52 protein-coding genes and 3 pseudogenes (2 of these 55 running past the window's edge) are annotated in these 57,671 nt (G+C 63.9%); 27 read left to right on the top strand and 28 right to left on the bottom strand.

What is annotated here, in order from left to right; genetic code table 11:
• Positions 1-983: the 5' portion of a S9 family peptidase gene (locus tag BN1959_RS13045; RefSeq protein WP_053949062.1), read on the bottom strand. It extends 838 nt beyond the left edge of the window; the window shows 983 of its 1,821 coding nt (coding positions 1-983); its start codon is at positions 981-983; its stop codon lies beyond the left edge, outside the window.
• 50 nt (positions 984-1,033) lie between these two features.
• A complete protein-coding gene (locus BN1959_RS13040) occupies positions 1,034-1,426 on the bottom strand; it encodes a hypothetical protein (protein WP_053949061.1) in 393 nt (130 codons plus the stop codon).
• Between the two features lie 86 nt (positions 1,427-1,512).
• Between BN1959_RS13040 and BN1959_RS13035 the strand changes: the two genes are divergently transcribed.
• Together BN1959_RS13035 and BN1959_RS13030 are read left to right on the top strand one after the other, a co-directional pair.
• A complete protein-coding gene (locus tag BN1959_RS13035) occupies positions 1,513-1,878 on the top strand; it encodes a VanZ family protein (protein ID WP_053949060.1) in 366 nt (121 codons plus the stop codon).
• Positions 1,879-1,927: 49 nt separating this feature from the next.
• The gene (locus tag BN1959_RS13030; protein WP_053949059.1) at positions 1,928-3,007 is read left to right on the top strand and encodes an archaeosine biosynthesis radical SAM protein RaSEA; all 1,080 of its coding nucleotides are present in this window, start codon (positions 1,928-1,930) and stop codon (positions 3,005-3,007) included.
• A gap of 438 nt (positions 3,008-3,445) precedes the next feature.
• Here BN1959_RS13030 and purQ read toward each other — a convergent pair whose 3' ends face one another.
• Entirely contained in the window at positions 3,446-4,123 is a 678-nt protein-coding gene (gene purQ, locus BN1959_RS13025; RefSeq protein WP_053949058.1) for a phosphoribosylformylglycinamidine synthase I, read from the bottom strand.
• A 55-nt stretch (positions 4,124-4,178) separates the two neighbouring features.
• Complete coding sequence (gene purS / locus BN1959_RS13020; protein WP_053949057.1) at positions 4,179-4,436, bottom strand: phosphoribosylformylglycinamidine synthase subunit PurS; 258 nt, start codon at positions 4,434-4,436, stop codon at positions 4,179-4,181.
• Positions 4,437-4,592: 156 nt separating this feature from the next.
• Here purS and BN1959_RS14870 point away from each other — a divergent pair, with 156 nt between their 5' ends.
• Both BN1959_RS14870 and BN1959_RS13010 read left to right on the top strand, forming a co-directional pair.
• Entirely contained in the window at positions 4,593-4,754 is a 162-nt protein-coding gene (locus BN1959_RS14870; RefSeq protein WP_154018290.1) for a hypothetical protein, read from the top strand.
• A gap of 68 nt (positions 4,755-4,822) precedes the next feature.
• On the top strand, positions 4,823-5,086 hold the full coding sequence (locus tag BN1959_RS13010; protein WP_053949055.1) for a hypothetical protein: 264 nt from the start codon (positions 4,823-4,825) through the stop codon (positions 5,084-5,086).
• Between the two features lie 135 nt (positions 5,087-5,221).
• On the opposite strand, the gene BN1959_RS13005 is transcribed toward BN1959_RS13010, so the two are convergent.
• Genes BN1959_RS13005 through BN1959_RS12995 form a run of 3 tightly spaced genes read right to left on the bottom strand, consistent with a single transcriptional unit; the run spans position 5,222 to position 9,179 of the window.
• The gene (locus tag BN1959_RS13005) at positions 5,222-6,799 is read right to left on the bottom strand and encodes a hypothetical protein (protein ID WP_053949054.1); all 1,578 of its coding nucleotides are present in this window, start codon (positions 6,797-6,799) and stop codon (positions 5,222-5,224) included.
• A gap of 54 nt (positions 6,800-6,853) precedes the next feature.
• On the bottom strand, positions 6,854-8,098 hold the full coding sequence (locus BN1959_RS13000; protein WP_053949053.1) for a PQQ-binding-like beta-propeller repeat protein: 1,245 nt from the start codon (positions 8,096-8,098) through the stop codon (positions 6,854-6,856).
• Between the two features lie 40 nt (positions 8,099-8,138).
• Complete coding sequence (locus tag BN1959_RS12995) at positions 8,139-9,179, bottom strand: phosphoribosylaminoimidazolesuccinocarboxamide synthase (protein ID WP_053949052.1); 1,041 nt, start codon at positions 9,177-9,179, stop codon at positions 8,139-8,141.
• A gap of 158 nt (positions 9,180-9,337) precedes the next feature.
• Here BN1959_RS12995 and cofH point away from each other — a divergent pair, with 158 nt between their 5' ends.
• Positions 9,338-10,687: a 7,8-didemethyl-8-hydroxy-5-deazariboflavin synthase subunit CofH gene (cofH, locus tag BN1959_RS12990; protein ID WP_053949051.1), complete on the top strand. Its 1,350-nt coding sequence runs from the start codon at positions 9,338-9,340 to the stop codon at positions 10,685-10,687.
• Position 10,688: 1 nt separating this feature from the next.
• Here cofH and BN1959_RS12985 read toward each other — a convergent pair whose 3' ends face one another.
• A complete protein-coding gene (locus tag BN1959_RS12985) occupies positions 10,689-11,558 on the bottom strand; it encodes a mechanosensitive ion channel family protein (protein ID WP_053949050.1) in 870 nt (289 codons plus the stop codon).
• Between the two features lie 98 nt (positions 11,559-11,656).
• On the opposite strand from BN1959_RS12985, the gene BN1959_RS12980 reads away from it, so the two are divergent.
• Entirely contained in the window at positions 11,657-11,914 is a 258-nt protein-coding gene (locus tag BN1959_RS12980) for a DUF5789 family protein (protein WP_053949049.1), read from the top strand.
• Between the two features lie 162 nt (positions 11,915-12,076).
• Positions 12,077-13,825 carry a pentapeptide repeat-containing protein gene (locus BN1959_RS12975; protein ID WP_053949048.1) on the top strand — a complete coding sequence of 583 codons (1,749 nt, stop codon included), beginning with the start codon at positions 12,077-12,079 and terminating at the stop codon, positions 13,823-13,825.
• A gap of 202 nt (positions 13,826-14,027) precedes the next feature.
• Here the strand turns inward: BN1959_RS12975 and cofG are convergent, their stop codons facing one another.
• The 4 genes from cofG to BN1959_RS12955 all read right to left on the bottom strand — a co-directional run bounded on the left by cofG (position 14,028) and on the right by BN1959_RS12955 (position 19,963).
• Entirely contained in the window at positions 14,028-15,194 is a 1,167-nt protein-coding gene (cofG, locus tag BN1959_RS12970; RefSeq protein ID WP_053949047.1) for a 7,8-didemethyl-8-hydroxy-5-deazariboflavin synthase subunit CofG, read from the bottom strand.
• 52 nt (positions 15,195-15,246) lie between these two features.
• A complete protein-coding gene (gene cofC / locus BN1959_RS12965; RefSeq protein ID WP_053949046.1) occupies positions 15,247-15,861 on the bottom strand; it encodes a 2-phospho-L-lactate guanylyltransferase in 615 nt (204 codons plus the stop codon).
• Between the two features lie 13 nt (positions 15,862-15,874).
• Positions 15,875-17,059 (bottom strand): tubulin/FtsZ family protein, encoded by a 1,185-nt coding sequence (locus tag BN1959_RS12960; RefSeq protein WP_202594689.1) that lies wholly within the window; start codon positions 17,057-17,059, stop codon positions 15,875-15,877.
• A 138-nt stretch (positions 17,060-17,197) separates the two neighbouring features.
• Positions 17,198-19,963, bottom strand: a complete 2,766-nt coding sequence (locus BN1959_RS12955) for an AAA domain-containing protein (protein WP_053949044.1) — start codon at positions 19,961-19,963, stop codon at positions 17,198-17,200.
• A 98-nt stretch (positions 19,964-20,061) separates the two neighbouring features.
• Here BN1959_RS12955 and BN1959_RS12950 point away from each other — a divergent pair, with 98 nt between their 5' ends.
• Positions 20,062-20,361 carry a type II toxin-antitoxin system HicB family antitoxin gene (locus tag BN1959_RS12950; RefSeq protein ID WP_053949043.1) on the top strand — a complete coding sequence of 100 codons (300 nt, stop codon included), beginning with the start codon at positions 20,062-20,064 and terminating at the stop codon, positions 20,359-20,361.
• Between the two features lie 17 nt (positions 20,362-20,378).
• On the opposite strand, the gene BN1959_RS12945 is transcribed toward BN1959_RS12950, so the two are convergent.
• A complete protein-coding gene (locus tag BN1959_RS12945; protein WP_053949042.1) occupies positions 20,379-21,191 on the bottom strand; it encodes an aminoglycoside N(3)-acetyltransferase in 813 nt (270 codons plus the stop codon).
• Positions 21,192-21,306: 115 nt separating this feature from the next.
• On the opposite strand from BN1959_RS12945, the gene BN1959_RS12940 reads away from it, so the two are divergent.
• Positions 21,307-21,534 (top strand): hypothetical protein, encoded by a 228-nt coding sequence (locus BN1959_RS12940; RefSeq protein ID WP_053949041.1) that lies wholly within the window; start codon positions 21,307-21,309, stop codon positions 21,532-21,534.
• Here the strand turns inward: BN1959_RS12940 and BN1959_RS12935 are convergent, their stop codons facing one another.
• Entirely contained in the window at positions 21,535-22,533 is a 999-nt protein-coding gene (locus BN1959_RS12935; RefSeq protein ID WP_053949040.1) for a zinc-dependent metalloprotease, read from the bottom strand.
• A 390-nt stretch (positions 22,534-22,923) separates the two neighbouring features.
• Between BN1959_RS12935 and BN1959_RS14865 the strand changes: the two genes are divergently transcribed.
• The 6 genes from BN1959_RS14865 to BN1959_RS12910 all read left to right on the top strand — a co-directional run bounded on the left by BN1959_RS14865 (position 22,924) and on the right by BN1959_RS12910 (position 31,040).
• Entirely contained in the window at positions 22,924-23,085 is a 162-nt protein-coding gene (locus tag BN1959_RS14865) for a hypothetical protein (protein ID WP_154018289.1), read from the top strand.
• Between the two features lie 165 nt (positions 23,086-23,250).
• Complete coding sequence (locus tag BN1959_RS12930) at positions 23,251-23,661, top strand: hypothetical protein (RefSeq protein ID WP_053949039.1); 411 nt, start codon at positions 23,251-23,253, stop codon at positions 23,659-23,661.
• 828 nt (positions 23,662-24,489) lie between these two features.
• A complete protein-coding gene (locus BN1959_RS12925) occupies positions 24,490-27,309 on the top strand; it encodes a transglutaminase TgpA family protein (protein WP_053949038.1) in 2,820 nt (939 codons plus the stop codon).
• Complete coding sequence (locus BN1959_RS14915; protein ID WP_053949037.1) at positions 27,306-27,971, top strand: DUF7269 family protein; 666 nt, start codon at positions 27,306-27,308, stop codon at positions 27,969-27,971. Before BN1959_RS12925 ends, BN1959_RS14915 begins: the two co-directional genes overlap by 4 nt.
• The gene (locus BN1959_RS12915; protein ID WP_161803754.1) at positions 27,964-29,445 is read left to right on the top strand and encodes a DUF58 domain-containing protein; all 1,482 of its coding nucleotides are present in this window, start codon (positions 27,964-27,966) and stop codon (positions 29,443-29,445) included. The genes BN1959_RS14915 and BN1959_RS12915 overlap by 8 nt, the downstream gene beginning before the upstream one ends.
• Positions 29,445-31,040: a DUF7519 family protein gene (locus BN1959_RS12910; protein ID WP_053949035.1), complete on the top strand. Its 1,596-nt coding sequence runs from the start codon at positions 29,445-29,447 to the stop codon at positions 31,038-31,040. Before BN1959_RS12915 ends, BN1959_RS12910 begins: the two co-directional genes overlap by 1 nt.
• On the opposite strand, the gene BN1959_RS12905 is transcribed toward BN1959_RS12910, so the two are convergent.
• Positions 31,037-31,990: an AAA family ATPase gene (locus tag BN1959_RS12905; RefSeq protein WP_053949034.1), complete on the bottom strand. Its 954-nt coding sequence runs from the start codon at positions 31,988-31,990 to the stop codon at positions 31,037-31,039. The genes BN1959_RS12910 and BN1959_RS12905 overlap by 4 nt on opposite strands.
• Positions 31,991-32,320: 330 nt before the next feature.
• On the opposite strand from BN1959_RS12905, the gene BN1959_RS12900 reads away from it, so the two are divergent.
• Positions 32,321-34,939: a carboxypeptidase regulatory-like domain-containing protein gene (locus BN1959_RS12900; RefSeq protein ID WP_079978699.1), complete on the top strand. Its 2,619-nt coding sequence runs from the start codon at positions 32,321-32,323 to the stop codon at positions 34,937-34,939.
• Positions 34,940-34,966: 27 nt separating this feature from the next.
• On the top strand, positions 34,967-37,525 hold the full coding sequence (locus BN1959_RS12895) for a BGTF surface domain-containing protein (protein WP_079978698.1): 2,559 nt from the start codon (positions 34,967-34,969) through the stop codon (positions 37,523-37,525).
• Between the two features lie 233 nt (positions 37,526-37,758).
• Here BN1959_RS12895 and BN1959_RS12890 read toward each other — a convergent pair whose 3' ends face one another.
• Complete coding sequence (locus BN1959_RS12890; protein WP_053949031.1) at positions 37,759-38,181, bottom strand: hypothetical protein; 423 nt, start codon at positions 38,179-38,181, stop codon at positions 37,759-37,761.
• 65 nt (positions 38,182-38,246) lie between these two features.
• On the opposite strand from BN1959_RS12890, the gene BN1959_RS14860 reads away from it, so the two are divergent.
• Positions 38,247-38,615 (top strand): hypothetical protein, encoded by a 369-nt coding sequence (locus BN1959_RS14860; protein ID WP_161803753.1) that lies wholly within the window; start codon positions 38,247-38,249, stop codon positions 38,613-38,615.
• A 78-nt stretch (positions 38,616-38,693) separates the two neighbouring features.
• Here the strand turns inward: BN1959_RS14860 and BN1959_RS15545 are convergent, their stop codons facing one another.
• Positions 38,694-38,930 carry a DUF7123 family protein gene (locus tag BN1959_RS15545; protein WP_449271596.1) on the bottom strand — a complete coding sequence of 79 codons (237 nt, stop codon included), beginning with the start codon at positions 38,928-38,930 and terminating at the stop codon, positions 38,694-38,696.
• A gap of 277 nt (positions 38,931-39,207) precedes the next feature.
• On the opposite strand from BN1959_RS15545, the gene BN1959_RS14555 reads away from it, so the two are divergent.
• A complete protein-coding gene (locus BN1959_RS14555; protein WP_079978697.1) occupies positions 39,208-39,444 on the top strand; it encodes a helix-turn-helix transcriptional regulator in 237 nt (78 codons plus the stop codon).
• Between the two features lie 202 nt (positions 39,445-39,646).
• Here BN1959_RS14555 and BN1959_RS15125 read toward each other — a convergent pair whose 3' ends face one another.
• The 6 genes and pseudogenes from BN1959_RS15125 to BN1959_RS12865 form a co-directional block, all read right to left on the bottom strand.
• Positions 39,647-39,928 carry a hypothetical protein gene (locus BN1959_RS15125; RefSeq protein WP_202594688.1) on the bottom strand — a complete coding sequence of 94 codons (282 nt, stop codon included), beginning with the start codon at positions 39,926-39,928 and terminating at the stop codon, positions 39,647-39,649.
• A gap of 615 nt (positions 39,929-40,543) precedes the next feature.
• On the bottom strand, positions 40,544-41,305 hold the full coding sequence (locus BN1959_RS12880) for a hypothetical protein (RefSeq protein ID WP_154018287.1): 762 nt from the start codon (positions 41,303-41,305) through the stop codon (positions 40,544-40,546).
• Positions 41,306-41,421: 116 nt separating this feature from the next.
• On the bottom strand, positions 41,422-41,667 hold the full coding sequence (locus BN1959_RS14855) for a hypothetical protein (protein WP_154018286.1): 246 nt from the start codon (positions 41,665-41,667) through the stop codon (positions 41,422-41,424).
• Between the two features lie 346 nt (positions 41,668-42,013).
• The gene (locus BN1959_RS12875; RefSeq protein ID WP_053949028.1) at positions 42,014-42,322 is read right to left on the bottom strand and encodes a hypothetical protein; all 309 of its coding nucleotides are present in this window, start codon (positions 42,320-42,322) and stop codon (positions 42,014-42,016) included.
• Between the two features lie 172 nt (positions 42,323-42,494).
• Complete coding sequence (locus BN1959_RS12870; RefSeq protein WP_053949027.1) at positions 42,495-42,845, bottom strand: hypothetical protein; 351 nt, start codon at positions 42,843-42,845, stop codon at positions 42,495-42,497.
• Positions 42,838-43,670 (bottom strand): annotated as a pseudogene (locus tag BN1959_RS12865) (ParA family protein). Before BN1959_RS12865 ends, BN1959_RS12870 begins: the two are co-directional and overlap by 8 nt.
• A 334-nt stretch (positions 43,671-44,004) precedes the next feature.
• On the opposite strand from BN1959_RS12865, the gene BN1959_RS12860 reads away from it, so the two are divergent.
• From BN1959_RS12860 to BN1959_RS12840, 6 genes and pseudogenes are all read left to right on the top strand, one after another.
• Positions 44,005-47,016 (top strand): outer membrane protein assembly factor BamB family protein, encoded by a 3,012-nt coding sequence (locus BN1959_RS12860; RefSeq protein ID WP_079978695.1) that lies wholly within the window; start codon positions 44,005-44,007, stop codon positions 47,014-47,016.
• The gene (locus tag BN1959_RS12855) at positions 47,016-48,002 is read left to right on the top strand and encodes a CARDB domain-containing protein (protein ID WP_053949025.1); all 987 of its coding nucleotides are present in this window, start codon (positions 47,016-47,018) and stop codon (positions 48,000-48,002) included. The genes BN1959_RS12860 and BN1959_RS12855 overlap by 1 nt, the downstream gene beginning before the upstream one ends.
• Positions 48,003-48,127: 125 nt before the next feature.
• Positions 48,128-49,807, top strand: a complete 1,680-nt coding sequence (locus tag BN1959_RS14545; RefSeq protein WP_161803752.1) for a histidine kinase N-terminal 7TM domain-containing protein — start codon at positions 48,128-48,130, stop codon at positions 49,805-49,807.
• Positions 49,808-49,924: 117 nt separating this feature from the next.
• Positions 49,925-50,122: an IS200/IS605 family transposase gene (tnpA, locus tag BN1959_RS14540; protein ID WP_272913573.1), complete on the top strand. Its 198-nt coding sequence runs from the start codon at positions 49,925-49,927 to the stop codon at positions 50,120-50,122.
• 1 nt (position 50,123) lies between these two features.
• A pseudogene (locus BN1959_RS15445) lies at positions 50,124-51,264 on the top strand (RNA-guided endonuclease TnpB family protein).
• Positions 51,265-51,374: 110 nt separating this feature from the next.
• Positions 51,375-52,823 carry a right-handed parallel beta-helix repeat-containing protein gene (locus BN1959_RS12840; protein WP_079978693.1) on the top strand — a complete coding sequence of 483 codons (1,449 nt, stop codon included), beginning with the start codon at positions 51,375-51,377 and terminating at the stop codon, positions 52,821-52,823.
• 47 nt (positions 52,824-52,870) lie between these two features.
• On the opposite strand, the pseudogene BN1959_RS14535 reads toward BN1959_RS12840, so the two are convergent.
• Together BN1959_RS14535 and BN1959_RS12830 are read right to left on the bottom strand one after the other, a co-directional pair.
• A pseudogene (locus BN1959_RS14535) lies at positions 52,871-53,553 on the bottom strand (transposase); the annotation flags it as partial.
• 242 nt (positions 53,554-53,795) lie between these two features.
• Positions 53,796-54,263, bottom strand: coding sequence for a hypothetical protein (locus tag BN1959_RS12830; RefSeq protein WP_053949021.1), 468 nt, complete (start codon positions 54,261-54,263; stop codon positions 53,796-53,798).
• Positions 54,264-54,371: 108 nt separating this feature from the next.
• Between BN1959_RS12830 and BN1959_RS12825 the strand changes: the two genes are divergently transcribed.
• Positions 54,372-55,436: a M42 family peptidase gene (locus tag BN1959_RS12825; RefSeq protein WP_053949020.1), complete on the top strand. Its 1,065-nt coding sequence runs from the start codon at positions 54,372-54,374 to the stop codon at positions 55,434-55,436.
• Positions 55,437-55,648: 212 nt separating this feature from the next.
• Here the strand turns inward: BN1959_RS12825 and crcB are convergent, their stop codons facing one another.
• On the bottom strand, positions 55,649-56,005 hold the full coding sequence (crcB, locus tag BN1959_RS12820; RefSeq protein WP_053949019.1) for a fluoride efflux transporter CrcB: 357 nt from the start codon (positions 56,003-56,005) through the stop codon (positions 55,649-55,651).
• The gene (locus BN1959_RS12815) at positions 56,002-56,400 is read right to left on the bottom strand and encodes a fluoride efflux transporter FluC (protein WP_053949018.1); all 399 of its coding nucleotides are present in this window, start codon (positions 56,398-56,400) and stop codon (positions 56,002-56,004) included. Before BN1959_RS12815 ends, crcB begins: the two co-directional genes overlap by 4 nt.
• A gap of 95 nt (positions 56,401-56,495) precedes the next feature.
• Between BN1959_RS12815 and BN1959_RS12810 the strand changes: the two genes are divergently transcribed.
• On the top strand, positions 56,496-56,975 hold the full coding sequence (locus BN1959_RS12810; RefSeq protein WP_053949017.1) for a 50S ribosomal protein L11: 480 nt from the start codon (positions 56,496-56,498) through the stop codon (positions 56,973-56,975).
• Positions 56,976-57,024: 49 nt separating this feature from the next.
• Here BN1959_RS12810 and BN1959_RS12805 read toward each other — a convergent pair whose 3' ends face one another.
• A protein-coding gene (locus tag BN1959_RS12805) for a DUF2238 domain-containing protein (protein ID WP_053949016.1) crosses the window boundary here: on the bottom strand, positions 57,025-57,671 show its 3' portion. Its footprint extends 19 nt past the window's final position; 647 of the gene's 666 nt are visible here — the last part of the coding sequence; the start codon falls outside the window, past its right edge; its stop codon occupies positions 57,025-57,027.

Below are 57,671 nucleotides of genomic sequence, written 5' to 3'. Positions count from 1 at the left end.
AGCGTCTCGGTCGCGCCGTCGTCGTACGCCAGCAGCGACGAGCGCGTGTCGGGCGTCGTCTGGGTGAACACGGGCCGGCCGTCGGTGAGGAAGTGCTCGCCGCCGGCCAGCGAGGCGACACCCTCGGCGAGGTCGAGCGGCTCGGACTCGCCGCCGTCGAGGTCGTAGACGATCGGTGCCCGGCCGGCGTTCTCGCTGCGCAGGGCGTACGCCCGGTCGCCGTCGGGCCCGAACGCCTCCGGCGACTCCTCGGCGTCGCCGGCGCTGAGCCACCGCACCTCGTCACTCCCCAGATCGTACACGCCGGCGTTGGTGAAGTCCTCCGTGTCGTCGCGGACGAGCAGGCGCTCGCCGTCGGGGTGCCAGTCGACCGCGGCGGTCTGGGAGCCCGTCTCGCCGATGTCGAGCCGGCGCGACTCGCGGCGCTCCAGATCCATCACGTACGCGTCGCGGTTCTCCATCGCCTCCGTCTCGTTGGTCATGTAGGCGATCCGGTCGTCGGCGGGCGCGAAGCTCCCGCCCCGGACCGGCTCGTCGTTCTCGGTCAGCTGCTCGGACTCGCCGGCCGCGGGGTCGAACAGGTAGAGGTTCATCTGCTCGCCCTCGTCGCTGGCGTAGAGCAGCCGGCCGTCGTCGGCCACGTCCTGCAGCGACGCCTGTCCGGGTGTCTCGATCACCGGCTCGGCGTCGCCGTCGAGGTCGATCGCCCAGATGTCGTTCTGTTCGTCGCCGTCGTCGTCGAGGTGGAAGAACACCCGTTCGCCGTCGGCACCCCACGCGATCGGCCAGCGCGCGGCGCGGGGGACCTCCCCGTCGCTGATCTGCCGGCGCTCGCCGCGCTCGACTTCCTGCACGTACAGTTCGTTGCGGCCGCTACCGTCGTAGTAGAACGCGATGCGTTCGCCGTCCGGCCCCACGCGGGGGTGGTGGAACTCGGGGAGGCGGGCCAACTCTTCGGGGGTGAACCGTTTCTTGCCGCTCATCGTCTACGAGTGCGGTGGACGTGTGAAAGTTCCTGTGAAGGCGGTGAAAGCTACGCAGCGTCGTTCCCGTCGGCGTCGGATTCGTCGACTGCGTCTCCGTCGGCGTCCGTTCCGTCGATGTCGGTTTCGCCGGTATCGTCGCCGTCGGTCCCGTTCTCTGCGGTGACCTGCGAGCCGCTCGGGGGGTTCTTCGCGGCGGCGATCCGCTGCTGTGCGTGGGCGATCCGCTCGACGGCGACGACGAGGCGGTAGAACAGCCACAGCACGAACGCGGCGAGCGCCAGCCAGACGGCGGTGTAGACGACGAACCCGAAGATCCCGACGACGCCGCCGAAGCCGAACACGCCGAGTAGGAGCACCAACGCCAGCACGCTGACGCCGGCGGTGATCAACAGCTCACGGTTCCCCGAGAGGAGGCCGGTGGAGGAGTCGGCTCCGGACATTGTCGGGCGTTCCGCCTCGCCCCGCATAAACCCACCCGACGACCACGGCACACAATGGCTTTGGACCCACCGATCCACTCACGGCTATGGATCGTCGTTGGCTCCCGATCGCAGTCGCGGTTGTCGTCCTCGCCGCTTCGCTCGTGCCGGGCGGCGGTGGCGGCGGCACGATCGGCCCCGTCGGCGTCGACAAGCTCCTCCACGTCGTCGGCTACGCGGTGCTCGCGGCGGCGAGCCTGTTCGCGCTGCGTTCGCGAACGGGCCGGGCGATGCTCGCCGTCGGGGTCGTCGTGACCGCGTTCGGCGGCGGCGTCGAACTCCTGCAGGGGTTCGTCCCGGGACGGGGGGTGTCCGGGCTCGATCTGGTCGCCGACGCCGTCGGCGCAGTGGCGGGCGTCGCCGCGTGGCGGGTGTTCGGGCCGTCGTCGCCCCCCGAGGACGCGGGCTCGTAGCGTCCCGGCCTGTCGAAGCCGTTTTCCCCGTGCCCGGCGGAGTTCAGCCATGAGCAGCGAGCCGACGCCCGAAGTGTACGAACGCGGGCGGGGGATGGACGCGCACAACCAGGTGATGCGCGACATCCGCGCGGAGAACGACCAGAGCTACGACCCCCGCGAGCCCACGCGAGTCTGGATCGACGAGGACAACACCCCCGACGGGGTGTACCAGAGCCTGACGATCATCCTCAACACCGGCGGCTGTCGCTGGGCCCGCGCCGGCGGCTGTACGATGTGTGGCTACGTCGCTGAGTCGGTCGAGGGTGGCAGCGTGAGCCACGACGCGCTGATGGACCAGATCCAGCACTGTCTCGATCACGAGGCCGAGGAGGCCGACGAGGAGTCTGGCCTGATCAAGATCTACACCTCCGGCTCGTTCCTCGACGAGCGCGAGGTGTCCGCCGAGACTCGGCAGGCGATCGCCGAGACGTTCGCGGATCGGGATCGCATCGTCGTCGAGTCCCTCCCCGACTTCGTCGACCGCGAGAAGGTCCGGGAGTTCACCGAGCAGGGGCTCGAAACCGACGTGGCGGTGGGGCTGGAGACAGCCACGGACCGCGTGCGCCACGACTGCGTGAACAAGTACTTCGACTTCGCGGACTTCGAGGACGCCTGCGCGGAGGCGCGGGCGGGCGACGCCGGCGTGAAGGCGTACCTGCTGATGAAGCCGCCGTTCCTCTCGGAGCAGGAGGCGCTCGAGGACATGAAGTCGAGCGTGCGACGCTGTGGTGCCGTCGAGGGCTGTCACACCGTCTCGATGAACCCCTGTAACGTCCAGCGCTACACGATGGTGGACGAGCTGTTCTACGAGGGCGGCTACCGCCCGCCGTGGCTCTGGTCAGTCGCGGAGGTGCTCCGGACGACGACGGACGTCGACGCGATCGTGGTGTCCGATCCGGTGGGCCACGGGTCGGATCGTGGCTCGCACAACTGCGGCGAGTGCGACGACCGTGTGCAGCGCGCGATCAAGGACTTCGACCTGCGGCAGGATCCATCGGTGTTCGAGCAGGTGGAGTGCGAGTGTGAGTTCACGTGGGAGCTAGTGCTTGAGGAGGAGCAGTCGTTCAACATGCCGCTGGCTCGGTAGTTTTCGGTTTCGGGTTTGGTGGGGTTTGGATAGCTTTTTGCGTGTTTTCGTCCTTCGAGGCCGCGAACAGCGACAGCGTCTCGATGCTTGACCACTTGTGACCGCACCGCCCCGCACAGCCCACAGACCTCCCCAACCGACTCCCTCCTTCGCTTCGCTCAGTCGGTCATCCCTCGCGCTTCGCGCCGACAGCGACCGCGGTGCGGTGGCGGTGGACGCCTCGCGAGCGCCAGCGGTCGGCGTCACCAGAACGCTTCGCGTTCTGGTTGGCAGCCGAGAATCGAAGATTCTCGTCGACGCTCGCGGGGGGAGGGGTGGGGATTCCGTGCTGCGCCGGGCTTCATGCCCGCCGCACGGCGGTCACAAGTGGTCTAGCGTCGGGATGCTGTTGCTGTCGGCTCCGTGAACCTCGCGTCGACGGAAGCTAAAACCAGAAATTCACGCGAACCCTTCCAGCACGCCCTGCCCGTCCGTACTCCCGCCTAACTCGGCCAACGACGCCCGCTCCGGATGCGGCATCAACACGGCCACCGTCTCCCGTTCACCCAACACACCCGCCACGTTCCCCGTCGAGCCGTTGGGATTCGCGGCGTCGGTCACGTTCCCGTCGGCGTCGCAGTAGCGGAACAGCACGCGATCGTCGTCGACCAGTTCGTCGTACCGCTCGGCCTCGATCTCGAATCGGCCCTCGCCGTGGGCGATCGGGAGCGAGAGCACCTCGCCCTCGTCGTACGCCGCCGTCCACGGCGTGTCGGCGTTCTCCACGCGCAGGAACACGTCCTCACACTGGAACCGCGCGCTGGCGTTGGTGGTGAACGCACCCGGGGTGAGCCGGCTCTCGCTGCCGATCTGGGCGCCGTTGCAGACGCCGAGCACGGGCGTCCCGTCCTCGGCGGCCGCCCGTACTTCGTCCATGATCGGCGAGTGGGCGGCCATCGCGCCCGCCCGGAGGTAGTCGCCGTAGGAGAAACCACCGGGCAGGACGACACCCTCGGTGTCGGCGGGCAGGCCGTCCTCGTGCCAGACGCGCTCGGCGTCGATGCCGATACGGTCGAGCGCACGCACGGCGTCGCGGTCGCAGTTCGACCCGCCGAACTGGACGACTGCGACCGTCACGAAAGCCACCTCCGGGTGGCGGAACCCTGTCCGTCGCCGTCGGAGAGAGAAACGGTCATTCTGCCTGTTCCTCCACCACCACGTCGTAGTCGTGGAGCGTGGGGTTCGCGAGCAGCCGCCGGGCCATCTCGTCGGCGCGCTCGGCGGCGCTATCGGCGTCGTCGGCGTCCAGATCCACCTCGAACTGGTCGGCCGAGCGCAGGTCCGCGAGCTCGAACCCCAGCCGTTCGAGGGTCTTCTGGGTCGTCTCGGCCTCCGGGTCGAGCACGCCGCGCTTCAGCCGCACCGTCACCGTCGCGGTGTAGGCGGTCATCGACTTGGTATGTTCGTCCGTGCGTAAAAGGGGTTGTGGTCGCCGCCGTATATACACGCTCGTGGGTACCCCGCCGCCCGGAGCCTCGCCGGGCCGGCGCGGGACGGCCTGACAGATGCGCTCTCGGCCGACGACACCGTCGGGACGAACTTCGCGGTGGTCAGCGTCGGCGTGATGCTCGGCAGCGCGATCCCCCTGCCGGCGTTCGGCTACGCCGTCGACGCGAGCGGCCCGAGCGCGGCGTTTGGCGCGATCAGTCTCGTCGCTCTCACGGGCACGCTCGTGACGGTGTGGCCGGCGGCGGCCGTCGCGGAGTGACCGCGGTCGCATCCACCGCGGCGGGAACCGGTGGTACGCTTTTCGGGCGCGAGCGCCTACTGCCAACCATGGGGGTAGATCACTCGCTCGGCTACTACGACAAGATCCTGATCGCCATCGCGGCCAGCCTCGCCGGCGGGTCGCTGGTGGGCGCAGCTACCTCCGTGGCGTTCCGGCTCGGCCTGCTCGCCGGCGCGCTTCTCGCGACGGTGTTCGTCTACGACGCCGTGTTCCGGCACCCGCCCCAGCCCGAGACAAACTCGAAGGCCCGTTACGCGGCGATTGTCTGGCACCTCTTTCTCGCCCTGCTGCTCCTGCCCTCGCTGCGCTGAGACCGCGCTCACTCGAGTCGGTCGATCCCGTACTCGGCGTCGACGGGCGACGAGCCCCCTTCGCTCGACTCGTCGCCCCGGACGGGGTCGTTGTCCTCCACGCGTACGCCCGTCGGTCGAGATACCGATCACGAGCTAGGTCTCCCACGGGCTGTCGCCGCCGAGGTGGCCGAGGCCATCGCCGCCCGGCACCGCGTCACCACAGTCCGACTCGGGGGCGAAGTCGGTCTCGCCCTTGATCTCGTTGCCGCAGATGTAGCCCTGTTCGAACGGTTCGCCGTCGACCCACTCGGTGATCGTCACCGCCTCGCCGTCGAACCCAGTGATCTGGTTGCCGTAGATGTCGTTACCCGTCCCCGCGCGCTCGACGGCGTGGCGGGGCTCGGCCTCGATCCGGGGGCCGTTGTAGCCGCGGCGGTCGCGGATTTCGATCCCGTGGCCGGCGCCGTCGGCGAGCCGATTCCAGCGCACGGTCGCGTCGTGGCCTCGAAGCGCGACCGTCGACACCGTGTACGTCTCGTTGTTCTGGGAGCCGCCGGCGTCCGTGCAGTACTCCACCGTCACGTCGTGGGTACCGAGTTTGGCGTCGACCAGTTCGGAGTGTGGGTGGCCCGCGGCGTTGTCGATGTGGTGGACGTGGACGTCGTTGGTCTCGTCGTACCGCCCCCACGGGTACCAGTCGAAGTCCTGAATCACGTTCGCCGGTGCCTGTCCGAGGTAGACGATCTCGCCGATGTGCTCCTCCTTGTCGTTGAAAACCCAGCCGGCGCCCGCGGGACCGATCACCTCGAACTCGCCGATCTCGACCCCCTCGGTCCGCCAGACGATGACCATGTTCCGCTGGGTGTTGCCGAGGCGGTCGGGCGTGACGACGATGTCTGTCAGGTACTCGTCGCTGACCGGCGAGGGGTCGCTCCGAGATGGCGGCGAGACGGTAATCAACGCCTTGTCCACGTACGACGACGCGGTCTCCGGCGCGTCGGGGTCGAGCAGGCCGTCGATCGTCAGCCCCTCTAAATGGACGTGGCTGTGGTGAACCTCGAACATGCCGCGCCAGTCCTCGGGGTTCGGCTTCAGCACTGCGTCGGCGGGTCCGGTGATCGTGATGGGGGCGTCCGGCTCGCCGCTCCGACGGGTCAGCACGGGCCCTCGGTACTCTCCGGTGTGGACACGAACGGTCTCGCCCGGTTGCGCGCGCTCGACCCCCGCCTGGATCGTCGCCACCGGTGCCGTTGCCGTCCCGGCGTCGTCGTCGTTCCCGTCCGGATCGACGTGGATCTCCGGCGGATGCGTCACCTCGACTGTCCCGATCGAGACGCCGTTGACCGTGAGTTCGATCGTACCGTAGCGATCGACCGGCGACGTTTCGAACTCGACGGTCGTCGACTCGTCCGTCCCGAGCGTCACCGTCTGCTGGCCCACGGCGTCGTCGCCGAGGCGGAGCGTCAGCGTCACCTCGCCCTCGTCGCCCTCGTTGGTCACGGTCACGTCTGCGACGACGCGTTCGCCGGCCCTGATCGACGACGCGGCGACCGTCCCTTCGATATCCACGGTCGGTCCTCGGTCGGTGGCCGTCGTTTCGGGCGTCGCTGTCGCGGTGGCCGTCTCGCCGTTCTCGGTGGCGTCTTCGGGCGACTCGCCGGCACACCCCGACAGCGAGGTGACGCCCGCAGCCACGGCCAGAACTGAGCGGCGTCGCAGGCCGTCGAACATGACGTTCGACTCTCACGCGGCGGGGAAAACGTTTCCTCCGCCTGTCTGCAGCGCTCAGCCGAGCCGATAGATCCCGTACTCCCCGTCGACGCCCGCCGGGAACAGTACGCCGTCGTCGGCGAGCGCGACGCCCGTTCCTTCGGTCGCCAGCGGTTCGTCGGCGGCGGTTCGGAGCGACACGGTGCGGCGAACCGTCCCGCTCGTCGTGTCGATACAGAACAGCGAGTCCTCCTCGACCGACTCGTCGTACCCCATCACGAACGCCGTCTCGCCGCCGACGGCGACCCGAGTGTCGACCGTCGGGCCGAGATCCGTCGTCCAGTCCGTCTCGCCGGTGCGGGCGTCGAACGCGAGGAGGCTGTCGTTCGTGTCACTGACCGCGAGCACGCGGCCGTCGGCGATCGACGGCGCGACCTGCCCGCCGGGGACCTGTCGTTGCCAGCGTTCGGCCTCGTCGGTCCGCGGGATCGCCTGTAGGAGCCCCTCCGAACCCATCATCGCGACGACCGCGTCGCCGACGACCGGCGCGTCGTAGCTCGGTTCGGGAACGCTCTCCTCCCAGCGGACGCTCCCGTCCGCGGCGTCGACCGCGGAGAGCGTCCCGTCGCTCTCCGCGAACACGGTCGAGTCGGTCGCCGCGACCGGGCCGGGCGGGTTCGGTAGGTCGTCGGCCGCCCAGCGGCGCTCGCCGGTGACGCCGTCGAGTGCGAGCAGCCGCCGGCCGGGGAGGAACACCGTCTCCCCGACCGCTGTCGGGGCGCCGTCGGCGTTACCGGCGGCGTACTCCCAGCGGACCTCCCCGGTCCGGCGGTCGACGGCGACGGTCCTGCCGGCACGGGAGAGCAGCGCGGTCTCTCCTTGGATCGTCGGCGGCGCGGGGGGGTCGTCGTTTGCCCACTGTCGGTCCCACCATGGCTCGCCGTCACGGCCGGTCGCAGCGAACCCTCTGGTTCGGTCGTTCTCCCCGTACGATACCGTGGTCGCGTACACTGCCTCTGTGGTTACTGCCGGGGCGTTGTCCCGGAACTCGCCGCCGCCGGCGCCGACGCGTTCGACGGTCGGCTCGTCGCCAATCGCCGGCGCCGTCTCCCGAGCCCCGGTCCGGCGGCTGTCGTGGCCCAGCGTCGGCCACGGCTCGGGTGGGTCGCCGAGGGCAGCGTCGCTGTGGTGGGTGTGCGGGTCGTCGTACAGCCGTCGGAGTTCGCGAACGGACGTACAGCCGGCGAGCGACGACGCGGCGGCGACGCCCGTCGCGAGCGCGGCGCGTCGGTCGATTGGGCTGTCGGTGGAGGGCAGCACACCCCGAAACCCCCGGCGCGACCGGGAAAAGTGTTGACCGTTACAGCTCCTGAACCGCATCGACCGCCTCGTCGATCCCGGGCGCCTCGAACCACTCCCAGCCCGTGTAGGCGTTCGTCCCCGCGGCGTACATCTCGCCGGCGACCTCGCGCACGTCGGCCGGCAGTTCGTCGGGCGCCTCCTCGCAGAACGACTTCCAGTCGGCGACGCCCTCCTCGGCCGCGACGGCTTTGGCATCTTTCACCGCAGCGACCCAGTCGGGGTCGTAGGCCTTGTAGAACTGCCGGAGCACCTCCTTCGACAGCTCCTGTCCGCCGTAGGCGAAGCGGTTCTCGTCGAACGTGCCCGCCACGTCGGCGACGCGGATCTCGCCGTTGACCCAGAGACACTCGATCTTCCCGTCCTCGTGGACGAACCCGGTCTCCGCGGCGCGCTCTGTGATGGCGTCGTTCACCGCCAGCGCGGTCTCCCGCAGGTCGTCGAGGTCGGCGTGGCCGGCGATCGCCTCGGCCTCGCGCTCGTCGAGGTAGCGGTCCTGCTCCTCGAACTTCGTGGAGAACTCGACGATCGGCTCGGGCAGTGAGACGGCCTCGTCGGGCCAGCGGTGGCGGTTGAGCCCCACGTCCTCGGGCTCCTTCCGCGTCCGGAGGCTGGAGCCGACGGGCACCTCGTTCCGGAAGACGATTTCGAGGGGGACGAGGTAGTGGCTCCCGGCGCTCGCGTGGAAGGCGTCGTACTCGTACCCGTCCGTGCCGTGGGGGAGCTCCGGGACGACCGTGAGGTCGATCGCCATCTGCCGGGGTGGGCCGGAGACGGCGTCGAGGCCGGCCGTCGGCGGCGCGTCGACGCCGGCGTCCGCGGGGTCGACCACGCCGCGGTAGTGAGTCGGTACGCCGGCGTCGGCGAGGCGTTCGAAGTTGTCCGCGCCCATCGTACAGAGGCTCCGGCCCTTCTCGGGGATCGTGTCGGGCATCGGCCCCCAGTCGAACACGGAGTAGTCGTCGGTGAACACGAACCGCCCCCGACCCAGTTCGTCGTCGGTCGGCTCCCGGTCGACGCGGAACTCCTTGACGCTGGTCACACGCGGAGCAGGGGCGGGAGCGACCTTGAATCTTCACATCGGTGGGCAGGACCCCTTCGCTTCGGGTGGAGGTATGCACGGTCGTGATTCGATGGGCGCGGTCCCGCCGGGGTTGCCCGCACCGCGCGGTTTTTCACGCTCGGCCGTTCCCTCCCTGTATGACCACGGCGGCGGATCTCGACGAGGGGGCGCTGGAGTTCGAGCACCTCCCCGAGAGCGACCAGTCGTTCGAGAACGCGCTCGCCAAGGCCGCCGACGGGGAGCGACTGACCGTCGACGACGCCGTCGAACTGCTGACGACCGGCACCGAGTCGCCGGGGGTCGACCCCGCACGGAAGGAGCGCGTGCTCGAACTCGCGGACCGCCGGCGCGCCGAGGCGGTCGGCGACACGGTGACGTTCGTCGCGAACCTCAACAACAACGTCACGACCGCCTGCAACACGGGCTGTCTGTTCTGTAACTTCAAGAACCCCGACAGCGCGTTCGAGAAGGGATCCGACGTCGAGCACTCGGGGTTCACCAAGACGCCCGCCGAGAGTCGCGAGGCGGTGCGTGACGGCCTCGAACGCGGCATCTACGAGGTCACGTCCGTCTCGGGCCTCCACCCCGCGTTCGCGCTGGACGCGGAACACCGGGAGATCCTCGAAGGCTACGACGACCCGGCCCGGGCGGTGAACTACAAACCCCCCGAGCGCTACGAGACCGACCCCGGGACGTACGTCGAGCAGCTGGAGGCGATGTCAGTCGGCGGCGTCCACCTCCACTCGATGACGCCGGAGGAGGCGTACCACGCCCGCCGGGGGACCGACCGCTCCTACGAGTCGATCTACGGCCGGCTCCGCCAGGCGGGACTCGATTCGGCGCCCGGTACCGCGGCGGAGATCCTCGTCGACGAGGTGCGGGACGTGATCTGCCCGGGGAAGATGGACACCGGCGAGTGGGTCGACGCGATGGAGGGCGCCGCCGCCGCGGGGCTGCCCGTCACCTCGACGATGATGTACGGCCACGTCGAGAACGAGATGCACCGTGCGAAACACCTCCAGGTGATCCGGGACCTGCAGGACCGCACGGGCGCGATCACGGAGTTCGTTCCGCTCTCCTTCATCCACCAGAACACGCCGCTGTACGAGGCGGGCGTCGTCGACGGCGGCGCCACCCGGGACGAGGACGAACTGCTCGTCGCCGTCGCGCGCCTCTTCTTGGACAACGTCGAGCACATCCAGTCCTCCTGGGTGAAGTCAGGCGACGAGCACGGCCTCAAACTGCTCAACTGCGGTGCCGACGACTTCATGGGGACGATCCTCTCCGAGGAGATCACCAAGCGCGCCGGCGGCGAGTACGGCGAGTTCCGCAGCGTCGCCGACTACGCGGAGATGGTGAGCGCGATCGGCCGCCCGCTCGCCGAACGCTCGACGGACTACGAGCAGACCCGCCGTGTCGAGATCGACGGCGGGCCGTACGGGCCGAAGCTGGGGCCGCAGGCCGACGGGACGCCGCTGCTGGACTGAGCTAGGACTCGGTGTGCTCGTTTACGTCCACTTCGCCCACCAGCTGGCGGTGGACGTACGGCATGTCGATCCCCTCGTCGTCGAAGCGCTCCTTTACCGCTTTGACCGCCTCGCTGCGGACCGCGACGTAGTCGCCGCGGTCGGGGTCGTCGATCCAGAACCGCGCCTGGATGCCGACCGCGGAGTCGCCGAGTTCGGTGACGCGGGTGGTCACCTCCGGATCGGTCAGCACGCCGTCGACGGCGGTGATCTCCTCGACGATCGCCTCGCGGGCGAGCTCGATGTCGTCGTCGTAGCCGATCCCGAACACGAACTTCTGTCGGAGCGTCTCGTAGGCTACGGGGTTGGTGATCGCGTTGTTCGCGAGCTCGCTGTTCGGAACCGTGATGCGCTCGTTGTCGAACGTCCGGACCGTCGACACCCGGAGGTCGATCTGCTCGACCCGGCCGGAGTTGTCGTTCCACTCGATCCAGTCGCCCACCTCGAACGGCTTGTCCTTGATGATGAACACGCCGGCGACGAAGTTACCGACGAGGTCCTGCGCGGCGAAGCCGAGCGCGAGCGCGAGCGCGCCCGACAGCGTCGCCGCCGCGGTGAGGAAGCTGGGGAAGCCGGCGGCCATGAACGCGACGGCGACGGCCGCGAACAGCACCAGCGCGTTGGCGGCGCTTTTCGTTAGCCCGCGCAGCGCCTCGGTGAAACCCCGAGCCCGCAAGACACGGAGCAGCAGCGGTATCAGGACGACGCGGCCGATCAGCATCGTGACGAGGAAGCCGGCGACGAACGCCAGCACCCGGCCGGCCAGCGCCGACAGCGAGACGCCGAACAGCTCGCCGCTCAGCCCGAACTGCAGTGCGGTGAGTGTCTGCATACGCGACGGCAAGACCGCCCGTCGCAAAGAGCTACTGGCCTCGGATCGCCCCCGAGTACGCAGTGTACAACTATGCGTGTGGCGCCCCACGGACCGGTGTGGACCGAGAGATCAAACTCAACGAACTCGACGCGGCGCTGGCCGACCTCGACTACCCGGTCGATCGCGCGGCGGCCGTCGACGCCTGCGGGGACGTCACGCTGCTACTGGCTGACGGCACCGAGCAGTTGGCGGACGTGGTCGGCGACTCGGGCGCCGAGCGGTTCGACTCCGCCGAGGATCTCGCGAGCGAGGTGATGAGCACCCTCCCCCAGCACGCGGTTGGCGAGCCCTACCAGTCCGAGGGAGACGGATAACCGATTTCGACAGACGAGGCGAAGGACCTGTTCCTCAAGGCACGAAAGCGAGAAGTATCGCAGAGTACGCTCGACCGCTGAGCGGTCGTTGGTATCCACGAGGCCGGTGCGTAATGACCGCCGACCCGTAGTTTAAAGGGATGTGCGGGGGCCGAGTGTGTTGTGATTGACACGGATGGCGGCTGTGCGTACGTCCTGGATCCCGAGACGTGGGATGGGGACGGCGCGGAGACGTGCTACGTCTCCGATGAAGTGCTGAACGACGACGGTGTCTGGATGTGCCCCCACGATACGAGCGAGGAGGAGAAGTTCTGTGTCTTCCACCGCCCGCTTGACGCGAAGGCCGAAGGGGAGGCACTCGACGCCCTGCTCGACGTGATGGACGCCGAGTACGGGAGCGAAACGGAACGGAACCGGGCCCAGCAGTTCGTTAACGCGACGTTCTGGTCTCTCGCCCCTGGGGACCGGCGCACCGAGCGGGTTATCGGGGACTTGGACCTGTCCCACGCCGAGGTCTCGGGGGATGTCGACTGGGGCGATACGGTGTTCGAGGGCGACGTTCGATTCGCCGGCACCGTAATCGGGGACGACGCGTCCTTTCACGAGACAGTTTTCGAGAGCGCAACCACGTTCCGGGGAGCATCCTTCGCCGGGGATGCCGTATTCTCCAAGACTCGTTTCGGGGGGCACGCCCTCTTCACCGGAGCCGAGTTCGGGGAAAGGGCACTGTTCGCCATGGCCGCCTTTCCGGAGGGCGCCAGTTTCTACAAAACCGTCTTCGGCGGGGTCGCCAAGTTCGAAAGTGCAGAGTTCGACGGGTACGGAAACTTTCGCGACGCGATGTTCGAGTCGACGGCCCGGTTTCGCCGCGCCACATTCGCGGACGACGCCCGGTTCCGCGGTGTCACATTCGCGGGAAAAAGCGATTTCACGCGAACCACCTTCGAGCGGGATACGACGTTCACTCGCATCGAGTTCGGGGCCCTCAGGTTCGACGGGGCGACCTTCGTGGGCGGTGTCCAGTTCGGATGGGACGCGCCCGGCGACGCGAAGTTCCGCGACGCGGTTTTCGACGGCGACGCTGACTTCGAGGATGTGTCGCTCCCCGGTGCGAACTTCGCCGGAGCCGATCTGACTGACGCGTCCTTCGTCGACGCCACCCTCCACGACGCGACCTTCGAGCGGGCGCTCCTGAGTCGGGCGACCCTCTTCGGTGCGGACTTGCGGGGGGCCAAACTCGCCGGTGCGGTCCTCGGAGACGTGCGGGTTGACGAGGACACCGCGTTCCTCGGCCAGCCGGCGACGGGGCGATCCGAGTACACTCTCACGGCCGTCCGCTCGCGCCCGCTTTGTGTTTACGACCCTGACTACGGGGACGGGGAAGGAGACATCGACAAGGCCAAGAGCTACTACCGGGCACTGGAGGAACTCGGCCGGAGACACGCGCTTCCCCGCCTACAGAGCCGGTGTTTCGTCCGCCGGCAGGACCTCCAGCGGCGGGGCTACTGGGAGAGGGCGACGAGCGAAGGTGAGAGCGCAGAGGAAACTCTCGTCGCTGGTGCCCGCTGGTGTCGGGCGTCGGTGGCGCGCGCCACGCTGCTCTACGGCGAGAGCCCGTGGCGCGCCGTCGGATACAGCGCCATCACGATTTTCGGCTTCGCGTTAATCTACCCCCTCGGCGGGTGGGTTCAGCCAGTCGGCGGGGATCCGATAACGTACGCGAGCCTCGCGGCGGATCCCTCCTTGCTGGCGGGACTAATCTACTACTCGACGCTCGTGTTCACGGCCTTCGGCTTCGGCGGCTTCGAACCGGTCGGCGTTGGACGGGTGCTGACTACCGTCGAGACGGTCAGCGGCGCGTTGCTGCTCGCGTTGCTTGTTTTCATTCTCGGCCGACGGGCGGCCCGCTGAATGTCCCCCGTGGGACTCCTTCGCTCGCTCCCTGGCAAAAGCTCGACCAAAAGCCGTCGTCGGCCCCTTCGGGGCCTCCTCGGCCCGCTCGCTCACTTCGTTCGCTCGCGGAGAGTAGCTCACCTGCACTTAGCGAATGATCCTCACTTCGGTAGTAACTCAGCGCAGCAAGCTCCGGGAACAGATATCGCCGACAGTCGGCTTACTCTGGGACCGACAAGGGTCCCGCCCGCCGCGCGACCGCCCGGAACCGCCGGCCGTGGGCGTCGTCCTCGGCGACGCGCTCGCGGACCGGTTGGGGCAGCCACTCGCCGCCGTTCGCGGGCGGGTCGGCGACGCGGCCGTCGAACCCCTCCCGGCGCAGATCCGCCGGGAGGTAACGGTCGTACGTCGGGAGTCGTTCGTACAGCGGGACGCCCGCGCTATCGGCGATCTCGCCCAGTTCCCGCAGTGCGGGCCACTCGTAGTCGGGGTTGATGTAGTCGTCCGTGATCGGCGAGACGCCGCCGAGGTCGTCGACGCCGCAGTCGAGCAGGTCGCGGGCTGGCGAGAGGTTCGGCGGCACCTGCACCGAGACCTCTTCGGGCAGCGCGGCGCGGGCCATCGCGACCGTCCGGCGCATCGTCTCGAGACTGGGTTTCTCGAAGTCCGAGCGCTCGTTCGGGACGACGTTCTGGACGATCACCTCCTGCACGTGATCGTAGCGCTCGTGGAGCTCCCTGATCGCGAGCAGGCTCTCGGCACGGTCGCGCCACCCCTCGCCGATGCCGACGAGGATCCCCGTGGTGAACGGGACGCCGAGCTCGCCGGCGTTCTTGATGGTGTTGAGCCGCTGGCCGGGCGTCTTGCGCCGGCCGCCCGAGTGGGCCTGTACGTCCGCGGTCGTCTCCAGCATCACGCCCATCGAGGCGTTCACGTCGGCGACTTCCGCCATCTGCTCGGGGGTCTGGTCGCCGGGGTTGGCGTGGGGGAGCAGCCCCTCCTCCAGCGCGATCTCGCAGGCTTCGCGCAGGTACTCGTGGATCGAGCCGTGGCCCCACTCGGCCAGCTGGTCGTGGATCGCGGTGTAGCGGTCGTCGGGGTCGTCGCCGAACGTGAACAGCGCCTCCGTACAGCCCGCGTCGGCGCCGATGCGGCACTCCTCGCGGATCTCTGCGGGCGACATGAGGTCGGCCTCGCCCGGCACGTCGTAGTAGGTGCAGTAGGTGCAGGTGTAGCGGCAGGCGGTGGTGAGCGGGATGAACACGTTCCGGGAGAACGTCAGCGCGTCGGCCGCCGAGACGTCGTCGGGCGTCACGTCGAGCAGGCGGTCGACCTCGGCGTCGCTGACCGAGAGGTCGATACCGTACTCGTCGGCGCCCGGGATCACGCTCGGAGGTGGCGGGGGGACGAGTAAGAAGCTTTCACCCCGGCGGCCCGGCTCACTCCCGGACCACCTCGACCCGCCCGCCGCCGACCGAGAGCTCGAACCCGGCATCTTCCAGCCAGTCCCGCGCCGCGCCGTCGCCGTGGAGCAACAGCTCCGGCAGGTCTGCAGGCTCGTCGATGTCGACCGCGAGCAGCCGCGAGTCCACCTCGCGGATCGAGAGCCCTGCCTCGCGGGCGATCGCGAGGTGATCGCAGTAGGAGGTGCCGTGGTAGTCGACGTGAAACGCCGGATCACGAGCGAGCAGGGCGTTCGTGCCGCCGCCGAGCCCGGCGGCGATCGCGAGGTCGGCCTCGGCGCCGAGCAGGTCCGCGAGCGCGTCGGAGGTCGCGAGCGCGAGGTCGGCCATCACGACCGCCGTCGGCGCCGTATCGAGGCGGTCGTTCACGGCGGGTGTGAGCGCGCGCTCGTCGATCTCGACCGCGGCATCCACGGCGTCGACGGGACCCGTCGAGAGCACCGTCACGTCGAGGGGCCGCGGGACCGCGTCGAGCGCCGCGAGCACGTCCCGAAGCATCGCGTCGGCGAACTCGCGTCGCTCGTCGGTGTCGAGCGTGTCGGCGAGACGGGTCTTCGGACGGTCGGCAGCGAAGGGAACGACGACGTGCACGAGGGAAGCGTGCTCAGAACAGCGACTCGAGTTCGTCGTCGTCGTCGTTGACGAGCTCGTCGAGGTTCTCCTCGCTCTCCTCCTGGATGTCCTCGATGTTCTCCTGGGCCTCGATCGCGACCTGCTGGAGCTCCTTGATCCGCGGGACGTTGTTCACGCCCGACAGCAGGATCACGCTGGCGACGAAGTTCGCCCCCCGAACGGGGTAGTCGCCACCGCGGACCTCCATCGAGCCGGTCTGCTCCTCGAGCCACTTCCGCCCGCGCTCGATGCCTTTGCGGTTGAGGTACTTCGGCGGGCCGGCCATCACCAGCAGCGCGCGCTCGGCACCCTCGATCTCGCAGGGCAGCGTGAGCCGTCCGAGCGCCGCCTTCCGGACGAGGCTGGTGATCCGGTTGGTCGTGTGGGCGGTGTCGAGCTCGTCTTCCTCCTCGCCGCCGGTGAGCCGGGAGAGCAGGCCGCCGTTGCCGCCGCCGGCGTTCTCGACCTCCTCGCTGGCGTAGCCGACGGTGGAGACGCCGCCGCCGGAGAGCGTGTTGATGATCTCCGAAGAGTCGACGACGCTTTCGGCGACTTCCCCGCCCTGCTCGACCTCACCCGCGCCGAACAGCAGCCCGAAGCGCTGGACGATCTCCTCGTTGATCTGGTCGTAGCCGCCCTGGACGGACTCCCCGGTCTTCCGCCACGCGTCGTTGTCGAACACCATGAGGTTGTCCACCTCACGAACGAACGTCTGGAACGATCGCGCGGCGTTGAGGGTGTAGATACCCCCCTCGTCCGAGCCCGGCAGGATCCCCAGCCCGTAGACGGGCTCGGTGTAGATTCGCTTGAGGTGTTTGGAGATCACGGGCGCGCCGCCGCTGCCCGTCCCGCCGCCGAGGCCGGCGACCACGAGGAACGCGTCGACCTCGTGAACCGGGATGGAGTCGATGGCCCCCTGCACCTCGTCCATGTCCTCCTCGGCGATCTCGGCGCCGAGTTCGTTGTCGGCGCCGACGCCGTGGCCCTTCACCCGGGACTGCCCGATGAGCACCCGTTGGCTCTCCGGGATGTTGTCGAGCCCCATCAGGTCGGCCTTGGCCGTGTTGACCGCGACGGCGGCCCGAACGATGTTCGAGCCGTTCTCGGCGTCGTAGCCGACGAACTTGTCGACGATCTTCCCGCCGGCCTGACCGAACCCGATCATTGCCAGCTTCATGCGTGCGCTCCCCTCATCGTTAATCGGGAGTGACGGGGAACCCGAACAAAAGGCTTGTGGGCCAGCCCCACGCTGACCGGCGAAATCTCCCGTCAACTGACCTAAACTTGAAGGTTCACATTCGACTATTGACGCTTCTTACCGACGTGCCCACTCCAACATGCGCTGGTAGAACGGCTCGGAGCCGAGCGCGCCGGCGTCGCCGACGAGCACGAGCGACTTCTTCGCCCGCGTGAGCGCGACGTTCATCCGCCGCGGATCGTCGTAGATCGGCCCCGAGAGCTCGCCCGTCGCGACGAAGGAGACGATTATCACCTCCTCGCTCGACCCCTGGAAGCGGTCGACCGTGTCGACCGTGGCGTCGACCCGGCGAGAGATCTCCGCGACCTGTGCCCGGAACGGGGCGATCACGCCGATGTCGTCCTCGTCGACGCCCGCGGCGACGAACTGCTCGACGATCTCGGCGACGCGGTCGGCCTCCGCGGGGTTGGTGTTCCCCTCGCGCGCCCCGTCTGGATCGACGAACGCGACGGGGTCGCGCAGACTCGGGGGCAGCGCGTCCGCGTCGACATCGGAGAGGTCCGAGATCTGCTGTGCGGCCACGTCGCCGTTCGCGGGTCGGAGCGCGCCGTCGTAGAACTCCCGGGAGGGGAACGCCTGGATGCGCTGGGCCATCCGGTACTGCCGGTCCAGCAGCACCGACGCCTCGGGCGCGAGTTCGTGGAGGCGCTCGAACAGCGAGGTCGAAAGGTCGAGCCGGGGCGCCCGGTCGTCGCCGCCGATCGATCCACGTCCTTCGGTCGCCGTCCCACCATCCGCGGCCGTGGGACCGCCGAACCCCTCGGTCCACGTCTCGCCGCCCTCGGCCTGCACCACCGGGGGAAGCTGCTCGTGGTCGCCGACGAGGACGAACCGCTCGGCGAGGTTGATCGCCGCGAGCGTCGCCGGCTCGGTGAGCTGGGACGCCTCGTCGACCAGTGCCACGTCGAACGCCTCCTCGCGCATCACCCGCGAGCCACAGGAGGCGGTCGTCGCGGCCACCAGCGACGCCTCCTTCAGCTCCGCGATGCGCTCGCCCGGGTCGCCGGCCTCCTCGAGGTGGAGGTCCGTCATGTCCTCGCGGATGCCGGAATCGGTGCCGACGCGGACGATTTCCTCGTCGTCGACGCCAGCCTCACGGACCGCTTCGAGCGCGTTGTCGACCGCGCGGTTGGTGAACGCAGAGAGCAGCACGCGTTCGCCCTGCTCGATCATCGCTTTCACCGTCTGCGCGATGGTGTACGTCTTCCCCGTCCCGGGCGGACCGTGGACCAGCGCGAAGTCCTCGGCGCGGGTCGCGAGGTTGACGGCGTCGTTCTGGGCCTCGTTGTTGTCGATGTACTCGCGTTCGGGCCCCGAGAACTCCGGTTCCCTTCGGCCGAACAGCACGTCCTTCCGGTCGGGATCGCCCTTCAGCACGCCGTCGTGGAGCGCGGTGAGCATCCGATCCACCGAGAGTTCGGAGGGGTAGACGTCGAGCCGGCACACGGCGACGGGCTCGTCGGCCTCGACGACGATCTCGGCGCCGGCTTTCCCCGTTCCGAGCGACTGAATCCGGCAGAGTTCGGCGTGACCCGAGACGGGGTCGCCGTCGCTGGCCAGCGCCACGTCGCCCTCCCGGAGCTTCGAGACGGCGTCGTCGGGCTTGCGGGCTCGCAGGCGCCAGCGCCCGCCCGGGAGCTCCTCCCGCCCCAGCGGTTCGAGGTCGAGCAGCGCGCGGTCGTCGGCGGCGCGCTCCTCGGCGTTCTGCTCCCAGAGCTTGCGGTACTCGGCGTGGACCTCGCGGCGCTCGGCCTCGATTCCTCGGTAGAACCCCTCGACGTACGCGCGCTCCTCGGGCGGGAGCGGCTGACCGATCTGCCCGGCTTTGGACTCCTGATCGAGCCGGCCGGAGACGACCATGCAGGTGTCCTGCTCGAAGCAGTACTGACAGTTGGCGTCGGCCTCGAACCCCGTCGGCACCGAGGCGTCGAACTCCATCGCCGCCAGCTCGTTTCTGGTGCGGACGACGAACTTCAGCAGCCCCGGGCCGACGGAGAACTCCTTCGCCGGCGCGAGGTCGCCCGTCTCCTCGCTGCGTTCGAGCACGGTGTTCTTCGTGTACAGCAGCGTGCCAGTGTCCGCTTCGACGCCCTGCTCTTCGAGCATCAGCGCGTAGCAGGCCGCCTGCATCTTGTCCTGGAACCGCGGCTCGCGTTTGGTGTTCTTCCCGGTCTTGAGTTCCACGGGCATCCCACGGCGCAGCGCGTCGGCGCGCCCCTTCAGCCCGAACGTCGGCGAGATCAGCGTGTACTCCGAGCGCCACGTGTCCTCTTCGGTGAGGGTGCCCTGTTCGAGCCATCCCTCCACAGCGGCGGCGTTCCTGCGAACCTCGTTCTCGACCTCCTCGCGGTCGTAGCCCAGTGCGCCGAGTTCGAGGCCCGCCTCCGCAACGCGGTGGTCGATGGCGTCGTCGAGGTCGCGCCCGCGGAGCAGGTCGCCGAACACCTCGTGGACGACGGTCCCCTTCACGACGGGGTACTTGAGCGGGACGCCGGAGAGCTTGTTCAGGTAGTACATCCGCGGGCACTGCACCCACGAGCGTACGGCGGTCACGTCGACGAGGAACTCCGGTTCGAGGACGACCCACGAGTCGGGCGTCGTCTCGTAGGTGGTCTCGCCGCGGAACGCCGACTCCTCGGCGTCGGTGACGAGCAGCTCCATCCCTTCCTCGGCGTAGTCGGCGGTCTCGGCCCACTTGTTCCACAGCGTCACCGTCGTCGGGTCGGCGGCGCCGCGCTCGGGCCGGATCGTGAGCTCGACGAGGTCGGACCCGCCCGCGGTCCGTGGCTCGCCAACGTCGACGATCGGTCCCCGGATTCGCATTGTGGGGTGGAGTGGGTCCCGGAGGTAAACGGTGTCGGTCAGCGGAGTCGGCGAGGAGTCGACCGAACGATTTTGCCGCGATGGCGCCACGTACGCGTATGGGCACTGACACACCGAAACACGGTTCGACCGCTGCCCACCCAGCGTCTCGCAACATCTCGTTGTCGTGGAACGAGGACGCCGGGAACTGGTCGGCTGTCGACGAAGATCTGGGCGTTGCTTCGGTCGGCGAAACCCGTGAAGGGGCGCTGGCGATGCTCGACGAAGCGGTGGCCCTCCACACTGGTGAGGCGGGCGAGTCCATCGACTCCCGGGAAGTGGAAAAGGACGTGCTGGAAGGTCTAGGAATCGACCTGGATGAGGTAGGAAGGCCGGAAGAGTGCCACCGAACCCCCTGAGCTCCCACAGTGGCGACTTAGCGATGCTCGCTCAGCCACTCGGCGGCGAAGTCGACCAGCGCCGGCTGGTCGACGAGCGTCGCCGCCCCCGCCCCGACTTCCCCCGTCTCGACCGACTCGGGATGCTCGCCCTCGAACGTCGACCCGGCCACGAGGAAGTCGCCGCTCTCGTGGTCGATGTCGGTCCACTCGACCATCGTTCGCTCGCCGTCCTGTAGGACCGGCGCGGTCTCGGTCACTCGCTCGGCGTCGATGTCGGCGCGGTACTCCGCGAGGTGCAGCGACGTGTTCGACGCGTGGTCGGTCCCGAGCAGCAGCACCGAGCCGTCGCGGTCGTACACCCGCGCGAGCGGGGACTCCTCGCCCATCGCGTTCTCGAAGCTGTGGTCCGCGACGATCGCTTCGGCGTCGGCGCCCCACGCCGCGAAGGAGTACAGCGGGTGGCTGCTCCGCACCGTCTCCGGGTAGTCACGGAAACACTCCGCGACCGCGCCCATCCCGCGGCTCGGCGTCACCGCGGGCCGAAACGCCGGCATCGACTCGCGGATCTGCGGGATCCAGTCGTCCGGGACCGGGGGGTTCGTCCAGACCGACGGGTCGCTGTACTGCGTCGAGTGGGTCGGCATCACGACGGTTCCGTCCGCGGTCACGATGCGCTGGAGCGCGTCGACGACGGCCTGTGGCCCGCCGGCGACCCAGCCGAGTTCGGAGAGCGAGGTGTGGACGAGGAGGGTGTCACCCGCATCGACGCCCAGATCGCGGAGATCGGCGGCGATTCGCTCGACTGTGACGGGATCGTCGATGGCCGCGACGGCTGCGTGTTCGCCCATACGTTCGGGGGCGAGTGCGGGGTATAGGTGTCTTGTGGGCTGGCACAGGGCGGCGCAACCGCCGCGTTCAAGCCGTCGAACGCCCTCTCTGGAGCCATGAACGGGAGGCTGTGCGATGGGCGGTGACGGGAACAACGGCTCGCTGGTGCTGCAGGCCGGCTTCGTGCTGCTCATCGGTCTCTCCGGCGTGCTCGTGTCGATTCAGGCCGGCTCCAGCACCCGCTTTGCACTGCTCGCGGGCGTCGGGGGACTCGTCGTCGGCGCCGTCGTGACGTGGTTCGTCGTCCGGAACCTCCGGGACGTGATGCCCGACACGCCGGACATGTCCGAGCGGGAGTGGTAGCTACTCGATCCGGGCGAGCCAGCGCTCGGGATCGTCGAGTTCCGCGTCCGTCGGGAGGTTCTCCGGGCGGTCCCACACTCTCCCGGCGGTCTCCAGCCCCTCGGCGTCGGCGACAGCGGTGAAAAACGCCGCGCCGCGTTCGTACTGCCGGCGCTTGAGCCCGAGCCCGAGCAGCCGCCGGATCAGCTGATCGACCGGTCCGCCGCCGCCCCGCCGGGCGTCGATTTTCCGGCGAAGGTCGTCGTACTCCTCGTCGAACGCCCGATCCATCAGCAGTTCGGCGTACCCCTCGACGGCGGTCATCGCGGCGTCGAGCTCGGAGAACGCCTCGCGGTTCAGCCCGCCGGCAGCGAGTTCGGTCACCGTGTCGCGCATCCGTGATTCGAGGTAGCCCGGCAGCCACTCCGCGGCACCGAACTCCGCGGCGTGGGTCACCTCGTGAAACGCGATCCAGCGCCGGAACCGCGGGAAGTCGACGTTCAGTTCTCTGGCGGTGCGCTCGATGTTCGGGTGGACGAAGTACAGTTCGTGGGTCGGGCCGTCGTCGGTAGACGCGGACCGCGGCGACGTTCGGCCGCGGTCGGCCTCCGCCAGCAGGAGCGGGTCGTACTGCCCGAGGACGTGCCGGCCGAGGAAGGCAAGCGAGAACGACATCGAGCCCGTGTTGACGACGCGGGAGGCACCGGGGAACAGCGGCTGGTCGAACTCCTCGGCCATCGGCTCGATCAGCCGCCGGAACGTGTCGACGTTGGCGTCGATCCAGTGGTGGCGGTTCTGGAGCGACACCGTCTCGGGCACGTCGAACTCGACGCCGCCGACCTCGCGGATGCGGTCCCGGGCGTCGCGGACGTCGGTCGCGTACCCCTCGCGGTCGGCCGCCGAGAGGTCGAGCGAGCCGGGGTCGGTCCCGGACTTGGCGGCCTCGGAGACCGCCGCCCAGTCGACGACGCCGTCGCCGGAAGCCGACGCCACGGCGCCGACGCTGCGGAAGAGATCCATACCCCTACTGGGCGGGCGGCGGGCAAAAGCTTCGCCCCTCAGCGTCATGCCAGGTGGACCCTCTGATCTTAAGAACTTGCCCAAGGCTTGCATTCCGATATCAGTGCACCATTCTTGTCTGCGTTGTCGTCCAACTCACACTCGTGACACTCCACGATATCACCTGCACGACGACCGACGGTCTCTGCATCGAGCGAATCCGGATAGAAGACAGGGCCAGAAAGCTCATACGGCTCGATTCACAACTGCTGGATGGCGCTTGGAGTACGATTCCAGCGCCAACTGTAACGAGGATCCATCGTCCGGCCCCTCGCCGGACGCCTTCCAGAGTGAGTTTCCAAAGCAGCTGCTCATGCCACCGATCGCCCACTTGCTTAGCGCACCTACCACTTGGACGGCATCGCGTACAAGGCTGCACGCATCGAGCGGGTCAGCCTCGACGAGTTCGTTGTGACCTTCGGAACCGCCCCCGAGAGCGGACCGACCCACGATGGGTTCGACAGGCAGGAACTCCTGCAGGGCTACCTCGAGTACGCCGACCGGGATACTTGACGGGTCCGACATGCTGGTCACGTTCCCGCTGTTTGGCGGACTGACCTATCGCAGGTGACGCAGTCGTCGATGGTGGGAGAGAGTACTCGGGCTTCATGGCTCACTTCTGTGTTAATCGCCGCGTCCGGAGCACTCTTCTTCACGAACCACAATTAAATGACACGTATGGTGGATTCTCGCGTATGGGCCGTTGCTGTGTTGGTGCTCATGGCCGCCTTCGCACCATCCACGGCCGTAGCCTCCACCACTATGCAGACAGAAACGGCAGCACCGGTCCCGATCCCCGGTGCGGATTGTGAGGTCGGGTTCCGAGACCTCCTGACGGTGATCGATGCGTACAACAGCAACGGCTCGATCAGCGGCATCGAGGTCGAGTTTCCGGAGCTGCTCCGCGTGATCGAGTTATACAACAGCGGCGATGTTGTCGCCGACTGTTCGTCGGAAGGTACGCTTACCGTGACAACGATCGGCCCCACTACGCAGACACTCCAGGTCGCTAGCGTCGACGGCGTCGACGTCATGTTTGTCCTGTTGCTGTTGACAGCCGCGCTCGCACTCCGGCGCTGGACGCAATAAGCGATCCCGAGGATCCGGAGATGCAACTCGTTCGGCCACTCAACGGCGGTATCGCCCGAGCGATCGGGATAGTTGAGCACCGGTATGCTTTTCGGGTGTCGAGGAATCACTCCTCGATATGGCGTCCACCGTTACCGACGCTGTGCGGATCACGTGCCTCCACTGTACGGCGAAAACTGATGTCGATCCTGTCCAATCCGGCAACTGCAAGGATCCTGAACGGTGGTCGCACTGCCCCCGCTGTGGATCGGAGGACATCTCGATCGAGCCGGCGTAAGGTTGCGTCGTCGATGTCGGCGAACATGAAGTGTGTCGACGCTTTGGGGAATGTCATCACCTATGTGCTTTTCTGAGGCCAGCAACCACTTCCGGATATGCCTTACAGCGTCACTGATGCGGTCCGGATCACGTGTTTCGACTGTATGGCGAAAACTGATGTTCTCCCTATCAGGACCGGGAATGGGAAAAACGCCGATCGGTGGTCACACTGTCCCCAGTGTGCGTCGGAGGACATCTCGATCGAAGCGAAGTAAGGTTGTGGCATCAACGCCGGCGACCGTGAGGTGCGTCGACATGCGTGTGAGTGGAAGCATCGCAAGTCAGTATCCGGACCGTCGGTAGACCCGCCCGATGAGTAAGAGGTCCTGTATACCGGCTGTTGCACTGTAAATGAAGCAGGAATGATGGGATTCGACAGAAGCGAGAAATTCTATCGTTTCTCGAAGCGAACAGTCGGTCGCGTGGAGCTGGCGACAAACGCCCGAATAGACGTAGTTATCCCTATCGCATCATTCATGACCCCCGGGCTAAAGGTAGAAAACGAAACACGTGAGCGACGACAAGGGAGCCGTCGAACTCGGAGGCGACCGCCGGTGGTGGCGCGTCCTGTTGACGTTGGTCTGTGTCGCCGCAGTCGTGCTCGCCAGCGTGGCGCTGCCGCTGTTCGTGGGCGGCGGTGGAGCGCCTGCCGCACAGTTCAACCTTGGCCAGCCGCTAGGCGGGGAAGATAGCGGCGCCACGAGTCTAGCGTCGGGCGGGCTTGGCGCACTATCGGCGGACAGCCAGATGAATGCTGGAAGCAGCCAAGGCTCGACCGCGTCGAATGCTTACAACAGCCTGAACCAGGAAGTCCACTTCGTCGTCAGGAGCGAGCAACCCAGCTACTGGCGTACCGGCTCGTTCGACCGCTACACCGGGCAGGGGTGGGAGCGTACTGGCGACGCCCAGCCGTTCGACGGGACTACCCCTGTCGAGGGTGCCGCAGGCGAGCGGATCAACTACGAGGTGACGCTCGCCAAGTCGGCGACGGCGCTCCCGACTGTCTGGCGACCGCAGTCACTCTCCCTCGAGAGCGATGCACTCCAGTTGGAGCCGGGGCGGTCGATCTCGAGTCAGGAGCCAATGCCGGCCGACACGACCTACGTCGGCGAGTCCGTAGCGCCGCCAGACGATCCCGGCCTGCTTCGCTCGGCCGGCGAGGACTACCCTAACGAGGTGGAGTCGACCTACACCGACCTTCCCGCCGGCAACGACACCCAGCAGGTCGCCGCGTTCACGACCGAACTCACCACCGAATCGGAGACTCCCTACGAGACGGCAACCCAGATCGAGTCGTGGCTGGAGTCGAACAAAGAGTACTCACTGAACGCGAGCCACGATCGCGAGAACGGCACGATCACCTCGCAGTTCGTGTTCGAGATGAATCAGGGCTACTGCGAGTACTTTGCTACCGCGATGACGACGATGCTGCGCTCACAGGGTATCCCCGCACGCTACGTCGTGGGCTACGCGACGGGCGAACAGACCGGCCCCAACGAGTACACCGTCCGAGGGATGCACGCACACGCGTGGGTTGAAGTGTACTTCCCCGAGATCGGCTGGGTCCGTTTCGATCCAACCCCGAGCTCGGCACGCCAGTCTGCCGAGAACGAGGCCCTTGAGTCGACGACTACCGAGACGACCACTGGCACAGGCACGGGAACTGGAACCGGGACTGGGACCGGGACTGGAACGCCGACTGGAACCGGGACTGGAACGGGGACATTGGCCTCGACATCCACCCCAACGCCAACCCCCACACCGACCCCAACACCAACCCCGACAGACAGCTCCACGCCCACGCCGACACCCACCGCGACGCCCACCGAGAGTGAACCGCCACTGAACGTGACGCTCAACAGGACCGCCGTCCCCGGTGCCACTGTCGAGGTGACCGTGCTGCGCGAAGGTGAGCCAGTTGTCGGCGCCGAAGTGCTGTTCAACGGTGAGCCTGTCGGCCGGACCGACAACGAGGGGACCGTCGTCGCCAGAGTACCATACACCGCACAGTTGGACGTGACAGTACGGACCGACACTGCGGGCGTGCTGCCGCCCCCAGCTGACGCGCCGCGAGCCGTCGACGGCTACGCGGTCCAGACTAGCGAGAACACCACATTCACGCTCAACACCAACGCCTCGATTTCGTTCGTCGGCGAGGTGCGCAGTGACGCCCGGGTGACGCTGGTCGCAACCATCGACGATGTGCCCGTTCGCGACGGCAATGTGACGCTGAACGGCGATCAGATCGGCCGTACCGACGCCCAAGGCCGCTTCGAGTTCCGACTTCCCAACGATCCGGGGGAGTACGAGTACGCTGTTAGCCGCGGCAGCACCGAAGGCTCCGAGACCGTCACGATCCGCTCGCTCGAACTCAACTACAGCGTGGGCTGGCCCGCAACGATTCCGTTTGCGCCGGTAACGCTTAACGCCACCCTCGGTGACGAAGCGCTCCCCAACGCCACCGTCTCGATCGACGGCGAGGCCGTCGGTACCACTGGCATCGACGGCTCCGCGGTCGGGCGGCTGCCCCCCACCGACTCGGTCACGCTCGCCGTGAGCGCGCACGGTCAGCGCGCGTCGGTCGACGTCAAGGGGCTATTCAGCACGTTGGCACAAGTTGTCGGAGGTGTATTAGCCGGCGTCGGCGCAGTGTTCGGGATCGCGTACTACCGTGGGATCACCCCCCGGAGCTTGCTCGCGCGGGCGGGGGGGAGCATCAGACGGGGCTACCAACTGATCCTGGTCACGGTCGTCTCACTGGCCGACGCGCTGAGTCGTGGCGTCGAAGCAGTGATCGCGGCACTCTCGAACGCCAAAGACCGACTCGTCGAACTCGCACAGGCGCTCCGGAAGCGCACCAAGACCCCCGGCGAAGTCGCACAGATCATCATCACTTCCCTCACTGCGTGGGCCACCACAACTGTCGTGGCTATCCAGTCACTCCCGGAACGACTGCTCGCGTGGCTCCGAAACCTTCGAGCCAGTGAGCCGACGGCGGGAGCTGGATCAAGCGTCGGGGACACGACTGAGGCAGATCCCGAGACTGTGGCCGCCCGTGAGCGGATCAGCCAGGCGTGGCAGCGGTTCCTCAGTATCCTCCCACTCCGACAGGTACGCACCCTGACGCCGGGCGAAATTGCCCGATACGCGGTGGAGGATGCCAACCTTCCTGCCGGCCCGGTCACGCGCCTACGGGACGCTTACCGGGAAGTCACCTACGACAGCGCTGATCCCACCACGCGACAGGAAGTCGCCGAGGAGGCCATGGAGTCGATTAACTCCGAACAGGCAGCAGATGACGGTGACGAATCCGGAGGTGATGCCGCGTGAGTGTACTCGGCCTGCTCCGACGCGGGCTACTCACACTCACCTTGCTGGCCCTGCTTGGCGTCGCAGCCGCGCTGCTGCTCGCGCCCGAACTGCTCGCTCCGGCCGAAGGCGTGCTGACACCCATCTACGACCAGATTTCGGAGTACGACACGGACCAGCTACTGAACACGGCGGTCGGCGCCATCGCCGCCATGGCACTGCTAGTCGTCGCGATCCGGAAGCTCTCGGGTACGACCGGCGAGGCGGACCCAGTTCTCGTCGGCGACGACGAGCGACTCCCGGAGTCCGTTAACGTCGACCCGGCGACCGTCACGGGCTACGCTGCCGACGAGGCACTCGACGGCGTCGAGTCGCTTGACGATGCCCGTCAGTACCGCAATGATCTTCGGGAGACTGCCGTTTCGGCACTCCAGACCGCAGGCGAAAGCCCCGAAGCGGCCCGCCGTCGGATCGAACAGGGTGCGTGGACCGATGACGACCTCGCGGCAGGGTTCCTGGGCGACGCCGCCCCGGTACCACTGCTCGCTCGGCTGCGCGGGTGGCTTGACGAGGCCGCCGAAGGCCGGCGACGTCTCGTTCGCAGCATTGACGCCGTCGCCACGCTCGCAACCGCCCCCGACGCCGCCACGCGAACACCGATCGAGGAGGAGACAGATGAGTGACGCAACGCAGCGATCGCGCGAAGAACAGGACACGACCGGCCAGCCGACCCCATCCCAGTCCGGCGATGACGCGACACCGAGCGAGACTGGGACAGCTGGAGCGGCAGAATCGACTGGCTCTACACTGACGCTTCTACGCCGCGTGCGCCGCATCGGCCCCTGGAGCGTCTGGCTCGTCGGTGGCCTCTTCCTGCTTGGTCTGGGACTGTTCTACGCCAAAGCGACGCTGGTCGCCGGCGCCACGATCCCATTCGTCTACGTAGGGTACGCCGCGCTATCAACGCTGCCTGGGGACCTCTCGATCGACGTGAAGCGCACCGTCGATGACCGGCAGCTGACCCCCGGCGATCCCGTCGAGGTGACGGTATCGGTCACCAACACCGGCGACTCGGTGGTGACGGACCTCCGGATCGTCGATAGCGTTCCCAAGGAATTGGCCGTTACTGACGGGTCTGCCCGGGCATCGCTGGCGCTGCGGCCCGGCTCTACCGGCTCGTTCTCCTACACTGTGATCGCCAAGCGCGGGGACTTCGCGTTCGGCGATGCACGGCTGGTCGCGCGCTCGCTGTTGGGCACTGACACCGCGACACTTTCGGCGACCGTCAGCGGTGCCGACTCCGTCAACTGCACTGATCCGGCGGCCCTCGACGGGCTGGATCAGGCGACGAAGCTCCGGACCGGGGTGACCCAGAGCGATCAAGGTGGCGAAGGGCTGGAGTTCCACTCCACGCGGGAGTACCGTCCAGGCGACGCCCAGAACCGAGTGAATTGGCGGCAGTACGCAAAAACTGGCGACCTAGTTACCACGGAGTTCAGACAGGAACGCGCAGCCCGGGAAATCGTACTGCTCGACGTCCGATCCGAGACTCGGCGATCCTTCGCACCGACCCATCCGACCGGCGCTGAGTACGCCGCTTACGCCGCTGAGGCGGCCGTCGAGCACTACCGTGGGCTAGGCCACCGCGTCTCGCTCGCCGTGCTTGGCGTCGACGCCGCCGACGTCGAAATGTCGATCCGGGAGGCCGGCAATGCACTCTGGGTCGAGAACGCCGGCACCGAAACAGGCCAGCACGCCGCCGACGCAGTGTTCTCGGCCGCCGCCGATGTGGCTGCCCGCCGCACCGCAGCCAATACTGCGCTCACCTCGCTCGCCGAGAACGAATCCGAGCCGGACCGCCGCGACGTCTCGGGGCTGATCGCACAGTTCCCCGAGCGTGCGGAGTTACTGATCGTCTCGCCGCTTGTCGGCCGGGCACCACTATCGTACGCGAAGCGGGCCGCGGTAGTCGGCAACGAACCGACACTGCTCTCACCAGATCCGACCGGCGAGGCAAGCGCTGGCGGCCGCCTCCACGGTGCTCGGCGGGAGATTCGGCTCCGGGAGGGCCGCGGCGTCTGCGAGCGCGTGATCGACTGGCCTGCCGAGCGGTCGCTCTCGGCGGTGGCCGCGGCAATCAATGGGGGTGGCCGGTGATGGCAGCCGAGCCCAACGACGAGGAGGCCGTGACGACAGTGTCCGAGACGAACTGGCGACCGCCGCGTGCTGGCTCGGCGCTCGCGGTGGCGATCGTCGCCGTCGCATGCTGGCTGTTGGCGGACGCACTGGGTGTGGTGGACTCACTGGCGGTCGCGACGGTTGGCGGCGCCGGTATCGCGGTGGTCGTCTGGCTAGCCAGCCGGGCACGCCCCGCCGCTCTCGGCACGCTCCTGGGCGTTGCCGTCGCCCCGCTGGCCGGCGGCCTGCTGTTCGCAGGGCTGGGCTACACGCTAATCGCCCAGCTGGCCGGCTTCGCACCACAGGGAACAGTGTTCGTCGGGGTGAGCGTCGTACTCGCTGGATTCGGCGCGGTGGCGATCCCAAATGATGCCGCCGACCGCGACAGCGTGACTGCAGCCACATGGAGTACGCTGCTGAGCACAGTGGGGCTGCTCGCGGTGGCGGCTGCGCTGATCGGGAACACCGTCCGGCAGAGGGAGGAGATGGAGCCGTTCGCCGACCTCCCGCTGCCTGAGACGATCCCAGAACTGCTCCCCGACGCGACGGCAGTGCCACCGCTCGGGAGCTTTCTGCTGATCGCCTCGCTGGCACTACTCGCACTGCGGGCTGCGTTGGCGGCGCTCCCGGTCGCGGAACTGCTCGACGATCGCGCCGGCGACGACGATGCCGCGATCAAGTCGTTCGAACAGCTCCAGTCGACGCTCGGGCGCACCACCATCGGCGTCATGGTCGGGGTCCTGCTCATCGGCGCGCGTATCCTGCTCGGACCGGCCTACGTCGAGCTCTGGGCGTTGGTCCCGCCGCCCGTGGTCGGTCTGCTTGATGGCCTCGCACGTGCACCGTTCCTGCGCTGGCTAGCAACGAGACTGCTGGTCGTCAGTGTCATCGTCGTCGTGTTGGTCCGCCTGATCCGACGGCTCCATCACGCCGGCATCCGGAAGCATCTCGGGAAGATCGCCATTGTTGCTGGCACGGGGCTCGCGTTGGCCGTCGGCTGGATGGGTCATGACCTGATCCTGAACACGCTATTGGGACGTTTAGAGACTGCGCTCCCCGGAACAGTCGGCGAGGTAGTGCTCCAGCAAGTCGACAGCGTAATCGAATACTACACCGGTGAGGTCGTTGCACTGGGACTCGTCGCACTGGGTGGGATCACGGCCGCATTATCGCTGGCAATGCTCCGTCTCGGGATGCTGTTCCAAGTAGTACCGGGGCGTCACAGCGGTCATGCACTCGCGAGTGGCGGCCTGCTCGGAGCCGGTGGGTTCGGGGCGGCACTCGGCGCACCGCTGCCGGCGTCGCTTGGTACGCTGATCGGTGCCGTTGTCGTTTGGGACCTCGGCCGCTTCGGCGTTAGTCTTGGCCGAGACGTTGGACGCCGGGCACCATCGCTCCCAGTGCAGTTCGTGCGCGTGCTCACTGCCGCACTGATCGGCGTAGTCACCGCTGGGTTCGGGATGGCAGCTGTCTCGATGACCCCCGTGGCCATCGCCACCGAGTCGGCGGCCGCAGTAGCGCTATTCGCGGCGGTCGGCGTGGCGTTCCTTGCGAGTCTGGTGCTCGCCCGCTAGGCCTCCATCGTGGGCACGGGAATCTGCCCCTTCACGTCTTCCAGCACGTCAGCGGCGTCGACACCTTCGATCTCGGCCTCCGCAGTCAGTACGAGTCGGTGGGGGAACACGTCGTCGACGGTCCGCTTTACGTCGTCCGGCACGAGATACGTACGGCCCTGCAACGTCGCGTAAGCACGGCTTGCCTCGAACAGGTGCTGGATCCCGCGGGGCGAGACGCCGACAGAGACGTGGCGGTGCTCGCGGGTCGCTCGCCCAAGTTTCACGAGATACTCTCGGACGTTCTGCTCGGCAGTGACTGTCTCCGGCACCGCTCGCAGGTCGCGGACCGTTGCCGTGTCGGCAACCGCTGAGACGCTGGGCACCGACTCGGTGCGGCCCGCACGGCGATCGATGAGCTCCATCTCGCCGTCGAACTCGGGGTAGCCCATCGACGTTTTCACAATGAAGCGGTCGCGCTGGGCCTCTGGCAGGCCGAACGTCCCTTCCTGCTCAACGGGGTTCTGCGTCGCGATGACGATAAAGGGGTCCGGAAGCTGGTGGGTTTCGCCGTCGACGGAGACCTGCCCCTCACCCATCGCCTCCAGTAGCGCGGCCTGTGTTTTGGGGGGCGCACGATTGATCTCGTCGGCCAGCACCACGTTCGCGAAGATCGGTCCCTCCGCGAACTGAAAATTGCCCGAACTCTCGTCGAACACGTTGGAGCCGGTGATGTCTGCCGGTAAGAGGTCCGGGGTGAACTGGATCCGTGTAAAAGAGAGGTTCAGCGCACCAGCGAGACTGCGGGCGGCAAGCGTCTTTCCCGTGCCCGGGACGTCCTCGAGCAGCACGTGGCCGCCAGCGAGCACGCCGGTCATCACCGTTTCGAGGAACGCGCGGTCAGTGACGACCGCCGCGCTCAGTTCGTCGATCACGTCTTCAGCTCGATCGGCAGCAGCTTCAGGATCCATTTGGGAGTAGGTATAGGGCATCCGATATGACGTTAATGGTGGATAATCTGCCGTCTGGCTCAGAATGGATGCTCGCGGGTGGTATTTCAACAGCGTAGGATACGATTTGGATAACGGAGAGCCCAAACCGCAATACTGCGCCACTTTTTGGTCATGTGGCTCGGTGCCACAAACCACGATTATCCACAAGACATTTATAACGAGGGAAACTGGTTGTGAATGCCCCTACCCATGGTGACAGCCAGTAGCTCCGGGACATTTGGCCCAGTTAACTGGGCCCGAGATTGGAGTGGCCGTTGTTACCGCTGAAGTAAAAAGATCTAGAAAAAGATGACAGAAGGAAATCAAAAAATTCGCGCGCTGTTCCTCACAGCATTGATGGTATTCTCCGTCTTCGGAGGTACCATTGCGCTCGGTGGAACAGCTGTCGCGGCTAACGAAGCAAACCCTGGCGCGGGTAACTCTGGTTCTATCCAGGGTGATGCCCTTGATCCAGGTAATGTTACAGAAGGCACAGTAACGAACAACCATCTGGTGAACTTCACCGTCACCAACGTTACCAACAACGGTAACACGGACACGGTCAACGTCACGTTCCCCGACGAGCTCGCCTCGATGCAGAGCTTCTCGGTGAACGGTGTGTCGGCTGAAGACGAAGATGACAACAGCATCTCCATCGAGGATGATGCGAATCTCGTCGACGATAACACGGTTCAGTTCACTATCGCGAACGACAGCGGCACAACCAGTGACATCGAATTCAAGCTCGATGTGACTACGGAAGCACCCGAAGTCAGTAAATATACTGAGTTCGGGATTAACGCGTCCTTCGTCGACAACGGTGCAGACAACGTTGATTCCACGGAGATCGCCACTCTCGGTGTCTACGACACCGACGACGACGACTCTTCGGACACGGGTTACCTGTCTGGTCGTGTCTCCGATTCGAACAACAACGACGTTACTGGTGTGACTGTTCAGGCAACGAACGCGTCGATGGACCTGCAGGCATCGACGACGACTAACGAGAACGGGGAATACACGCTGCGACTCCCCGAAGGCGAGTACGATATCAAGGTCCTGGCCGAGGACTACGAGACAGCGACCAGTAAGGATAACGAGGTTGCGGCTGGCTCGACCACGTCCGCGAACCTCGTTGTCGAGAAAATCATCAATCCGGACAACATCGAGATTGTTGAGTCCGATACGACCGCCGTCGCAGACGGTGAGGACCAGGTGTCCTACACTGTCAACGTGACGACGGACGACCGAGAGAACTCCCCGAGCGCCTACGAGGGCGCGACGGTTGTTCTTGGCGACGAAACTGAACTCGCCGACGGTAACTTCACTGAGATCAGTGTGGACACGAACGCCAGCGGTCTGGCGACGTTCACCGCAAACAGCACTGAAGTGGGCGAGTTCGACATCGAGTTCGAGCTCGATAGTAACTCGAGCGTCAACGCGTCGAGCACTGCAACCTTCCGTCCGGTGGAAGGTAACGCGCAGGTGAAAGGCGACGTGGTTAACAACGAGACGGAAGCTGTCTCCGGTGCGACTGTCTGGGTTGCCTACCAGGGCGAAAACCAGACGCTCACATACGCACAGGAGAACCAGGAGTATCTGGTGAGCCAGACAAATGCCGACGGTGAGTACTCGATTGAGGGTATCGTCGCTGAAGGCGGCAACGATACTGTCAACGTGTACGTGCTCGCAAGCGGCTACAACGCGGATAACGAAACCGACATGGGTGTCGGTGCCTGGGTGGCAGCCAACGAAACCCAGACCGTCTACGAAGACGCCACGGAGAATCACGACTTCATCCTGGAAGCCGGCGGCCCGGCTCAGGAATACCGCCTTAACGTGACTGTCGAGGACCAGAAGTCGGTTGAAGCGCCGATCGACTCCACGGTCAACGCGACGGTCCACGTTGAGCAGCGCCAGAAGGGCTCCTCGCTCGACTGGAACGTTGCCGAAGACCAAGAGATCGAGGTCAGCCCCACCAACCTGGGTCCGGTTGACCCGAACAGTGACAACGTGACTACGAACGCGGACGGTGAAGCGAAGGTCACGTTCACTGCGAAGAACACCGGTGATACGAACATCACCGCAATGACGACCAGCGATGAAGGTACCGAATACAACACCACTGGTAGCGAGCAGGCTAGTGTCAGTGTCTTCGGTACTGGCTCGATCACCGGTGACGTTGTTAACGAAAACGACAATGCACTGGCTCGAGGCCAGGCAACCGTTCAGCTGTTCGTCAACAACAGCACGACGGGCGAATACGAGCCTGTCAAGACGATGAGCGGTGAGAACCGGACGTCCACGATTGGGGACTCCGGTTCCTACGTGTTCACCGACGTCCGGTCCGGTGAGCAGTACCGTATGGTCGCCACGACCGTTGAAACCAACCTGACCGGTCAGGCGACGACGGTTGATAGCATCCCGGCGGGTACGACCACCAACGACATCGTCGTTGTTGGTGCTACCCCGAACCCGGCTGACTTCCAGGTCTCCGACCTGAACCCGCAGGATGTCACCGTCACGCAGGGTGACAACATCACCGTGTCCGCCACCATCACGAACGATGGTGTCGTCGATGACACGCAGACTGTCGAGTTCCAGGTTGGCGGTGACACCCTCGCAAGTGAGGAGGTCACGCTGAACGGCAGCGAGACCACCACCGTCGAGTTCACCAACATCAGCACCAGTAGCCTTGACGCTGGTGACTACACGCACGGCGTGTACACTGATGATGGTGAGCAGACGGCGACGCTGACGGTCGAATCATCCAACGGTGAGACCAGTGTCGTCGACCAGTTCGACGAGAACAACGATGGTGAGATCAGTCAGGACGAACTGACTGATGCAGCAATCGCCTTCAGTGCGGGCGATATCACCCAGGATGAGCTCACAGAGGTTGCGATTGCCTTCAGTACGAGCTCATAACAAACCTACCACAGACCAAACACAAAAATGACAGACAAAACTAAGAAGATGCGTAGCCTACTGATGGCTGCGCTGATGGTGACTTCGGTGATCGCGGTGTCCGCAGCGTTTGCGGGTACAGCGGTTGCAGGAGTTGCCGACGCCGAGCGTACTGTCAGTGACTCGTCCGTGAGTCCTGGCGGAGAGGTAACGGTTACAACTACCGTGCAGATGGACGGCGATGGCGGCCGACTGACGGTTGAAGAAGCCTTTAGTCCGGCTGTCCAGAGTGCAAGCGCAGCGACGGTTGAGGTTGACGGTGAGGAAGTCACTCCCGTTCTCAACCAGCCGACTGAGGATGGCCTTGTGGTCTCCCTCGGCGAGGTCGCCGCTAACGCGGAGGTCGTGATCACGTACACTGTCACGACTGAGGACACTGCCAACGCGCAGTACGAAATTACCGGCACCGCTTACAGTGGCGATACTGAAGCGGATATCGGTTCCACGACCATCGAAACCACCGGTTCTGACGACGGCACGCCGACGCCGACGCCGGAGCCGCCGGAAGACGACGAGCCTGAGGAGACGTCCGACGGTGCGATCGTCTTCTCCGGTGAGAACGTCGTCTTCGACACGGCGGGCGACACTGGCTCGGACCAGTACGTCCTTCGCAGTGGCTCGCCTGATGACTCCAACACGGCCGAGCGAACCCTGAACGTTCAGGACAACGGCCTGATCGTCATCGACACGGGCGGCCTCGACACGGGTAGCTACTACATCACGAACGACGGGGCGGGCTCCGCTGACCTCTCCTTCGACGTCATCGACCAGGAGTTCTCCGCGTCGTTCGGTGCTGACGAAGTGGGCAACATCGGTGCAGCTGGCGACACGACGATTGACTTCGAGTCCGACAACCGCGGTTCGGACTTCAACGTTGTCGTGACCTCTGACGACCTTGACGACGATGAGCTCGCCGACATCTTCGACGTCGAAAACACTGACGTCGACGACGACGGCGAAGCTTCGGATGACGGTGTTGTTGTCGAGAACGTCGGCGATGGCACCGAGTACGATGTCAACTTCGCTGAGGTTGATGCTGGCAACTACAGCTTCGACTTCGCTGTCGCTGACACGGATGCGACGGCTTCGGCCGACATCGACGTTAGCGACACCAGCGAAGGTGCCGCTTCCTTCAACCACACCGGCTCGCTGAACACGCCGCAGGGGAGCGTCGCAGAGATCACGGTTGATCTCACCGGCGCTGCCACGAGTGGGACGCTCGTCATTGGTAACCAGAACGAGGACGGCTACCAGGCGAACGTCTCCTTCGAAGACGGCGACGATGATGGCCAGGTGACGGTTGAGTTCAACACCTACCTCGCGGGCAACGCTGACGCGGACGAGAGTGCGATCGTCAGCGCTGCTGGTGAGGACGACACCGCGGAGCTGAACGGTCAGTCGACGCTGAGCGCGATCGCAGCGCAGGGTGACTACACGCTTGCTGTGAGTACGGCAGGCTCTGCATCCCAGACGCTTGACGAGCCGCAGGAGCTGAGTACCCTGTACCTCGGCGAGCGTTCGACTGACGAAATGACCATGTGGACGGCGCCCGGTAACGCTGACCTCGACGCGAACGAGGACGGCGCGGTTACCGCCGCCGACGTCTCGGAACTCGTCGACGCTGGTGCTGTCACGCAGGACAGCTCCATCACGATGGGTGACTACGCGATCCACGAGATCTCCGCGACGGGGATCGAGGGTCTGGTCGACGCCGACGGTGGCTTTGCGGATGCCATCGAATCGGGCAGTCTCGGCCTCTCGGTTGAGCAGACGAACCAGATCCAGAACCGTGATCCGAAAACGCTGAACGTCACGAGTTCGCTTAACGCGATCGACGTGATCAGCGGCGACGGGACCTACTACGTCCTCGTCGACCTCGAGAGCGCTGACTTCGAGCGTAACGGCGACGATGTCGAGGTCGCAGATGGTGACGAGTTCGAGGCAACCTTCACGGTTGCTGACGACCGTCTCCTGGGCTCCGAGAGCGATGACGACCACGAGTCCGTAAGTGCGACCTTCGATGTCGAGTCGACGTCGACGACGTTCGCAAGCGAGCCTGTTCAGGTCGAGGCTGCTGAGAGCCAGACGATCGCAGGCCAGACGAACCAGGCACCCGGTTCGGAACTGACGATCCGTGTGCGCTCGGTTGACACGCAGCCGGGCTTCTACCACACGGACACCGTCACCGTTGGTGCTGACGGTAACTTCGAAGCGACGTTCGACTTCAGCGATCAGTCCGCTGGCGACACGTTCACTGTGAGCGTGCGCAAAGTCGGCAGTGAGCTGACGCAGGTCGACGGCGAGGTCGTCGAACAGGTCGGTACGGAGACCGCGACTGCGACGGCAACCGCCACGGCTACTGAGACGGCGACGGCAACCGCGACGGCCACGGCCACCGAGGCTCCGGAGACGGACACCGAGGCTCCGGATACGGAGACCGAGGAGCCTGACACGGAGACCACCACGACGACGACGCCCGGCTTCGGCGTCGCTGTCGCGCTGGTCGCCCTGCTCGCCGCCGCGCTGCTGGCCGGTCGCCGAGAGTAACTGACTCTCGCGACTCCCAGTAACTAACCACCGGCTCACGCCGGTCTTCCGCCTTCATTTCTTTCGAACGCTATACGGAGTAGCGACGGCTCCGTCTGTTTAGATTCGAAGTGGCGTCCCATTCACCGGAAATTCAGAAGCCAGTAGCTCACCAACCACGACACACTCCGCCGAGTCGGTAAACCGCATCAACGAGTACGACATCCGGAGCGCGTACCACACCCATTCATGGGTTAGGAATCTATCACGTTAGCCCGACAGATGACGGAGACGGTCGAGCTTCTCGGCACTACCCACACACCGACGAGAGTATCGACCGCGTCGAAGAAGTGATTCGTGACTACGAGGCAGATGTGGTCGGCGTCGAACTGCCACCGCACGTCTTCGACGAGGAGCCTGAGTGGTCGCTCAGCGCAGCCCTCGACCTGCGGGAGCCAGTCACGGGTCCTGGACTGCTGTTGAAACGGCGACCGATCGACGGAGACATCTGGTAGGTCGACGAGATGTTCGTCGCGGCACGTGTCGCCGCGGATGTGGCCGCAGACGTTGCGCTTCTCGACCGGCCGTTCGCGGAGTCGATGGACGAAAACGCGCGGGCGATCGTAGCCGACGTGCTCGGCTGGCTTCGCGGACTTCGCCGGGAATACACGGTACATCGTGACCGGATCGACGCCGGCAAGCGATGGGAGTTACTCGAACGCGACGTGTGGAAGGTCGGTGAGTGGGCGACCCCGTACGTCGACTATCCAAATGCTTCCACGGCGCAACCAACCCCGTGGATGCCGACCAACGGAAAGCCGCAAGGGAACAGTTTGGCCCGGACGGGGCAAAGGCTGTCGTCAACGTCAGACGTCCGTGGCTTCCGCGGTTCGTAGATACGCACATCGATAAGCGGGACGCGTGTATCGCGGGTCACCTCCACTGGCTCGCCGAGGAGCACGACGATGTCTTGGGTATCGTCGCAACCGGCCATATCCCCGGTGTTGCTGAACGTCTCAACGGTGAACGGGAGTTAGCTGAGCGCCTCATTTGCCAGCCGACCTACGCCGACCCAGAAGCAATTCCCGAGCATCTCGTCGGTAATGAGTGACCCATCCTGGGGCCCAGATCGTAAGGAAGTTCCTTGCTGGCGTGTTCAGCGAACGCGAGTAAAACCCCCAAGTTAGTCTTACTCAACACGTTTGATGTACCACGTTGTCCCATCGGAGGAGCCACCCCACTTCTTCACCTGAAGGCTAGACTCGTAGTCTTCGATTGAGCTCATTACTGCCCCTACCTGCTTTGCCGAGATCTCAACTTTACCAGCAATATGTCGACTCTTAGCAAATGTTTGTCCTGCACTGAGTTGGTCTTCAATGTACTCTAGCACTTGCCTTTCGGGTGGAATAGAATCAGTTGAGCTCATTTGCCGGAAAGAACGGACTCGCCCCAATCAGGATTACGGACCATTCGAGACGATAGCCTCACCGTTCAGAGCAGAATTGACCCTTATTTAATCAAACTTCATTTTCTCTTCCTAGTTGTGGACGCTGGACCGACAGCATGTGACCGTATCGAGAATTCATGTGGCATCCAAAAGTAAGAGTCCAGTGGATGGAGCTGGATGCCCAGCTGCATCGCGGTCTCGAGTGTACTTCTCGATCCACAAAATCTAACCTATTCGTGGGGAATGTCAGTACACTATGCCTGATATCGCCCCTGAACTTCCGCCGGCTGGGATCCGTTTGATCCGTGAGACGCGCCAGGAGAGTCGAAAAGAGTTTGCCGAGGTGGTCGGTGTGACACGGGCGACGGTCGGCAGCTGGGAACGAGGCGTTCGCCCACCGAGCGATGCGCATCGTGTAGCGATTGTCGATGCCATTCCTGAGGACCTCACAATCGAGAGTGTCCTTGCAGCCGAGGATCGCCTCGGCGACTAACGACTAACCGTTATACCGGTTCTGCCACCCGCTTTTCCCTTTTGTAAGCAGAAGATTGATTCCTTCTTAATCATAGTCTCAGAATGGCGCCTTGACCGTAGTATTGCCCTTGCATTGCTGCTACGGCGGCGCTGGTGTGGGAGATTGTCCACCCTTTCGGGCACTCCCCTTCTAAGATACTGTCACTCCAATCCACGCTGTTTCACCAGCACCTTCCCGACCCCGCGCCGGGCACCGTGGGGTTCGAGGTAGTCGTGATTCGATCTGCTGTACTCAAGCTCCCTACAAAATCATCGTCGCCGTTGAGGTCGCTACACAGTCGCTTCACCACGCCTCGCCCGGAGTTCGTGTTCATCGCCGATGGCGTCACGTCCCACTCGTGGTATAGATCGAAGAGCTCGGCGCGGCCGTCGGCGCCGTCCAGCGCCTCTTCGACAGCCTGCTCTGGTGCTCCGCTGCGGAGGTCCGCGTAAACGTAGGCCACGCTCGAGGACGCGCTCAAGCACGTCGTTGTAGCCCTCGCCTTCGGCGCGGTGCCGGTCGAGGATGCGCTTCATCCGGCCACTTACCCGAATCTGCTCATCAGCTGTTGCCATCGTTACGTCAACATTGGCGTTGACACCGTTTAGCCGTTGGATTACCCACGGTTGCGGAGCGAACGGTTTCAGCGACGCGGAAGATGGGTGATACTGTCGGGCTTCTCCCTCTACGGGAGTCCTGCCGGATCACACCGCCATGGGATTATCTCTGTCTGATTTGGAGTGAAACAGCCGCTCAGTAAGTGTGCTTTCTAACCTCGTTTAGTGGATCGTGATGTTATTACGAGAGGAAGAAGACGATTGGCTGTGAAGTGTGAACGGTGCGGAAATACCACCAACATCGAGCGTTACGACGTTGATGGTTTCACAGGCTATCTTTGCGGTGACTGTCGGGATGTGTGGGATGAGATCCGCAACGACAGTTGAATCCTCTTATTCAGGTTCGGGAAAGGATTGTTACGTCGTACTGAACACAGTACGCGACTCTTGCACAGCAGACTACCGTGTCGGCATCTACAGATGAGCAAGGTAATTATCTCGGGGCTTGAGCCCGAGGCGGTTCACACCGAGGCCAGCAACAACTGGAAGGCCTTTGGGAGCACGATACTAATCAGGAGTTGCGACCAGATACTGAACGTCGCTGGGTACTCTTGTGTAGCGCTCACCGTGTCGATTCGTTGTTGTAACTCATTGAGTTGATCCTGCTTTTCCTCATCAACATTGTAGGCTTTGATGTCCCACGGTTTGTCGATGATTTCTCGACGTATCTCGTTCAGGCGATGTAGTTCAAGACGTTTCTCCTTGCGCATAAACAGGTGCAGAATGAACACAGCGAACGCGACCGTCGCAACAGTACCGAGCCAGATTACAGTGAACACGATACTCGTCGTTGCTGTTGGGCCCCAACTCGCCGCCGAAACGATAGGACCGTATAGGACAAGGGCGAACGCAACTAGTCCGGCGACCATGTAATAATACGCGTGCTTGACGAGTTCACCGATCGGTCGGAGCCCTCCGAGGCCTTCGGGATCAAGGAAATCGATCCCAATATCCGAATGGTATAACCGCCACGGCGCGATGAACTCGATGGCGAGGTACACGGCGACGAACTGTACTGCGAGTGCAGACCAAAGCGGGTTCAAGATACCCCAGCCGATAACCATCGTTAGTCCGCCTTCTCGATAAATGGCCGAAAAGCCGCCGAGTGCCCACACGCGCACGGCGATCTGGAGCAATGCTGCGATAAAGAGGGCCCATGGTAACCAGCTCGGGACAATGTTGAGCAATGGTTCGGGGTTGTCGGTTCGTTCCTCAATTTTCATCTCCTGGGTGACTCTGTGGTACCGGTGGCGGAGAGCGCGGGCCCCAAACACACCGCCAACGAGGGCAAGCGGTTGTAGAACGAACAACGGGTTCTCGATGTAGACAACAGGATCGCCTACGAGGTAGCATAGGTGTTGATGGTCGGGACGATAGTACCAACCAAGATGACTGCAAACAGGTACGAGGGAGGAATATCTCCCGGAAGGCGTTGTGATAGCCAGCCAAAGCCGATACGGCGGGCCAGCCTGTCGAGCCACAAGTCCTTGTCAAATGACTCATTGAGCGGTGGGTCGGGTGTAACCTCGGCTTCTGTGACGGTGAACACGTCAGTACGAGTTGTCTCGCTCGATTGTTCACCCATGCCTCATTGGTTGTCAAACAGGATGAAAATAGTATGGGGAGAGCATTAAGTGGTGATTGGAGGCAAACAAGTTCGTTCATTAAGCGGAAGAAGTTCTCCTGAGCCCAGAGGATCTATCGTGCAAGACTCCTTTCGAAGTCGTGTATCGCATTTCTACTGCTTGCTTGATAGACAGTACGCTTCACCCATCACGTGAGACGACGAAAAGATTTGAGAACCGTATGCATTGAGGCGACCAGCCTCAACTACTATGTCAAGCTTCTCGCTGTGGGAGCTCCCCATCTGTTCAAGTGAAGAACCGGGTGCTGCCAGGCGATTATATCTCGTTATTTTCACTTCCACTCCGCTACGCCATCTGCCCTTCTCGAATGGTCTGGAGATCCCGCGCCAGTCGCTTGTTCCCTTCGTGGACGACTACCAACATGCCATGCGCCGACGAACACGGTGCGTCGTCGTCGACGTGAAACCCAGAATCGTCGGCGCCTGGTAACGGGACCTGATACCCCTCGCCGCGGATGCTGATCGAGACAGCGCCCGCAGGGTAGATCGAGTCAGTATCCTTCGCAGCCGCGATTACGAACTCGACCACGTCGGCGTCGTCGACACGCTCTGAGTCGACCACAAACAGCATTCCGTCGAAGGCATCGTCGTTCACCGGTGCCAGTCGGGCCGCATCCCGTCCTGTTCGTCGACGAACTCGGCAACCCGAGCCTCACGAGTGACTTGGAGCGCGACGGCGTCGGCACCGGTGGACTTGATGGGGTTGGGCATTTACTTTGACTGCCGCGCTAAGCAAGAGTAGTAGTTTCGGCGAGAACGACGCCGTGCTACTCTCGAGCCCCTTCAAACCGTTTCGCCACTTTCTCGACTAGCTCCTCCTCGACGACGGTTCGGAGGAGTGTGTCAGTTAACTCTCGGACGTAGATGTCCTGATACCCACGCTCGCTCAGTTTGCCTTCGAGCTCGTAGCGCATCCATGCATCGAAGTGGTCGATAGTTTCTTCTCGGGCGTAGACCGGCCGCTGCTTGGCCTCGTCGTAGGAGAATGCTGGCGTGGCCATCGGGTCATGAACGTTAGGAGCGTCTGGTTCGGCTCCCAGTTCAGCCTCGTCGTCGCCGTCATTGCCGTTATCGTCCAAGGTGTCACCGAGATCGGTGAATGGGTCATCGTCAGCCATGGCGCACCACCTGCCCCGTCTCGACGATGTAGGCAAGCTCTTCGAAGCACTTGATCTGGTCGCACGCAGGGTCGTAGTCGAGGAGTGGCATCCGCTTGCCGTACGCTTTCGTGATCGAATTGCGGTCCCTGATCCCCGGTGACGGTGAGTAGTCGCCAGCATCGACGGCCCCCCAGTCGGTGATCCGGGCGAAGTTAGGGATCCGGTCCTGCAGCGACTTGTGGCTGTTCAGCCGTTCCAGGAGTTGTCGGTCTTGGGTTTGCTGGTCGATCCGCTCATTCAGCATATTCGGGATGAGTGCGAGGACGTCGACGTCCATATGCTGTCGGAGCGAGCCGATCTAGCGTTCGATGGTGGGCTCCAGTCCAGACATCGCCTCGTTAGCAGGCGCGAGCGGGAGGATGAGGTTCCCCGTCGCGACAAGGCGTTATCAGGGAGTCGGGAACGATAGGCCGGCGAATCGCTCACGATGTAGTCGTACTCGTAACCGAGGAGCGGCTCGACAACCTCTCGCTTCAAGAGTGCCGACGGCTGGAACACGTCGCCAACCACGATCTCGCGCTCTACCTGCTCGAGGTCATCACTTGACGGGATCATATCGAACTCGTAGTCGGTGTTGTGAATCACCGACTGCGGATCGGCGCTGTCGAAGAACACGTCGCCGATGGTCTCTTCGGAGTCGTGGTAGATCTCCTCAACGCCCAACCCGACGCTGGCGTGGCCGTTCGGGTCAAGGTCGATGAGCAGCACGTTGTAGCCGTCGGCCGCGAGCTGCCGGGAGAGATTAACCGACAGAGTGGACTTCCCGACTCCACCTTTGAGCATACCACCGACACCGCGCGCGGCTCTGTGTCACTTTCCTTCATACGGGCTATTTGGGCTATTCGTGCTATCATTACTATCCGAGCTATTTTGGCCACAGATTCTATCTAGTAATAGCCCACTATTTTACAAATAAATATTGGGACAATTGATAGATAGGTAGGATAGCTAGCTATTCAAGAATAGGCCACTGTTTATGAATATCTAGAATCGCGCTAAGCTACTGTGTCACCTTGATAGATATCCGTAGAAGCTGAGTTGATAATTATTCATTTTATATGCTTTTCACACATATAAACACAAAACTATGTTTCCATGGGCTTTGTGAACACAGTGCATGGATGATCAACGAACGAGTCTGGAGACGACCTGGAAAACTCCTGACCGCCGAACAATCTTGAAGTCATTTTCCGTGGGTATTCTCAGCACACTTGCCGCCTCACCAGCCACTGCTAGAGGCTTCAACTCTACACAGAGCAGTACCGGTGGAATCGGCCCGGTGCTAATCGAGAAAGATGAAGACTCTGGCTTTAACTTCCCGTATTTTCTGTACTCCCCTCCTGATGTTCGAGAGAAGCCGCTGCTAGTCGAACCGGTGAACTCTGGCGGCTGCAACGACGACTTCCAAACAGACCTCGACGCCGCAGAGTATGATGACACTGTCTTCTTCAACTCCGCAGGTACGCTCTACGCAGTCAATGCCGACGGAGATCTAGTATGGAAGAAATCCCTGGCTGATCCATCTTCCGGGACGCCCGCAATCGTGAACGATACCTTGTACATCGGCGAGAATATCCAAGATGTAAACGCAGGGTATCTGGTGGCGCTTGATACAGCTACTGGCGAGCGACGCTGGCGAACGAAGATTCCGTACTATGTGCCACGATACTCGGTTGCGCCCACTGTCGCCGACGGCACGGTGTACATCGGCTCTAACAAACTCGTCGCCATCGATACGAATAGCGGATCGGTCACTTGGGAGCAGACGGACGTCAGTCCGGTAGGGGGCTATCCCCCTGCGGTCGCCAACGGGTTAGTATACCTCCTTGATACTCCTGCACGGAATCCTGATCGAGTCTCGGCGCTGTCGGTGAGTGATGGGTCGAAGACGTGGGACTTCACCTATAATCCGGGACGTGCTGCCCCTGTCGTCGCGAATGGGTACGTCTACCTCGGCGGCGTGGGAGAGTTGTTTGCCCGAAACGCAAGTGATGGGTCGTCAGTCTGGCATACTACGCTCGGGAGCGGGAGCAACGCTATGGGGCCGATGGGCGTTGCCGACGGGACGCTGTACGTGGGCTTTGACGATCTGTACGCCGTCAACACTGCGACTGGAGAGGTACAGTGGTCCCGAAACCTCGCCGGCAGTACCGCACACGGTGGCCTCGTCGCCGACGGGGTCGTCTACGCATCGAGTAACGGGGTATACTACGCCTTCGATGCGGACTCGGGTACGCAACTCTGGTCATACAATACGGGCGAAGACACAGGTGCGCCGCCGGCCGTCACGGCTGGGCGAGTCCACACGGTAACATCGACCTACAACGCTCCAGGCTACGTGTTGGCCATCGATGGAGACACGACGCTTAACGCAGCACCGACGGCTTCGTTTGATTTCTCTCCCTCCCAACCATCGGTGGGGGAATCGATCACCTTCGACGCATCAGGCTCGTCGGATTCGGACGGTTCGATCGCGACCTATGATTGGTCCTTCGGCGACGGGTCGAACATGACTGGGAAGACGGTCACCCACAGTTACGGCTCACTCGGCGACTACTCAGTTAGTCTCACGGTCACGGATAGTGACGGCGCCACGGCTCAGGCAACGCGAACGGTGAGCGTCTCGGGCGAGTCACCGTCGGCCGCATTCGAGGTATCGCCACCAGAGCCGGCTGTCGGGGGCGAAATCAGCGTCGACGCCTCCGCAAGCAGTGACCCCGATACCACGATCGCTCGCTATGAGTGGGACTTCACAGGTGACGGGACGATCGATGCCACAGGAAAGACCGCGGTGTGGACCTATTCAGACCTTGGCGATCAAGAAATATCACTGACTGTCTACGACGAGACCGATCGCTCGGCCACAGCTTCGAAGACCGTCACTGTCGCGCTGAGCGCGGACGAAAAGCTCACGATTGCAGGTCACATCGACTCGCTCGCAGCCGATCCACTACTCCAGAACCGGACCGTCAATGGGACGACCGTCGATGGTGACGAAGCCTACGCGAAGGCCCACATTGCCGGACTCGAATCAGCCGCGAACAGCGGTTCGATTGAAGCGACGACAACGAAACAAGTGGTTGACCGTCTCACAGCTGCAGAGACGGTCATCCAGCGGACCCTCGAGGTGCTTGCGAGTCCGTCAGCGATTCACGAGTCGTCGGATACGACAGCCTACAACGTCGCTCGGAAGACTGCTCGTGTCACCGCCTCACTGGCGATCGATCTTGCTCTCGCAGTTATCCCACTTAACAAGGTTGCCGACAGCATCGCCGATAACCTCCCCAGTACCTCGCCGGTCAGTGCACGCCGGTTGAAAGACTGGCTTGATACCGCTCTGTCCAAGATTGGAGATACCCTCAAGGATCTGATGCGGACTGACACCCTCTCGAATGAGCAATCGACGGAACTGCGAGATACGGTTGAGACCGAAACACAAGCCGCCTACGACGAAGCTACGGCGGGGGACTCAGTCCCGAGTGAGACTGAGCTGGCGAGCAACGTCGAGGCGGAAGTCGACCAAGCGGTTGACGCGACCCTCGATGAGTTCGCCGACGGGATCCGCGCTGGCGTCCTGTCCGGTACAGCGGGCCTAGAACTCATCTCGACCACTGACGGGTACGGATATGCCAAGACCGTCCCTCCGGGGCTCAGTTCCGGTACAGTCGGCCTTCAAGGTGGTCTGGAGGCCCTCTTCGACGAGTTGGATGCCTCTTCTCTCACCGAACGCGGTCTACTCGGATCGACAGAAGAAGCACAACAAGCCGCATCCGAAGCGGATTCTCGCGCCTCCACTATCGCCGAGAGTACGGTCGAAGAAATCGAGACGATGACGAACCTCGTCCCGGGGAATTTCGTACAGGAAGTAGCCAAGCTGATCCACGCTATCCAGAAAGGTGACTGGGTCGATATTACGCTCGGCATCGGAAACATCGCGCTCACAATCATCCAAGACATAGCGGGGAGCATTGCACAGGTCGGTGCTGGAACTGCGGGCTGGCTCGGTGTCAAGACCCTTCGGCAAAACGCGCTCCTTGCCATCGGCCAGGTCATCCTTGGCGATGCCGACGCCCGAGTTCGGTACTATAACGCGCCTGTTCAGTCCTACACTAACGGGGGGTCATCCTAATGTCCCGACCCATCGAATCACAAGTACGAGAGTTGCAGGCCGCCACGCACACACAGGAAATCGAACGCGCTGCGGAGGCAGCAGCCACACTCCGGTCAACGCTTCAGGAACGCTCACTATCCGAATTGTTGGCCGATCTGGAGCAGGCGTTCGCAAACGAAAACTGGGAGGTCGCGATCTCCGTTATCAACGAACTGGACCAACGAGTTGCCACAGCTGACCCCGACGAACAGATTCTCACTGAGAAGGCTCGACACCTGCTTGCGACGGCTGTCCTTGACGAGGAATCACAGTCTGAACTCAGATCCCGGGTCGAACTCGAGTCGGCGCTCGCATTGGAGCAGGGAATGCTTCTCGCCAGCGCGGGAACCGCGCTTGCCGCGAAACAAACATCCTCATCTGTAAGTGAGACGATCCAATCGGTTTCTCAATCCACACAGACCTTCGAGCAAACTGCGGAGACGGTCGAACGCGTCGCCGACGAGACAACGACACCACCGAAGGTCACCGTGGTTAACCCCGCGGCAGTCCCCGAGACGCTCGCGGCAGGTTCGACAAAGCAGGTCGAGATAACCGTCCGCAATATCGGTGATGCGACAGCCAGGGACGTGACCGTCTCGCTGTCGCCGCCATCGTTCCTAGCAGTATCGCCGGAAAATGCCCAAATTGGCACGCTGATGAACGACGCCGAGGCGACTTCAACGTTCACCGTTGAAGGGACTGAGGCGGGTTCAGGCACGTTCGAGGTCGTCATCGAGACGGCCGATCAGAATGGAGGAACTACCGCCGTCGAGGTGACCGTTACTGCCGAAACAAAGGACGTAATCGACGCTCTCACTGGCACTGACGGCGAGGTCAGTTTCGCCGAATTATTGACCGCGATTGAGTACTACAACTCCGGCGAAGCCGTTCCAAATACTGGCGGCGCACAGGTGACACTCCAGCACGTATTGATCATCATTGAGCGGTACAACAATAACGAGTAGCGACGGGGACCAACTCTAAGCGGTCACGAGAGCATATCCATGTCTTCTAACATAGGGGTACCAAAAGGTTATTGATACCAATACACATGGTTCTATTATAACAAATGCGACAGGGCGCACAGTCAATGGCCCTGCTGATGTTCATCTCGATCGTCCCGATTATCGGCGTCGCTGTCTATACGTATCGTAATCGCGAGAAGCCTGGTGGACGAGGATTTCTCCTGTGCCTACTTGGTATGATCGGTTGGTCTATTATGCTGCTGCTTGTGACATGGCCGGCGCGAGTGTTTCCAGTGCACCTCAATGTAACTGCTCGATTCTTCTTTCAATCGCTGGTTGCATTCGGATGGCCGCTATTTATTTGGGAATACTTGGGTCATGACCCGGCTGAGATGGACCGACGGCTACTCGTCGGCGCTCTCATTGTTCCCATCGTGACGCTCTTGCTCGGGGTTACGAACCCCCAGCATCACCTCGTTCTCCGTGCGGCAACCCCAGTGAACCCTGTTGGTATCAGCCAGTTAGTCCCCGGTCCTTGGTACTTTGTCCATATTGCGTTCGCAATCGTACTCGTAATGCTCCCGATTGGGCTACTACTCACCGATCTCAGGGAAGCCCATGGGAAACACCGACAGCAACTGGTTTTCCTTCTGGCAGGATGGCTCATCGGATTCCCCGGCGCTCTCCAAACGCATCTATTCCGGAACATCGACTCGATTCCACTCTATATTGATTTCACCCCGGTGACATTTCTGACCACGGCGCTACTGTGGGGATTCGCACTATATCGGCATCAACTGTTCAGCTTGGTTCCGGTGAGCCGGCGACAAGCGGTTGAAACGATGCCTGACCCAGTAGTCACGGTCGATCAGGATGGGTCAATCGTCGACGCCAACCCGGCGGCACAGGGGATATTTCCGCACAATGGCGATGTAATCGGCCGGCCATTCGAAGAAATCTCAAAAATCCACCCAGAGTTACACTCCAGCTTTCAGAACGATTTCCAACAGAACACTGACCTGAGCCTCACTGTAAACGGGGAAAAACGTCACTTCATCGTCTCAGTTCGCCCGGTCACACGCGGGTCATCACGCGCTGGATCACTGTTCCTGTTCCGGGAAGTGACCGAGTTACGGGACCGCGAACAGGATCTCGAGTTGCTGAAAGAGATATTCACACGGTTATTGCGACATAACTTCAGAAATCGGCTTAACGTGCTCAACGCTCACGTAACGGCTATCGAGAATCAGGATGAGCAAGGAAAGTATGCTACTGAAACTGCGCAAATCAGCGCAGTCAGTGACCAGTTACTCACACACAGTGAAAAAGCCACTAAACTCAGAAAGCTTGTCGATGCTGACCGGCAGCAGGTACAGGTCGACCTGTGTGCACTCGCTCATGAACATACAGAACGCGTACGTTCTGAAACTAGAGCGTCTGTAACGACCGATTTCGGGGACGATGTTGTGATTACTGGGAATCCGCTCGTGACTGATGCGATTGATGAGTTGTTCGACAACGCGATACAACACCACCAGGGAGAGAATGAGCCACAGCTATGGATATCGGTTTTCGCTGATGGGTCTGATGGCGTGTTTGTGCTCGAAGACGACGGTCCAGGTATTGCTGACAGTGAACTTGAAGCACTCCATCTCAGAAGTGAATCATCATTGACGCATGGGTCGGGTATCGGACTGTGGCTGGTGGATTTGATTGTACGCAAGTCCCATGGCTCGTTCACTCTAGATGCCGGTATCCATCTGGATGGAACTCGTGCTGTCCTTCGTTTCCCGCGTTATGAGTGAACGGTTCAGTGAATCTGTAGCTGGTTGAGCCTTTATCGAGGTACAATGTTTGAGTTGGTCAACTCTCACCCACTCAATGTCGGGTAGTCCCGACCACTTTTCGTCGACAGCGTAGGGATCGCGCTCCAGTATTACCCAGCGCTCGCCCCGAACAAGATAAGCCAACAAGTCAAGGGCTACTCCTCTCGCCACCTCCGTGACGAGTTCGACCTCGGCCTGCCGTCACTGTGGACGCGCTCGTACTTCGTCTCAAGTGTGGGCGACGTATCCAGTGAGATCATCGAGAAGTATATCGACGCGCAAGCAGGTGAGTAGTATGCAACGGACCGTCTCAACCACGATTCGGGTCAAACTCCACTCGCTGACTAACAGGAAAGCCGACCTGCTCGCCCGTGAGTACGAGGCGTTCCAGACCGAGGTACATGGCGGAGACGCCGACAGCTACTCCGCGACCGACCAGCAGGCGTCGAAAGTCCAGCGACAGAAAGACCCGAACACTGACACCGAACAATCCGTCGTTCTCCGCAACGACGTGTTCGGCGTGGCTCACGACGAAGGTACTGTTCTCTCGTCGTGGTGGGTCAAAGTTACCGTCTACGACCCCGAACGTGGACGGGGAAACTCCATCTGGTGCCCCGCCCACGTTCCGTACAAGGACGAACAACTCGTCCGTGAGGGCGATTTTCGGGACAGTGAACTCATCCGCCGTGACTGGTACGTGCATCTCGTCGTCAAGCGGTCTGTGACCGTCCAAGACGAGTACGATGACGGATCGACATGGGCACACGGTGGGTCGCTACCTGTGCGTTCCTTTCCGACCGCAAGACCACGTTCTACGGCGAGGAAGTGCGCCGTATCCGCGAACACTACAAGCAACTGCAGAAGTCTATCGGGAAAGCGAAGCCTTGACAGGGACAGCAGGTAGTTGAGCGCATTGGTGGGGCGGAAGCGCGGGAGGTGGACGACCGTCTCCACAAGATTGCTCGCCAAATCGTGGAGGACGCTGTGGAGTGGAACGCGGTCATCGTCGTGGGCGACCTCGGCGGGATTCGCAAAGACAATGATAAAGGACGGTACGTCAACAATAAAGTCCACAAGATGCCGTTCGCGCGCCTGCTCAACTACATTGAGTACAAAGCCCACGACGCAGGCATCGCCGTGCAGTTGGTCGAAGAATACGATACGTCGAGACGTGCAACCGGTGTGCCTGCGAGGGTGTCCGAGAGACGCAGGGACGCTTTGAGTGTCCCGAGTGTGGGCTGGACGACAACGCGGACAAGAACGGTGCGCTGAACCTCGGCAAACGAGCCTTGGGCAAGTTCTCGAAACCGCTGTCTGAGGCGGGGGCTGGACTGGCACAGCTCGAAACGCAGGTCATCGTCCATCGCGACGACGAACCTGCGAACCTCCTGCTACTCGTGGATTCAACCCCCAGTGGGGGAACCCCACGGCTTTAGCCGTGGGAGGATGTCAGTAAGGACACTACGCAGCCGATCCACCATAATTCTCTGCTTACCCGACTTTACCGGCGCATAACAATACCGATATAGAGAGTGGATATCCGTAGATGAACCGACGTCAGCTGTTACAGCGAGCCACAATGATCGGGTCTATGGTGGTGACGTTCCAGGACGTCCTAGAGATTATCGCAGCGTATAATGCCGGGGATGCAACGCTCACCGAGGTTCTCGAAACGATCGATGCTTACAACACCCGAGGTGAAGATCTGACACCGGAGGAGCCAGTTCCCCACGGCGACGAGTTCGGCACGGTCATCGACGCTGTTCAAGCTGGTGCCGATCCAGAAGGTAACGAACCGATCAGCGGCATACTTGACCAGTATGCGGCCGACGACACTTTGCTATCGTTCCCAGCAGGAACCTACCTGCTCCCGCCGATGGAACTTACGGGGTACGACCACTTCGGTATCGCTGCAGCCCAAGACGAGCGGCCGACGTTCGTCGCGCCAGCGGGTAGCTGTGTCAATGATGATCCACACATTCAGTTTGCCATGGTCAGCGACTTCTTGCTCGAAGGGATTGATTTCGACTTCGAGCGGGAAGAGGCCGGCGGGGCGATAAACGTTATCGCCTCGGGCGACGCAACAGTTCGCGATGTCACCGCGAGGGGGAATTGCCGCGAGCAGATCACGATGTTCCGAATCGACATCCGGAGCCCGGAGGGGGTCGGTCTCGTAGAGAACTTCCGAGCCCAGAATATCGAGGACAGTGGCTGGATGACCGGTGCCTACGTTGGGGTGCGTCACTCTGGAGAGGTGACGTTCCAGAACTGTGAACTTAGCGAGTTTACCGATAACGGCCTCTATGGCTCCACACCGGGGGTGGACGACGGCGGCGGTGGGACCGTCCATACTGTCGGTAGCCACTTCGAGAACAACAACGTCTCCAATATCCGACTCGGGACTCCCGGCTCGTCAGCCCGAGACGACACGATCGTCGTTGAGTCCGCACCTGAAGCCCATTCGACAAATCTCCGGGGGATCAGATTTCGCCGCGGTGCCGATCAAGTCGTCGAGAACTGTGAAATCCGATTCGGACCGGCTGTCACCAACAGCTTCGGCGCCATCGTCTTCCATGCTGACAGCGGGAGTTCCCGAGTAGCTAATTCACAAATAACAATGGAAAGTGACGGGACCCCCGCCGTCAAGGCGTTCTACTACTCCGGGGAGGGCCTCGGCGGCCCGACGTTCGAAAACCTAACAGTCGACGGCAAAGCCGGCCGAGGGTACGCCATCCAAGTAAACGGTCGTGACGGTACCACCTTCCGGAATTGTACCATCGAGCAACCGGGCGAGCAGCGGGACGGTATCCGAGTAGCCTACTCCGAAGACTGTGAACTGGTTGACTCCCACATCGATGTCACCGGCTATCCACTCATTCTTCGGGATACGACGATGACCATCCGAAACACCACATTCGTGACACCCGACGGCGAGCGCCATATCGACGAGATGGAGGCCGAACCCGGCGACTTCAGGCCAGAAGCGTGGGTTTGACATCCTCCCACCCCTGAAGGGTAGGATTCTTCCGGTGGGGATGGTGGCTATGCCGTCCCCACGGAGGCAAGTTTCCCATCAGCGGTACTCCGGTTTGTGCGCTCCTCGTCGTGACGTGCCCTCTCGGGAGAGTGTGGTAGCTCCGACCAGTTGTGGTTGTGCTACGTGAGGCGCACGGGCCGTGCCATCGACCCGGCTTCCAGATTCGTGTCAACCTGCCGTTCGAGGAACGTCCGCGACGCACCAAGATCGGCGTGCCCTCGTAGCCACACGAACACCGGAACACGTGGCCGTTCCGGTCTGTACCGTTGCGCTCGCCACACACCGGGCACTCTACCGTCGTGTAGGCTTCTGACTCGATTTCGACCGTGATGCCGTACTCCTCGGCGGTCGTGGCGAGACGATCGATGAATGAGCGAAACGCCCAGAACTGGTGTGTTTTCTCGTTCACCGCTGCCGACCAATGGGCCGACAGCACATCGGTGAGATCGCCCACGTACACGGTGGCAACACCCTCGTCGTACAGTCGTTCCATCAAGTCGCGGACGAGCGCGTCCTGTGTGTGGTCGCGTCGGTGCGGCCGCTTACAGTACAGGCGTCGAATCCGGCGACTGCTGTACCGGTCTTCGCGGAGTTTGGATTGCAGGCGAGCGATTTCCTCGGCGGTTTCGCGGAAGTGGGCGAACAGATCGCGTCCTTCGTAGAGGTACTGCTGGCCGATCGTGGCGGTCCGTACTCATACCGAAAATAGCGGCGCCAGCGGAGTAAAAACGTCAGATCGGTGAATGACTGACTGAAGCTGCCTCTGACATAGCCACGTTCGGCCGGGGTCGAACGTCGCAAACTGTTCTTATGATTATCAGAGTAAAAATGTATCGCCCAGTGAATGATCATATGAAGGTCATCAAATGCAGTCTGACGGACCCCAATCGAAGCGAATAGCGACGCCGTGAGCGAGTAGGGTGGGGTAGTTTACTCCTCGACGACGATCTCCTCGCTCCCGCCCAGCAGCTTCTTCGCGCCGAGCGCGAACAGCACCAGCAACACGGCGGCGCCGGCGAGCAGTCGGAGCAGCCCGCTGCTCTCTTCCTCGTCTGGACTGGTGATCTCGATCGGCACCGAGTCCTCGTCGGCCTCGAGATCCTCGGTGGCCTCCTGTACCTCCTCCTCGACGTCGTCGAGCGCGTCCAGCCCCTCGGGGTCGATGTCGGAAAGCAGCTTCCGGACGGCGTAGGCGACCCCGGCGAGGACGCCCAGTCCCAGCAGCGGGCCGAGCACGCTCGGTCCGGAACCCTCGCTCGACTCCTCGACCGCGTCGGTCGTCGACTCGTCGATCGCGTCGTTCGAGGCCGTGCCGTCGTCGAGGTCGAGGCTGCGCGGGCCGAGTTGGAAGCCGTCGTGGAAGTGGAGTTCGAAAAGCGTGAACTGTTTGTCGGACATACAGTTCCGTTCGGTCGGGAGCGTGATACAGTTTTGGGCGCTGACCGAGAACCACCGTGCTTGGCCGGCATCGTCGGACTGATGGGCGCCCCGGCCGAGCAACCGCGCATGGACGACAGCCAGCGGGCGTTTCTCGACGAACTGCTTACCACGCCGAGCCCCTCCGGGTTCGAGACACGCGGTCAGCGAGTCTGGGTCGACTACGTCTCCCAGTTCGCCGACCGCGTCGAGACCGGCCCGTACGGCAACGCGGTCGCAGTCCACGAGGGCGATCCCGACGTCGACACTGAGTTCGCCGTGGGCGGCCACGCCGACGAGATCGGGTTCATCGTCCGGGACGTCCTCGACGACGGGTTCCTCCGGATCAGCCGCGTTGGCGGCTCGGACCGCACGGTCTCGAAGGGCCAGCACGTCACGGTCCACGCCGACGACGGGCCCGTCCAAGGCGTGATCGGGCAGACCGCGATCCACCTGCGACAGGGCGAGGAGGAGTACGAGGACATCAGCGAGCAGTTCGTCGACGTGGGCGCCGAGGACGAAGAAGACGCCGAGGATCTCGTATCGATCGGCGACCCGGTGACGTTCTCCTCCGAGGTCGAGGAGCTCGCGAACGGCCGCATCGCGGCCCGCGGGGTGGACAACCGCGCCGGGACGTGGGTCGCCGCCGAGGCGCTGCGTCGCGCGGCCGAGGCGGGCGCCGACGCGACCGTCTACGCCGTCTCGACGGTGCAGGAGGAGCTCGGCCTGAACGGCGCCCAGATGGTCGGGTTCGACGTGAACCCCGACGCCTACGTCGCCGTCGACGTGACCCACGCGACCGACAACCCCGACGTGGCCGGCAGCGCCCGCGGCCCGGTCGAGCTCAGCGAGGGGCCGGTCGTGGGCCGCGGCAGTGCGAACCACCCGAAGCTGGTCGAGTTGGCCCGGGAGTCGGGCGAGGACGACGACGTGGACTACCAACTCCAGGCCGCCGGGAGCCGGACGGGCACCGACGCCGACGGCGTGTTCACCCAACGTGGGGGCGTGCCGTCGCTGAACGTCGGGATCCCGAACCGGTACATGCATACGCCGGTCGAAGTGGTCGATACGGAGGATCTGGACGCGGTCGCGGAGCTGTGTGCCGGGATGGCCGAGCGGGCCGGCGAGCACGAGTCGTTCGACGTGGATATCTGATTCGCGCCTCCTGACCGATCTCTTTTCGGGCGACGTCGACGAATCGCGCCTTCGACCCGAACGAGGTCCTGCTCGACGGAACGTACGATCTGGTCGGTGCGGCCGTGCTGCTCGGGATGACGGCGGTCCTCCTCGTCGTCAGCCAAGTGATCTTCGTCCGCCGGGACATCTGACTCCCGGAAGCACCGACGAGTGCGTTCCGGCGATGGCACTCACCCGGCGACCGCCCAGGCGAACCCGAGCGCCACGCCCGCCAGCGCGAGCGTCCCGAGTGCGTAGCCGACCGCCAGCAGCCGATCGCCGTCCTCCCACGCCCGCACGGTCTCGACCGAGAACGACGAGAACGTCGTGAACGCGCCACAGGTCCCGGTGCCGAGCAGGAGCAGCGCGTCGTCGCCGGCGCCGGCGACGGTGAGCAGCCCCAGCGCGAACGTGCCGAGCGTGTTGACCGCGAGCGTCGACGCCGGGAACGGCGCGTCGGCGTCAGCGAGCGCCTCGCCGACGGCGTAGCGAAGTGAGGCGCCGAGAGCGCCGCCGAGGCCGACGAGGATGGGCGCGGGAGCGATCACGTCGACTCACCTCCGGCGCGGGCGTCGCCGCCAGCGTCGACGATCCGGCGGGCGAGCCACATCCCCAGCGCCGCTGCGGCGAACCCCAGCGCGTAGTTCGCGAGTACGTTCCCGACGAGCAGGGCGGGCGAACCCGCCAGCGCGGATTCGACGGCGAAGGTGGAGTAAGTCGTGAAGGAGGAGAGAAACCCCGTCGCGAGCGCGAGTCTGACTGTGCGGGAGAGTCGGCCCGCGGCGACGGTGGCGACGACGGCACCCAGCGCGAACGCGCCGAGGACGTTCGCCGCGAGCGTGCCGCCGAGGTCGGGGAGGGCGACGGCGAGCAGCCAGCGCGCGTTCGCGCCCGCGAACCCGCCGCCGGCGACGAGTGCGAGCGTTCGGGCGCGGGAGCGCATACGCTGCCTGCTGTACCCGGCAGGGCCAAACCGCTGTCGCTCCGGGCCGAGGCAGGAAAGAAACCGTTTTACGGTCCGCCGGGCACGTTTCGGGTATGGCTGGAACCATCGAAGTGCTCGTCGCGGGCGGCGAGGCCGACCCTGGCCCGCCGCTCGGCCCCGAGCTGGGTCCGACGCCCGTCGACGTGCAGGCGGTCGTACAGGAGATCAACGAGGAGACCGACGCGTTCGACGGGATGGAGGTCCCCGTCACTATCGAGTACGACGACGACGGCTCGTTCTCGATCGAGGTCGGCGTGCCGCCGACGGCGGAGCTCATCAAGGACGAGGCCGGCTTCGACACCGGCTCCGGCGAGCCCCAGGAGGATTTCGTCGCCGACCTGAGCGCCGATCAGCTCCGGAAGATCGCCGAGCAGAAGTCCTCTGACCTGCTCGCCTACGACACCAAGAACGCGGCCAAGGAGGTCGCCGGGACGTGTGTCTCGCTGGGCGTCACCATCGAGGGGCAGAACGCGCGAACGTTCAAGGAGCGCATCGACGCCGGCGACTACGACGAGCAGTTCGCCGAGGCCTGATTCGGCCACCTTCTCTCCGTTCTCTCCCCCGATAGCGCCGCTGCCGGCGCTACTCCGCCTCCCCGCGCCCGCCGAGGCGTTCGCTCACCGACTCCGTGAGCCCGGTGAGGTACGCCGTCCCCCAGAGGCCGACGACGATGCCACCCAGCGTGTCGAACAGCAGATCCTTCATCGTGTCCTCCAGCCCGTACTGGGTCAGCACCGACGGCGCGCCCGTCGCCTCGGCGGTCAGCGCGATCACGAACTCGATCACCTCCCAGAACACCCCGAACGCCATCGTGAACAGTAGCACGAACACGAACACGAACCGCGAGGGGAACGACACCGCCTCGGTGTGTTCGTCGAGCGCGCGGACGGTTACGTAGCCCGCGCCGGCGACGAGGCTGGCCGAGAACATGTGGGTCATGTGGTCCCACCACGGCACCGAGCTGTACGGGTGGGCCTCGGCGCCGGGGAGACCGACGGTTCCGAACCCGTGGAGGAACACCGCGAGCGTGATCCAGAGCACCAACGCCGGGTCGAGCTCGATGTCGTAATCCCGCTTCAGCAGCGCCGGGATGTACGTGACGACGAAGCCGACGCCGGCGTTGACCATCACGCCCGCGCTGCCCTCGTAGAAGCCGACGGCGATCATGCCGAACAGGCCGTACTGCATCGCCTGCGCGGCGACCCGCTGGTGGCGCTTGCTCAGCCCGA

Source organism: Halolamina sediminis (assembly GCF_001282785.1).
GTDB lineage: Archaea > Halobacteriota > Halobacteria > Halobacteriales > Haloferacaceae > Halolamina > Halolamina sediminis.
This window is presented reverse-complemented; position numbering and strand designations above follow the sequence as displayed.

Bases quoted from the DNA above. Each gene is read 5' to 3' on its own strand.
- BN1959_RS12830 (WP_053949021.1), bottom strand. From the start codon at position 54,263: ATGTCCGACAAACAGTTCACGCTTTTCGAACTCCACTTCCACGACGGC.
- BN1959_RS12930 (WP_053949039.1), top strand. From the start codon at position 23,251: ATGGTGGATTCTCGCGTATGGGCCGTTGCTGTGTTGGTGCTCATGGCC.
- cofH (WP_053949051.1), top strand. From the start codon at position 9,338: ATGACCACGGCGGCGGATCTCGACGAGGGGGCGCTGGAGTTCGAGCAC.
- BN1959_RS13010 (WP_053949055.1), top strand. From the start codon at position 4,823: ATGGGGGTAGATCACTCGCTCGGCTACTACGACAAGATCCTGATCGCC.
- BN1959_RS12950 (WP_053949043.1), top strand. From the start codon at position 20,062: ATGGGCACTGACACACCGAAACACGGTTCGACCGCTGCCCACCCAGCG.
- BN1959_RS12945 (WP_053949042.1), bottom strand. From the start codon at position 21,191: ATGGGCGAACACGCAGCCGTCGCGGCCATCGACGATCCCGTCACAGTC.
- BN1959_RS12955 (WP_053949044.1), bottom strand. From the start codon at position 19,963: ATGCGAATCCGGGGACCGATCGTCGACGTTGGCGAGCCACGGACCGCG.
- BN1959_RS13030 (WP_053949059.1), top strand. From the start codon at position 1,928: ATGAGCAGCGAGCCGACGCCCGAAGTGTACGAACGCGGGCGGGGGATG.
- BN1959_RS12825 (WP_053949020.1), top strand. From the start codon at position 54,372: ATGGACGACAGCCAGCGGGCGTTTCTCGACGAACTGCTTACCACGCCG.
- BN1959_RS12815 (WP_053949018.1), bottom strand. From the start codon at position 56,400: ATGCGCTCCCGCGCCCGAACGCTCGCACTCGTCGCCGGCGGCGGGTTC.
- BN1959_RS13005 (WP_053949054.1), bottom strand. From the start codon at position 6,799: ATGTTCGACGGCCTGCGACGCCGCTCAGTTCTGGCCGTGGCTGCGGGC.
- BN1959_RS12860 (WP_079978695.1), top strand. From the start codon at position 44,005: ATGGATGATCAACGAACGAGTCTGGAGACGACCTGGAAAACTCCTGAC.
- BN1959_RS14855 (WP_154018286.1), bottom strand. From the start codon at position 41,667: ATGGGTGAACAATCGAGCGAGACAACTCGTACTGACGTGTTCACCGTC.
- purS (WP_053949057.1), bottom strand. From the start codon at position 4,436: ATGACCGCCTACACCGCGACGGTGACGGTGCGGCTGAAGCGCGGCGTG.
- BN1959_RS14545 (WP_161803752.1), top strand. From the start codon at position 48,128: ATGGCCCTGCTGATGTTCATCTCGATCGTCCCGATTATCGGCGTCGCT.
- BN1959_RS13035 (WP_053949060.1), top strand. From the start codon at position 1,513: ATGGATCGTCGTTGGCTCCCGATCGCAGTCGCGGTTGTCGTCCTCGCC.
- BN1959_RS12910 (WP_053949035.1), top strand. From the start codon at position 29,445: ATGGCAGCCGAGCCCAACGACGAGGAGGCCGTGACGACAGTGTCCGAG.
- BN1959_RS12895 (WP_079978698.1), top strand. From the start codon at position 34,967: ATGACAGACAAAACTAAGAAGATGCGTAGCCTACTGATGGCTGCGCTG.
- BN1959_RS12810 (WP_053949017.1), top strand. From the start codon at position 56,496: ATGGCTGGAACCATCGAAGTGCTCGTCGCGGGCGGCGAGGCCGACCCT.
- BN1959_RS12900 (WP_079978699.1), top strand. From the start codon at position 32,321: ATGACAGAAGGAAATCAAAAAATTCGCGCGCTGTTCCTCACAGCATTG.
- BN1959_RS12935 (WP_053949040.1), bottom strand. From the start codon at position 22,533: ATGGATCTCTTCCGCAGCGTCGGCGCCGTGGCGTCGGCTTCCGGCGAC.
- BN1959_RS12890 (WP_053949031.1), bottom strand. From the start codon at position 38,181: ATGTACCGTGTATTCCCGGCGAAGTCCGCGAAGCCAGCCGAGCACGTC.
- BN1959_RS12905 (WP_053949034.1), bottom strand. From the start codon at position 31,990: ATGGATCCTGAAGCTGCTGCCGATCGAGCTGAAGACGTGATCGACGAA.
- BN1959_RS12985 (WP_053949050.1), bottom strand. From the start codon at position 11,558: ATGCAGACACTCACCGCACTGCAGTTCGGGCTGAGCGGCGAGCTGTTC.
- BN1959_RS12855 (WP_053949025.1), top strand. From the start codon at position 47,016: ATGTCCCGACCCATCGAATCACAAGTACGAGAGTTGCAGGCCGCCACG.
- BN1959_RS12880 (WP_154018287.1), bottom strand. From the start codon at position 41,305: ATGAAAATTGAGGAACGAACCGACAACCCCGAACCATTGCTCAACATT.
- BN1959_RS12870 (WP_053949027.1), bottom strand. From the start codon at position 42,845: ATGGCTGACGATGACCCATTCACCGATCTCGGTGACACCTTGGACGAT.
- BN1959_RS12960 (WP_202594689.1), bottom strand. From the start codon at position 17,059: ATGAAGCTGGCAATGATCGGGTTCGGTCAGGCCGGCGGGAAGATCGTC.
- BN1959_RS13040 (WP_053949061.1), bottom strand. From the start codon at position 1,426: ATGTCCGGAGCCGACTCCTCCACCGGCCTCCTCTCGGGGAACCGTGAG.
- BN1959_RS15545 (WP_449271596.1), bottom strand. From the start codon at position 38,930: ATGAGCTCAACTGATTCTATTCCACCCGAAAGGCAAGTGCTAGAGTAC.
- BN1959_RS12940 (WP_053949041.1), top strand. From the start codon at position 21,307: ATGGGCGGTGACGGGAACAACGGCTCGCTGGTGCTGCAGGCCGGCTTC.
- BN1959_RS12915 (WP_161803754.1), top strand. From the start codon at position 27,964: ATGAGTGACGCAACGCAGCGATCGCGCGAAGAACAGGACACGACCGGC.
- BN1959_RS14555 (WP_079978697.1), top strand. From the start codon at position 39,208: ATGCCTGATATCGCCCCTGAACTTCCGCCGGCTGGGATCCGTTTGATC.
- BN1959_RS12840 (WP_079978693.1), top strand. From the start codon at position 51,375: ATGAACCGACGTCAGCTGTTACAGCGAGCCACAATGATCGGGTCTATG.